Raw genomic sequence first — 57,671 nt, forward strand, 5'->3', positions numbered from 1 at the left:
ACCATAGCGCTGTGGAACCACCTGATCCCATGCCGAACTCAGACGTGAAACGCAGAAGCGCCGATGGTAGTGTGGGGTCTCCCCATGTGAGAGTAGGACATCGCTAAGTCACCCTTTTAAAACCCAGCCTTCGGCTGGGTTTTTTCATTTCTGCCGCTTATGACTTCAGTTCAGGCTTACTGCTTGAAAATGAACTGTTTTCATTAGTTTTCTTCATTCATATCCCTCTATCTATAATTCTTTTAATGCGGTATTGCTTGCAGTCATGCGTGAAATTCTATAATTTTTGGGTATCTGGACGTCTAAACATCTTAGGGAGAGTGTGAACATGCCCATTAAAATTCCTGACCAGTTACCGGCTACTGATATTCTCAGGGGAGAGAATATTTTCGTCATGTCAGAAAAACGGGCAGCCAGTCAGGGAATACGTCCGCTGAAAGTGTTGTTGCTTAATCTGATGCCAAAAAAGATTGAAACAGAAACGCAGTTTTTGCGTCTGTTATCAAACAGTCCGTTGCAGGTTGATGTGGAGTTATTACGAATTGATAATCGTCCGACGAAGAATACACCCACCGAACACCTGGATACCTTTTATCGTCAGTTTGAAATGGTGAAAGACCGAAATTTCGATGGTCTGATTGTCACAGGAGCACCGCTGGGGCTGGTACAGTTTGAGGATGTTCTGTACTGGGAAGAGATCCAGACGATTCTCAATTGGGCGAAGGGACATGTCACTTCAACGATGTATGTCTGCTGGGCTGCTCAGGCCGGCCTGAAGCTGATGTATGATTTACCGAAGCGAACCCGAAAAGAAAAGCTGTCCGGCATCTACACCCATAGCATCCATCATCCGCATCATCCTTTGTTACGAGGCTTTGATGATACCTTTCTTGCACCACATTCCCGTTATGCTGATTTTTCACCAGATTTCCTCACGCAGCACACGGATTTGGATCTCTTAGCGACATCTGAGCAGGCAGGGGTTTATCTGGCAACAACGAAGGATAAACGAAATGTCTTCGTCACAGGTCATCCAGAGTATGATGCGAAGACGTTACATCTTGAATATATGCGGGACTTGGGTGAAGGCATGGAGCCATGTTTGCCTGTGAATTATTATAAGGACGATAATCCGGACAATGAACCGGTTGCCAGCTGGCGCAGCCACGGGCATCTGCTTTTTTCGAATTGGCTCAATTACTGCGTTTACCAGCAGACACCATACGATCTGGAACATTTCTCAGAAGACAAGTTCACCAAAGATGACTGAGTGTTTCACGACAAGATGACAAACAAAAAAAGACCTGCGATTGCAGGTCTTTTTTGAAGGGCGATAAACGTTAAGATTTTGGATTCGTTTCAGGTTGCTGATGTGACGCGACAGCCCGCTCGCTGTCCCCGCCATGTTTAGCTTCCCAGATTTTTGCCTTTTCAATCATTGGAGTAATGGTTGAGCCCTGGATCAGGATCGAGAACACCACAACCGCATAGGTCATCACCAGAATCAGCTCTTTAACGTCAATATTTTTTTCCGGGATAACAATGACACCAGCCGGAATCGCCATCGCCATGGCCAGTGCCAGTCCGCCACGCAGGCCACCCCAGGTTAGGATCTTCACCGACTCAGGGTTGTACTTCCGGAATCGTTTAAAGCCGACATAAGAGAGTTTGACACTCAGGTAACGGGCCAGCAGGACCAGCGGCACTGCAATGACCATCAGCGTCCAGTCTTCTTCGTGGAAGCTGAAAGACAGCATGCTCATACCGATCAACAGGAATAGCACGCCATTCAGGAATTCATCAACAAGCTCCCAGAAGTGATCCAGGTGGTCCTCACTTTCTTTGGAGAAACCAATATAACGGGTCCAGTTGCCGATCATGATGCCGGAAACAACCATGGCCAGCGGGCCTGAGACATGAATGACATCAGCAAAAGCATAACCGGCGGTCGGGACACCCAGAGTCAGCAGTAACTCCATGGAGTGATCGTCGGTTGAGCTGATCAGATAGTGGAAAAGCAGGCCTAAAACAAAACCGTAAGTGATCCCGCCGATGGCTTCCTGTAAGAACAGGTGGCCAACGCCCAGCACGGTTGGTGCCTCATCACCAAAAGCGATGGTGAACAGGGTGACAAAAATGACCAGACCGAAACCATCGTTGAAGAGCGACTCGCCTTCGATCTGAGTTGAAATCCGGCGAGGCGCATGCAATTTTTTAACAATTGCAAGCACAGCAATCGGGTCCGTCGGAGAAATCAGCGCACCGAACAGCAGGCAGTAGATCAGGTCAAACTGGATGCCCACGGTCTGGCAAATCCACCAGAGCGCACCGCCGATAAAAAAGGTGGAAAACAGGGTAGCGCCAAGTGCCAGGATGGCAATTTCCCACTTTTGATCTTCGAGGTGAGGCAGCTTGATACCCAGACCGCCGGCGAAAAGCAGAAAGCCGAGAATCCCTTTCAGCAAGAAGCTTTCGAAGTCGATCTGTCCCAACTGCTCTGCGGCGATTTCTTCCAGGTGAAACCAGCCATTGTGACCCGCGATCACGATACCGAGCGATAAAACAATGGCGCCGGCAGTGATGGCAATGGTGGTTTGCATTTTGCCTATCTTATGATTAATAAATGCAATAGCCATCGCGGCAGCGGCGAGAAAACAGAGGGTACTGTATACCGACATCCTTGATCCTCATCTGTTGGAAAAGTGTTAAGCAAAAATTGTGACAGAATATAAATGTTCGGGCCTGTGATAGCCATAAAAACTTTGAGCTGATCGGTGAAGAATTAGTTTGCGCAAACGATGTATAGACGTCTAGATTTCCAATCAGGCTGTGATAGGATGATAGCAGCTGACAAGTTTAAGTGTAAGGAAGTAAGCAGTGTCGAAGGGAACGGAATTATTACACAAGCGATTAAATGAGCAGATCCTGATCATCGATGGCGGGATGGGCACCATGATCCAGAGCTATAAGCTGGATGAGCAGGATTACCGGGGTGAGCGTTTTGCCGACTGGCATTCGGACCTGAAAGGAAACAATGACCTGCTGGTCCTGACTCAGCCGCAGTTGATCAAGGATATTCACGCTGCTTACCTGGAGGCCGGGGCCGATATCCTCGAAACCAACACTTTCAATGCCACCACAATTGCGATGGCAGACTACGACATGGAAAGTCTGAGTGCCGAAATCAACCTGGCGGCCGCGAGGCTGGCCCGTCAGGTTGCAGATGAGTGGACCGCAAAAACACCGGACAAACCGCGTTTTGTGGCTGGTGTTCTTGGCCCGACCAACCGTACCTGCTCTATTTCTCCGGATGTGAACGATCCGGGATACCGCAATGTAAGCTTTGACCAGCTGGTTGAGGCGTATTCTGAATCGACCCGTGCTCTGATTGAGGGCGGTGCCGATATCATTCTGATTGAAACTATTTTTGACACGCTGAATGCAAAAGCCTGTGCCTTTGCGGTGGAGTCGGTATTCGAAGCGCTGGGACAAAGTCTGCCGGTGATGATTTCCGGGACGATCACCGATGCCTCCGGCCGTACCTTGTCCGGTCAAACGACCGAAGCTTTCTATAACTCACTCCGGCACGTCAAACCGATCTCTTTCGGTCTGAACTGCGCACTGGGCCCGGATGAACTGCGTCAGTATGTTGAAGAACTGTCTCGGATCTCTGAATGTGCTGTGTCAGCGCACCCGAACGCCGGTCTGCCAAACGCCTTTGGGGAATATGACCTGGAAGCAGATGAGATGGCCGAGCATATCCGGGAATGGGCGGAGTCCGGTTTCCTCAATCTGGTGGGGGGCTGCTGCGGGACCACACCTGAGCACATTCGTGAAATGGCCCGTGTGACGGCAAATATTCCGCCAAGGAAGTTGCCTGAATTACCCGTGGCCTGCCGGTTGTCTGGTCTGGAACCCCTGACCATCGAAAAAGAAACTCTGTTCGTCAATGTCGGCGAGCGTACCAATGTGACTGGTTCGGCCCGATTCCGCCGTCTGATCAAAGAAGAACTTTATGACGAGGCACTGGAAGTGGCGCGTCAGCAGGTAGAGGCTGGTGCGCAGATCATCGATATCAATATGGACGAAGGTATGCTGGATGCGGAAGCTGCCATGGTGCGGTTTCTGAACCTGTGTGCCTCTGAACCGGAAATTTCCCGCGTCCCCATTATGATTGACTCGTCTAAGTGGGAAATCCTTGAAGCGGGTCTGAAATGTGTTCAGGGTAAGCCGATTGTTAACTCAATCTCACTCAAGGAAGGCAAAGAGAAATTTGTTGAGCAGGCTAAATTAATCCGTCGCTACGGTGCGGCGGTGATCGTCATGGCGTTCGATGAGGTGGGTCAGGCGGATACCCGTGAGCGGAAGATCGAAATCTGTACCAATGCGTATCGTGTGCTGGTCGATGAAGTGGGTTTCCCGCCGGAAGATATTATTTTTGACCCGAATATCTTTGCGGTCGCGACAGGAATTGAAGAGCACAATAACTACGCCGTGGATTTCATTGAAGCCGTCGGGGATATCAAGCGTACCCTGCCGCATGCCATGGTGTCAGGTGGTGTGTCGAATGTCTCGTTCTCGTTCCGTGGCAATGAGCCGGTGCGTGAAGCGATTCATGCCGTTTTCCTGTATCACTGCTTCAAGAACGGAATGGATATGGGGATCGTGAATGCCGGTCAGCTGGCGATTTACGACGACCTGCCGGACGAGCTGCGTGTGGCTGTGGAAGATGTGGTCCTCAACCGCCGTGATGATTCGACAGAGCGGCTACTGGATTTAGCAGATAAATACCGGGGCAGCGGCGAAGCTGTGGAAGATAAAACCGCAGCAGAATGGCGCAGCTGGCCGGTCGATAAGCGTCTGGCGCATGCGCTGGTCAAAGGTATTACTGAGTTTATTGTTGAAGATACGGAAGAAGCCCGCCAGCAGGCCAGCAAACCGCTGGAGGTCATTGAAGGACCGCTGATGGCAGGGATGAACGTGGTCGGTGACCTGTTCGGTGAAGGAAAAATGTTCCTGCCACAGGTTGTGAAATCTGCCCGCGTGATGAAACAGGCTGTGGCCTATCTGGAGCCGTACATCAATGCCGAAAAGCAGGCTGGCAAGAGTAACGGAAAAATCTTGCTGGCAACTGTGAAAGGTGACGTGCACGACATCGGAAAGAACATTGTCGGCGTGGTGTTGCAGTGTAATAACTTCGAGATTATTGACCTCGGGGTGATGGTGCCCTGCGATAAGATTCTGAAAGTTGCCCGGGAAGAGAATGTCGATATTATCGGTCTATCCGGCCTGATCACGCCATCTCTGGATGAAATGGTTCATGTAGCAAAAGAGATGGAGCGTCAGGGCTTTGAGATCCCACTGCTGATTGGCGGCGCAACAACGTCTAAAGCACACACTGCCGTGAAAATCGAACAGAATTACCATGCGCCCGTGGTGTATGTGTCCAATGCATCCAGAGCCGTCGGGGTATGTGCGGCATTGTTATCTGAGACACAACGGCCTGCGTTTGTCGAACGTCTGGATCAGGAATACGAAGTGGTGCGTGAGCAGCATGCACGTAAGCGTCCGCGCAGCGCGCCGGTCAGCCTGGAAGCTGCACGTGCCAATAAAGTGGCAATTGACTGGAACAGTTATACGCCGCCGGTTCCTAAACAACCGGGAATCCATGTATTCAAGGATTTCAATATCGCCACCTTGCGTCGTTATATCGACTGGACACCTTTCTTTATGACCTGGTCGCTGAGCGGTAAATATCCGACTATCCTTCGCCATGAAGTCGTCGGGAAAGAGGCGCAGCGGCTGTTCGATGATGCCAATCAGCTGCTGGATGAGATCGAAGCAACCGGCATGATCAAAGCCAATGGCGTGTGCGGTCTGTTCCCGGCCAATAACATTGGTGATGATATTGAGGTTTACACGGATGAAAGCCGGGCTCAGGTTCTGACGATACTGCGTGGTCTGCGGCAGCAGACGGAGAAACCGAAAGGGCCGAATTACTGTTTGTCAGATTATGTGGCCCCGAAAGACAGCGGGAAAGCTGACTGGATTGGTGCCTTTGCCGTGACTGGCGGGATTGGTGAGTACGAGATTGCCGAGCAGTTTAAAGCCAAAGGGGATGATTATAATGCCATCATGATTCAGGCGGTGGCCGATCGTCTTGCCGAAGCGTTTGCCGAATGTATGCACGAGCAGGTGCGCAAGGAAATCTGGGGTTATGCGCCGGATGAAAATCTGGAAAATGAAGATCTGATCCGTGAGAAATATCAGGGGATCCGTCCGGCACCGGGCTATCCGGCCTGTCCGGAGCACACTGAAAAAGGTGAAATCTGGAAATTGCTGGATGCGGAAGCCAACACCGGGATGCAACTGACAGAAAGCTTCGCGATGTGGCCGGGCGCGGCAGTGTCGGGCTGGTATTTCTCGCATCCGGAGTCCCGCTATTTTGCGGTTGCACAGATTCAGCGGGATCAGATGCTGAGCTATGCTGAGCGCAAAGGCTGGGATGAGGTTGAAGCCGAGAAATGGCTCGGTCCAAATCTCTGAGGCACCTCAGCTATCGGCCATCTGAATCCGGTGGCCGCATCAAAGGTTTCGTAAGATATTAAAAAAGGCGCTCACAGAGCGCCTTGTTTGATCGGTCAGGTTCGGATTACTCGAAAATCTTACTGTGCAGATTCTGGGCAATCGGAAGTGCGTGTTCGGTTTTCACCAGGAAGCACAGGTTGTGCGGGCTGGCACCGTAACAAATCATCCGCAGCTTGTATTCATCCAACGTGTTGAAGACAGTGCTGACGGAACCTGCGGTCTGGCTCATGCGGTTTCCGATCAGAGAGATCAGACACAGATCCTGTTCGATCTCAACTCGGCACAGCTCGCTGAGGGCCGCATGTGCTCCCGGAGGAAGCGTTGGCGCGCCGCCGCCAGTTTCCGTCTGATCCATGGTCAGAGAAACGCTGACTTCAGAAGTCGAAATCAGATCGACTGAAACTTTGTGTTCAGCCAGAATACGGAACACTTCCGCCAGGAAGCCGTAAGCATGAAACATGTTCAGACTGGTCAGGGTGATCAGAGTCTGATTGTTGCGCAGGGCCAGCGCACGGAACAGGGGGGCATCACTGACCGATTTACGGATCCAGGTCCCGCCTTGCTCTGGTGCTTTGGAAGAGCCCACAAACACAGGGATCTGACGGCGAACCGCCGGGATCAGTGTAGACGGGTGAAGAATTTTGGCACCAAAGTTTGCCATCTCAGAAGCTTCGCTGAAGCTGATTTCCTTGATAGGCGTCGCTTTCGGGGCAATACGCGGATCGGTGGTATACATCCCAGGGACGTCAGTCCAGATTTCCAGCGTACCGGCATCGATCGCTTCAGCCATCAGCGCGGCGCTGTAGTCGCTGCCGCCGCGGCCCAGCGTTGTGGTACGGCCCAGTTCATCACTGCCGATGAAGCCTTGAGAAACCACAATGTTATCCTGCAGCAATGGCAACAGCTTTTCTTCTGTCAGCTGACGGATCATCTCAGGTTCCGGGCTGGCTTTTCCGAAACGGCTGTCGGTACGCATGACGTCACGGATATCATAGCGCACGGCATCGGCACCCATTTCGCACATAATTTGGGTAAACAGGTAAGTTGACAGCAGTTCGCCGTTCGCGACCAGTTGATCGGTCAGTTCAGCAGATTTCTGGACTGCGGTCTGAGTTGCAATCTCTGCAACCTGATCCAGCAGCGCCTCAATCTTTCCGGCAACGGCTTCTGGTTGCTGCAGGTCCGCCAGTACACTGTGATGGATGGCACGCAGGCGCTCCATCAGGCTGGTACGGTGCTCAGCATCAGCGACGCCGTTGGCCAGTTCGACCAGAATATTGGTCACACCGGAGCACGCACTGATTAAAACCAGCTTGGTATTCGGATTATTCATCACGATCTTGGCACTGCGGCTCATTGCTACGTAATCGGCCACACTTGTGCCGCCAAATTTTGCGACAGTAATTTCAGCGTTCTGCGCTGAAGAAAAATGTACAGGGCTCAAAATGATCTCCCACTAAACAAAGCGTAAAGTCATGGGGCAAAATTTGGGGAATCTTTCCGACTTGATGTCAGAAGAGCCGTTCGGCGAGACATGAAAAGACTGCTGCGACCAGAAGCTCTCCACCTGTGCTTGATGCTGCAGGTGACAGCCAGAAGGATTCAACCTTCAAAGCCGATACGGCAAGCCCCCTGTCTCACCGTATCTCGGCGTTGCTCCCCCTCTCTATGGTGCTTTGGGGTGGGGCCCCGCCGCATAGATACCTGGATAACGCGCCTCTTCCGTTTTCACCTGAAAAATGAGCTCTTTCAGGGTGAACAAAAATTGCCCTTATTGAATAGGAGCAGGGGGGCTTTGTCAATGCCTGAATGCATTTTTCTGTGCCGTTATTGTTACTGATCCTGCAGAAATTTGTCTCTGTCATTTCTGCGGCGTCCGGTTCTGTTATGCTCGGTTGCGATACTGAACCGATATGACCGTTGCAAATCATATTTAACGTGCTGATTGATAGGGATTTCAGCAACCATGCCAATGGAGGCCCCATGACAATTCAGAGTTTTTATCCGCCGCAGCGTACCCTGATGGGACCCGGCCCTTCAGATATTTATCCTCAGGTGCTGCAGGCGCTCAGTCGCCCGACTTTGGGCCATCTTGACCCATTATTCATCGGAATGATGGATGAACTGAAAGTCTTGCTTCAGTATGCATTTCAGACCACGAACCCGTTTACCATTGCCGTCTCTGCGCCGGGCAGTGCCGGGATGGAAGCGTGTTTTGTTAATCTGGTCGAGCCGGGCGATAAGGTGATTGTCTGCCGCAACGGGGTCTTTGGCGATCGGATGCGGGAAAATGTTGTTCGCTGCGGTGGTGAAGCCGTGCTGGTGGATAACGAATGGGGCGAGCCGGTTGATCCGTTGGCTGTTGAGGCGGCACTGAAAGCCCATCCGGATGCCAAGATCCTGGCCTTTGTTCATGCGGAAACCTCCACCGGAGCGCTCAGTGATGCCGAAACGTTGTCGAAACTGGCACGTGAACATGGCTGCCTGACGATTGTGGATGCGGTGACGTCACTGGGTGGTGTGCCGCTCAAAGTGGATGAATGGCAGCTCGATGCGGTGTACTCCGGCAGTCAGAAATGTCTGTCCTGTGTGCCGGGGCTGTCTCCGCTGACTTTTTCTCCCCGTGCGGTTGAGGCCATTCAGCAGCGTAAGACACCGGTACAGAGCTGGTTCCTGGACCAGAGCCTGGTTCTGGCATACTGGAGCGGCGAAGGCAAGCGGAGTTACCATCATACAGCGCCGGTGAACAGCCTGTACGCATTGCATGAAGCGCTGGTCCGTCTGCAAAATGAAGGGCTGGAAAATGCCTGGCAGCGTCACGCTGAGATGCATCAGTCGCTGCGTGAAGGCCTGGAAGCCATGGGAATTCGTTTTGTTGTTGAGGAAAAGAGCCGTTTGCCGCAACTCAACGCGGTCTACATTCCTGATGGTGTGGATGATGCCAAAGTGCGTCAGACCCTGCTGGAAAAATATAATCTGGAAATTGGCGCGGGTCTGGGGGCGCTGGCCGGAAAGGCTTGGCGTATCGGACTGATGGGGTATGCTGCCCGCAATGAAAATGTGGCGCTGTGTCTGAAAGCGTTGGAAGATGTATTGAAATAACCGGTAACGGATGGACAAACGGCTGCCGTGGCAGCCGTTTTTGTCTGGTTTAACCTTGTGTATTCCCAAGGCTGGCCTGATCGTTTTCTGTTTCCAGAGCAGGCTGAGCAAATACCGGCAATGCCTGCTCTGTGAAATCCAGCCCCGGGAACAGGTACCGGGCCTCTTCCCGTACATGTTCAGCCTGGCGGTGATTGTCCAGTGCCTGATGGGCGCGGATCAGATACTGATACAGAATCGGGCGCGGTAACTCCCGGGCCATGTGATCAGCCCAGGTGATAAATCCCTGTATCAGCTCATGGTTGTTCTGGTGAATCCCTACTTTCAGCTGGGTCTGATAAAAATCCCATTCGAACCGGTGTCGCCAGGCCCAGGTATTGTTCACTTTCTCAAGGGCAGTCAGATCGGGCGGTGAAGTGGCTTCAAAGCGGGTCAGCATCGCCCCGGAGTAGAGTGTCGTGAGCATAAATGCGCTGATACAGGCGGGCAGCAGGCTCCCCCCAACTTTGAATGGCTGGTGAAACCGCAGCGGCTGTTTGAAATACTTGGCGCTCAGCGAGTCGATCCAGTACAGCAGAAACAGAAAGACCACCCAATGAACCAGTGAGTGGTAGAACGGATACTCCAGCTGGGTGTGCAACGTGATCGGGAACAACAGGGCCACCAGTGCCAGCTGGGTATTGGCCGGGGCGCGCCTTATTTTTGCCAGCACGGCGGCGGCTGCAATGAGCAGCGCCAGCAGCGGCAGGATCCCGCCTTCACTGGCCCAGAACAGCAGTTCGTTGTGCGGATGGTCCAGACCGGCCAATCCGTAAGGCTGCGCTGGATCGGCCTGATGCCATTGCGCCGTCTGCATCAGATAGGCATGTTCGAAATTGCCGTATCCGACGCCCCGCATGGGCGCATGCAGGAACATCTCTGTGACTTGTGGGTAGATCACTGTCCGGGCACTTTCCAGAGAGACTCGGCCCGGCTGTGGAGACCATTGCAGTGTACTGGTCAGGTTCCAGGCCAGACTCAGCCCCATCATGACCATCAGTAACCACATACGCCATTTTGCTCGGGCGGCAAACTGGGTCAGGTACGGCAGGATCAGCAATACCCCGACGACAGCTGCAAGCCAGCCGGTCCGTGAGCTGAGAACAATCAGCATGGGCACAATGGCAACCGGCGTCAGCATAAGCCCCAGCTGAGCCAGTGTCCAGCGGCGCTGATATGCGGGCTGGCGGGCCAGCAGATAGGCAGACAGGATCAGGCCGGTGGCCAGAAAACTGGCCATGACATTGGGTTGCTGAAAGATGCCGTAAGGTCGGTTGATGTCTGTGTTATACCCTATGGCATTCTCGGGAGAGATCCAGAGAAACTGATACCAGGCCAGCGCTGTTTGTAACCAGACCGCTTTGAGGATCAGCCACAGAATTTGCTGACGCTGTTTCTGGCTGAAAGCAAATTGCTGAAGTGCAACAAAAAACAGCCAGCCAGCCCAGAGCGCAAACAGTCGGTTGGCTGCTGCCTGAGGGCTCGCCTCCGGATAAAAGACCGGAAGAGTCAGCAGGAGGCAGCAGAGAAAGAGCACCAGCGTCAGGCGTGAATAGCGCAGGATTTTCTGACGGCTGATTTCCAGGAAACCAATCGCGATGGCAAAACTGAACGGAATCCAGCTGCTTACATTGAACGGGAGCTCGAGTCCGGACCCTCCCTGATTGTGCTGAAAGTAGTGCATGGTCAGCAGAAACAGGAAAGTCAGCGCCAGGATAAAGGGGCGCGTCAGGGGTTTGCTGATCGTGGCAGCAGCCAGTCGGGTGCCCCGTAATTGAATGACTGTCACGTTGTCCGGTCCCTCGACATATCGTCAAAAAATCAGGCTGGTGACCAGCCTGACAAAGATTGTTTTTATAATTAAGCCTGCTGAGCGGCCAGTGCCGGTAACAGGGGCTTGAGGAAGCGGGCTGTATGCGACCCGGCCACTTCCGCAACCTGTTCCGGTGTACCCGAGGCAATGATTTCACCACCGCCGTTGCCGCCTTCCGGTCCCAGATCAATGATCCAGTCTGCGGTTTTGATCACGTCAAGATTGTGTTCAATGACCACAATGGTGTTGCCGTGATCGCGCAGTTTATGCAGTACGCTCAGCAGTTGCTGAATGTCGTGGAAGTGCAGCCCGGTTGTTGGTTCATCCAGAATATACAGGGTCTTACCTGTATCGCGCTTGGACAGCTCACGTGCAAGTTTCACCCGTTGCGCTTCTCCGCCGGACAAGGTGGTCGCAGCCTGACCCAGACGAATATAGGATAAACCGACATCCATCAGGGTTTGCAGTTTTCGGGCAATTGCGGGGACAGGATCAAAAAATGTCCGGGCGTCTTCGACCGTCATCTCCAGAACTTCGTCAATGGCTTTGCCTTTATACTTCACTTCCAGAGTTTCCCGGTTGTAGCGCTTGCCTTTACAGCTGTCACAAGGCACATAAACATCCGGCAGGAAGTGCATCTCAACTTTGATCACCCCGTCGCCCTGGCAGGCCTCGCAGCGGCCGCCTTTCACGTTAAAACTGAAGCGGCCCGGTTTGTAACCCCGGGAACGGGATTCCTGCGTCCCTGAAAACAGCTCACGGATCGGGGTAAAGATACCGGTATAGGTCGCCGGATTAGAGCGTGGTGTCCGGCCGATTGGGCTCTGATCGATGTCGATCACCTTGTCCAGATGTTCCAGTCCCTGAATATCGTCATATGGCGCCGGTTCGCCGGAAGTGGCACCATTCAGTTCATGGTGGGCGATCCGGAAGAAGGTGTCGTTGATCAGGGTGGATTTGCCCGAGCCGGAGACACCGGTGACACAGGTCATCAGACCAACCGGGATTGAGACATCTACCTTTTTCAGGTTGTTGCCGCGGGCACCGGTCAGCTGGACGATTTTCTCTGTATCCATCGGGGTCCGCTCAGCCGGAACTTCAATCTGTTTTTTACCGCTCAGGTAGTGACCGGTCAGAGATTCCTGAGAAGACAGAATGTCGTCCAGTGTCCCCTCGGCAATGACCTGGCCGCCGTGGACGCCGGCGCCCGGACCGATATCAATAATATGATCGGCGCAGCGAATCGCATCTTCATCGTGCTCGACGACCAGCACGGTGTTCCCCAGATCGCGCAGGCGGGTCAGGGTACTGAGCAGACGTTCATTATCACGCTGGTGGAGGCCAATCGAGGGTTCATCCAGCACATACATGACTCCGACCAGACCAGCCCCGATCTGGCTGGCCAGACGGATCCGCTGGGCTTCACCGCCCGACAGGGTTTCAGCACTGCGCGACAGGTTGAGGTAGTTCAGGCCGACGTTGACCAGAAAGGTCAGACGGTCATTGATTTCCTTCAGGATTTTATCGGCAATTTGTGCACGCTGGCCTTCCAGGGTCAGCTCGGTGAAGAAATCCAGTGCCTGACTGATGCTCATCTCGCTGACATGAGGCAGGTTGGTCTGCTCGATAAAGACATGACGCGCTTCTTCACGCAGGCGGGAGCCGTGACAGCTGGCACAGGGTTTGGTTGAGATATATTTGACCAGATCTTCCCGAACCGCATTGGATTCAGTTTCGCGGTATCGGCGCTCCATGTTGTTGAGGATGCCCTCAAACGGGTGGCGGCGCACCGTGACATCGCCGCGATCATTGATGTACTTGAATTCGATGTTGGTCGTCCCCGACCCTTGCAGCAGGACTTTCTGTACTCTGTTCGGCAGGGTGTTAAAGGGGGCTTCGACATCGAAATCGTAATGCTCAGCCAGTGAGCTCAGCATCTGGAAATAATAATAGTTGCGCTTATCCCAGCCGCGAATCGCACCGCCGGCCAGACTCAGCTCTTTATTCTGAACGACTCGAACCGGGTCAAAGTACTGCTGTACGCCCAGTCCGTCACAGGTTCCGCAGGCACCGGCCGGGTTGTTGAAGGAGAACAGGCGTGGTTCCAGTTCACGCATGCTGTAGCCACAATGGGGACAGGCAAAGTTCGCGGAAAAGATCAGCTCTTCCATGTCACAGTCGTCCATCGGGCTGATCACGACGGTCCCGCCGGACAGTTCCAGCGCCGTTTCAAAGGATTCCGCCAGACGCTGCTGGAGATCATCGCGGACTTTAAAGCGATCCACGACAACTTCAATGGTGTGCTTTTTGTGTAATTCCAGTGTCGGCGGATCGGACAGATCGCAGACTTCCCCGTCAATCCGGGCACGGATATAGCCCTGAGCTGACAGATTGGCTAGGGTTTTCAGGTGCTCGCCTTTCCGTTCTTTCACGATCGGGGCCAGCAGCATCAGCTTACTGCCTTCTGGCAGCGTCAGCACTTTATCGACCATCTGGCTGATGGTCTGGGCGGCCAGCGGGACATCATGGGTCGGACAACGCGGTTCGCCGACCCGGGCAAACAACAGACGCAGATAGTCGTAGATTTCGGTAATGGTACCAACGGTTGAACGCGGGTTGTGCGACGTTGATTTCTGCTCGATGGAAATGGCTGGTGACAGACCTTCAATGTGGTCGACATCCGGTTTTTCCATCAGTGACAGGAACTGGCGGGCATAAGCCGACAATGACTCGACATAGCGTCGCTGACCTTCGGCATACAGGGTATCGAAGGCCAGGGAAGACTTGCCGGAACCTGACAGGCCGGTAATCACAATCAGTTTATCCCGGGGGATAGTCAGGTTGATATTTTTGAGATTGTGGGTGCGGGCACCCCTGACTTCGATCTTATCCATGGTTGCAGTCATCAGCGCTGAATAAATTGGTCTGCATTATCGCATAGCCCCGAAAGGCTTAAAAGACTTGACTGTATAAAAACACAGTGCTTTGATCGTCTTTTATGCATTCGGTCTGAACATGGAATGGGTGATGTTGCCCTATGCCTGCAGGGGCCCACCATGTTAAACTCGACAATTAAGTTTAAACTTTGAATGAGAGAAGGGAGCCTGATTGGCAACCTCAACAGCGAAAACCTGGAGTGAACTATGGCCAGTCGTGGCGTGAATAAAGTTATCCTGGTAGGTAACTTAGGCAATGATCCTGAAATCCGTTATATGCCAAACGGCGGTGCAGTAGCAAATATTACCATTGCTACTTCTGAAACATGGCGTGACAAAGCGACCGGCGAGCAGCGTGAAAAAACTGAGTGGCACCGTGTTGTGCTGTTCGGCAAGCTGGCTGAAGTTGCTGGTGAGTACCTACGGAAAGGATCTCAGGTTTATATCGAAGGTCAGCTGCAAACCCGTAAGTGGCAGGATCAGAGCGGTCAGGATCGCTTCACCACTGAAGTTGTGGTTCAGGGCTTTAACGGTGTGATGCAAATGCTGGGCGGCCGTCAGGGCGGTCAGGGTGCCCCAATGGGTGGCCAGCAGCAGCAGGGCGGTTGGGGTCAGCCTCAGCAGCCACAGCCACAGCAACAGCAACAGCAACAGCAGAGCTATGCGCCGCAGCAACAGTCTGCGCCTCAGCAGTCTCAGCCTCAGTACAATGAACCACCAATGGATTTCGACGACGATATTCCATTCTGATCAACCCTTTGGGATTGACTGAATATTTGAAGAAGGCCCCTGAGATATCAGGGGCCTTTTCTTTGCATGTGGCTGGGAGGATTGGTGCCCGCATTCTGGGCTCTATGCAGCAGTGCAGTGGAAGCCTTGTTTCCTATCCTGACGCCCCGGCTTTTTGCTTGATAAAATCAATAAACAGCTTGGTTTTGGTGTGATTGTAATTCAGCTTGGGGTAATAGGCGTAAGCAGCATTCAGAGGCTGCTTGAGCTCGGGTAAAACCGGCACCAGCAGGCCATTGCTCAGTTCGCGTTTGACGGTATTTTGACCCACCAGGATCAGACCCATACCAGCCACTGCGGCTGCCACCAGAGCTTCCGGGTTTTGTGTGGTAAAGTTGCCGCGCAATCGCAACCGGCGGTTGTTTTCAAAGATATGCTCCTGCTCATGACCATGGTTGCCGAACAGCAGGCAGTTGTGCTGCGTCAGCTGCTCCGGACTTTCAATGGCCGGCCGGTCTTCCAGGTACCCCGGCGAGGCATAGAAACCGGCCTGAAAACTGAACAGCCGGGTGGCAATATAGCTGGTGGAATTAAAGTCGGTCAGCTCCCGGCTGATAAACACATCCAGATTCAGGTCCGGCAGCTGGCCCGGCGTAACCGTGTGCAGTTCGACCTGAATATTGGGATAGGTTTGCAGAAATTCATCCAGATAGTGCACCAGCACCCGGCTGCCTGTCGCCAGCGGTGCGCCGATACGCAGTACCCCCCGGACCTCACCAAAGGTCGAGGTGGTTTCCGCCAGGATCTGCTGCCAGTCATCGAGCAGGTGAACACTGCGGCGATAGAAGACTTTGCCTGCCTCGGTCACGGTCAGGTTGCGGGTTGTCCGTTTGAGCAACTGGACGCCCAGCTGTTTCTCCAGCCAGGACAGCCGCTTGGACAGTGCTGAGCTGGATGTATTGAGTGTGCTGGCTGCCTGGGCCAGTGAACCCTGTTCCACAACAGTGACAAAACTTTTGGTGCAGGTGATCCAGTCCATGTTTCTCCAATAAGATGGGTAAGCGAGCTTGTAACCCCCGGGTAACAAATCAGCAAAGTGTCGTACCGGGCACTGACGTTCCGGACCACCAGTGGTATTTTCCTGTGGAAACAGTCGCTTTAAAATTTTTGACCAACCTGCATGAGTTGACCACAGCGCCTGTCGGTTTTGAAATGTTTTTTGAATAAAGTTGGATACTGAATGAGAAAAGCCTCAGGGATGAAGCTGACCAATCGCTTGGTCGCTTTCGTCACCCTTATTGTCATCTGCGCCATGTTTGTCATTTTTATCGGTGGTGCGATCAGCTTTCGTAAGCTGGGACAGGACTATCTGCACCATTATCTGGCCGGAGTCGTTGAGGTGATCGATCTGGAAATGATTGAACCGCAAGGCTCACAATCGCTGAACCGCTGGCTGCCTAAATTGCTCAAGGCCAGTAATGTGGTCACACTGGATGTCAGTAACGACGCCGGTTCGGTCTACCAGTTCCGGGGGCAGCAAAAAATTGATGACCCCAATATTCTCTATCGTACAGACTATCCGCTGACGCAGAACCCCGGCTATGTCGTCCGGATCCAGTCGATCCCGCCTTATACCGAGCTGACGTATTCGCTGGGGGCGATGTCGTCGATCAGTCTGGCAATTATGATCATCATTGCCGGTCTGGTGTGGGGCGTGAACTGGCTGAAACGTCAGTTGTATGGTTCTGAGCTGCTTGAAGAAAGAGGCAGGATGCTGCTGGCCGGTAAGCTGGATGACTTTGCCAAAGGCTCGGAGTTCGAGTGGCCGGATACGGCCAGTCTGGCGCTCGATAAACTGATCTCTGAACTGAAAGATGCGCGTCAGGAGCGCAGCCGGTTTGATACCTTCATCCGTACCCATACATTTTTGGATCAACTGACCGGTTCGGCAAACCGGGTGTTATTTGACAGCCGCCTGCAATCGGTGGTCCAGGATCAGGACAACCACGGTGCAGTGATCCTGATCCGCATTTCCGAGTGGGAAGAGTTGCTGCTATCCAAAGGTAAGATTGTGGCAGATGAGCTGATCCAGGATGTCGGCATGGTGCTGTCAAATATGATCCAGCGTTACCCGGACAGCGTGTTATCCCGTTATTTTGAGGCAGAGTTTGCCATCATGCTGCTGCAGCAGCCCAGCAAGGAAATCAATCTGTTTGTAAGTCAGTTGCTGAAAGCGCTGGAACGGCTGACACCTGCCGCGCCGCTGCATCGTGATAACTGGTGCCACATAGGGGTGACCTATTTTGCCAGTGGCGAGCGACGAGGCCGGATCATGGATGAAGCTGACATGGCGCTGCGCAGTGCTCAGCTGCAGGGAACCAACAGCTGGTCCGTGTTCCAGAAAGATCCTCAGGGAGAAGATACCCGGGGCAGCGTGCGCTGGCGGACATTGCTGGACGGGGTGTTCAGTCAGGGGGGGCCGCAGCTTTACCAGCAACCGGCGTATCTGGCGGAAGGAAAAACACTGCTGCACCGGGAATTACTGGCCCGGATCCGGGACGAAAATGGCCTGGTGCTCAAAGCTTCCCGCTTTTTACCGGCGGTTGAACAGGTCGGCTTTCATGTCCGGATGGATAAACTGGTGATCAGCCAGGCTCTGGACCTGCTGAAAAACGGTCCGACGCTGGATAACTTCGCCGTCAATGTCAGTGTTGAATCCCTGCTGGATAAAGCTTTTGTGCGCTGGTTCAGGGATGAGTTACTTCAGACGCCCCGGCCCGTTCTGAAACGGCTGAGCATTGAGGTGCCGGAGCGGAATCTGTCGCGTCATATTGATGCTGTCCGTACCTTTCTGAAAATGCTGACTGGTCTGGGATGCAGTCTGGGAGTCGATCAGGCCGGGAGAACCATCGTCAGTACTCACTACATCAAAGACGTGAACATCAGTTATATCAAACTGCACCGCAGTCTGATCCGGGAAATTGACCAGCGGCAGGAAAACCAGTTGTTTGTCCGCAGTATGTTGGGTGCCTGTGCCAATACCGGTGTGGCGGTGATTGCGGTAGGCGTGGAAAACGCCAGAGAGTGGCAGGTCTTGCAGCAATTGGGGATTCATGGTGGTCAGGGCCGCTTTTTCGAGCCTGAGAGAGATTTGACACAAATTGCGATGAAAAAGAGAAGATGAGGTTCTGCTGGTTAAAAAAATACCATCCTGGAGTGATTATTCTATACATGCCTGATTGCTAACAGTATCATCGGTCAAATAATTGACATAAACAGGTCAATATTTGGCCCGGGCGAGCACAGAACCGCCCGGATAAAGATGACGGGAAACGGGTTGATAACATGCTGATCAAAAAGCTTCTGAAGCGGAAAACTGTCAGTAAGGTTGCCAGTTTTGCTGTTTTCGAAAATAAGCTGACACTTGTCAGTCAATCCGGGGATGGCACTGATTGGATCTGCGACAGCCGGGAGCTTGGTTCGCGAGACAATTGGGGCCAGGCACTGGAAAGTCTGATTGTTCAGTATCAGCTCGCAGGCAGCCGAATCCGTTTTGTCCTCGGACATGGCCTTTATCAGAGCCTGACAATTGATAAACCCGCTTTACCGCATCAGGAATTAGCCAGCGCGCTGCCTTTCCTGGTGAAGGATCTGGTGTCTGAATCCCCGGCGAATCTGGTTGCCGGCGGGTACGACGAACCCTTGAAAAAACGTCTGCAGGTCTTTGTTGCAGAGCGAAAGCTGGTGCAGCGACTGGTTCTGGCCAGTCTGTCGCTGGGCTGTGTCACGGAAGTGATCACGGCCGATGAGGTGGTCCTGGGTGAATTGACGGATCTTCACCAGAGTCAGCTAGTGCTGCATGGCCGTCATCAATCCGGGCTTCAGTTGACTGCGTTTAAACAACAGGTGATGTGTTTTCAGCGTCAGCTGCGAGGCTTCCGCCAGCCGTTGCTGGGAGAAGAACCGTCTTCCCTGCAAATTGACGGATTGGCGCTGGAATTGCAGCGCTCTCTCGATTTTCTCAGTGCTCAGCTGCGCGACATGCCGATTGCTCAGGTACTGGTGAGCTGTGACAGCGAAGACAATGAGTTGCTCGCGGAGGCGCTAAGACGGCGGCTGAGTGTTCCCGTGGCGGCAGTCAGCAAGTTTCCATCCGGTCTGGAAGATTATGATGCCCGGGTCGCCTGGGCGGCACTGGCACATCAACCGATCCTCAACCTGTATCATGACAGTCTGAAGCCGCAATCACGATTGCTGACATTGCCGAATCTGGCTGCCAGCTGGGCGATCGGAGCTGTGCTGCTGGCCTCTTTCGCTGGCTGGCAAAGCTGGCAGGAGCACCGGGTTCAACAGCAACTGGCGGAGGAACAGCTTCGTCTCAGCCAGAAAAAAACAGAGCTGGATACTGCAAAAGCGGCACTGGCGCGCCATCTGCCCAGTGAACTTAAAGTGAAACTGAACGGCGAGCTGGAACAGCAGCTTGCAGCCAAACAGGCCACGCTGAAAGCCATCGCCATGCATGACAAAAGCCTGCAAGCCGGTTTTGCCTCGCTGCTCCGGCAGCTGGCACAGGCGGCGAGTCAGGAGATTTCCGTCAGCCGGATTCACCTGCAGGGTGACAAACTGGATCTGGAAGGGGTCGCCAGTTCTCCGAATGCCGTGCCCAACTGGCTTCAGAATTTTTCACGTTATCCGCAACTGACAAACCGGGGATTTGAAGTCATGACGCTGGGCAGAAATGAACAGAACGTCGTCACTTTCAAGCTGCATGCACAACGGCAAGATGAGGAGCAGCCATGAAAATCTGGTCCATGCTGGCCGAGCGTTTCGACCAGCTCAGTCGCAGAGAACAATGGCTGGTGGCAGTAACTGGCTGGATAATGCTGCTGTTGGGCGGATATCAGTTGCTGGTCGAGCCGCTTCAGAAAGTCCGGCTGTCGGCTGAGCTGCAGTATCACGCGATACAGGCGGAGTTCATCCGGAGTCATGGTGAATTGCATCAGATTCAGCGCCAGCTCAACACAGACCCGGACAAAGAGCTGGATGAGCAGATTGTCCGGCTGGAAGCAAAGAATGCCAGACTGGACAAAACGCTGAAAGAGCGGGTCGCCAGTCTGGTCACACCGGCTCAGATGGCCACTCTGATGGATCAGGTTCTGCAGCATTCTCAGCGGTTGAAACTGGTTTCTCTGGAATCCCTGCCACCCGCTCAGCTGGTTCATGGCGAGGATGCCGGGTATTACATTCACCCGGTACGTCTGACCCTGCGCGGCCGGTATTTTGACCTGGTGAATTATTTGCAGCAGCTGGAAGCCTTACCGGTGAAATATTACTGGCGAAGTCTGGAGTATCAGGTCGACATCTATCCCTGGTCTGATATAACACTTGATGTATATACCTTGGGTGAAAGTAAGGATTTCATTGGTGGTTAGAAACGCTTGTCTCGCATTGTTACTGGCAGGGATCAGTCTGCTGGCCCGGGCCGAAAGCGATCCGACAGCCCCGCTGGGCTGGCAGGCGCCGGCCGCACCGAAAAAAACGGTGACGCGCCGGCTTCCCGAATTGCAGGGAATTGTCTGTCCGCAGCAGGAAAAATGCAGTGTGATTCTGGATAACCGGGTCGTGCAACCCGGTGAACAGATCAGCGGTTATACCCTGAAATCCGTACAGGATGATGCCGTTATCCTTCAGCGTGGTGGCCGGCAATGGCGACTGGCGCTGTTTCAAGAACAGATCAAAATACACGAATAAAGTGAGCTGACATGCGCCTATTGTTAACCGGGATCATGACTTTGTTGCTGACGGCCTGCGCTGCAAATATGGGCCATCACAAACCCGTTGAAGTGAAAGAAGCATTAAATCAGGCGGCGAATGAGGCACAGAGCCGTCCGCTGACAGATTTACCTTCAGCTGTCAGTGCTGATCTCATGCCCAGTCTGAACCGGCAGGGATACGGGCGCAGTGGTGCTTACGAAAGGCGTTTCCGTGTGAATGCCCGCGGCGTTGAGGCCCGTGCATTTTTCTCCAGTCTGGTGCATGGCACCGCGTTTAACATGGTGATCCACCCCAATGTCAGCGGCCGTATTACGCTGTCGTTGCAGGATGTTACGCTGGATGAAGTGCTGGATGTGGTGTCAGATATGTATGGTTACAACGTCGAGCGCAAGGGCAATATCATCCAGGTTTTCCCGGCTGCCCTGCGTACGGAAGTGATCCCGGTAGATTACCTGCAGCTGCAGCGTCGCGGTATATCACTGACTTCCCTGACTACGGGCTCCATCAGTGATCCCAAGAATGACGGCAACTATCAGTCATATGATTATCGCCGGACCCGCAATAATGAAGAAGACAATAACAATCGCAGTGACAGCAGTGAGCGTACTTCGTATTCAACCGGCGGAACCCGGATTGAGACCCGATCTGAAAGTGATTTCTGGAACCAGTTGCAGCGGGCCGTACAGGCCATGATTGGCACCGGGCAGGGACGGAGCATTGTTGTGTCACCGCAGGCCAGTCTGCTGACCGTTAAAGCCTTTCCGAATGAATTGCGGGAAGTGCGGGAATTTCTCGGGGTTTCGAAAAAGCGTTTGCAGCGACAGGTGGTACTGGAAGCCAAGATCATGGAAGTGACCCTGAATGACAGTTATCAGCAGGGGATCAACTGGAGCAATATTACCAAGACCATTGGCGGTACCGGGATCATTTTTGGCCGGACCGGTCCTTCTGCGCTGCCGGGCGGTAATGAGATAGCCAATCTGCTGGACGGGCAGACCAATATTACGATCACGGACGGGAATTTTTCTGCGGTCCTGAGCTTCCTTCAAACTCAGGGAGACCTGAATGTGCTGTCCAGCCCCCGGGTTACCGCGGCGAATAACCAGAAAGCGGTGATCAAAGTCGGGGGAGATCAGTACTTTGTGACCGAAGTGGATGGCGGAGAAGCGATCACGGATGGCGGCGTTGCCTCACCGAATGTGGTGCTGACGCCTTTCTTCTCAGGCATTTCTCTCGATGTTACCCCTCAGATTGACGATGATGGCGGCGTTTTACTGCATGTTCACCCCACAGTGGTTGAGGTGACTGAGGAAATCAAGGATATCGCACTGGGTGATACTTTCGGCACTTACAGCCTGCCGCTGGCCAAAAGCTCGGTCCGTGAATCTGATTCGGTGATCCATGCCAACAGCGGCGATGTGGTGGTGATTGGCGGTCTGATGAAATCGTCACTGAAAGACTTGGAAACCAAGGTCCCGCTGCTGGGTGATATTCCGGGGCTGGGGTATCTGTTCCGCAATATCAACAAGGTACAGACGAAGACTGAGCTGGTGATCCTGCTGAAACCAACCGTCGTGAGCGATCAGACCTGGCAGCAGGAAATCGAGCGGTCACGCTCACTGGTTGATCAATGGTTCCCGGATGAGGGTTAAGGCCAATGTATCTGGCGCACTTTGGTTTCACACAACTGCCTTTTCGGCTGACGCCGGACACTGAATTGTTTTACGCGCTGCCGCCGCATCTGGAAGCAATCCGGATGACATTGTCGGCACTCGCGATGGGAGAAGGGTTTATCCAGATTGCCGGTGAGGTCGGGACGGGAAAAACACTGGTGTGCCGGATGCTGGTCCGGCAATTACCGCAACAGTACGAACTGGCATATCTGCCGACTCCTGCCATGAGTGGCCGGGAGCTGCGTGCGGCCCTGGCAAAAGAGCTCGGGCTTGAGCCGGAAGAGGATCATCTGACCCTGACCGAATCCCTCCACAGCGCACTGGTGGAGCGCAAGCGGGCCGGGCGTTCTGTGGTGGTATTGCTGGACGAAGCTCAGGCACTACCCGATGAGGCGCTGGAAGCCCTGCGATTATTGGGCAATCTGGAAACGGAACAAGAAAAATTGCTGCATGTCGTTTTACTGGGCCAGCCTGAACTGGATACCCGGCTGGCGACCCCGAAACTGCGTCAGTTTCATCAGAGGATTACTTTCCGTGCTGTCTTACGCCCGTTGGATCTGGCTGAGACGGCCTCTTATATCGATCACAGGCTCGGGAAAGCGGGTGCGGAACCGGGATTGATCCCGCTGACGAGGCAGAAAGAGATCTGGCTTGCCAGTGGCGGGATCCCGCGTTTGATCAATCAACTGTGTCATAAGGCGTTTATTATGGCCTGCAGTGCCGGACGGGATTCTGTGGGCAAAGCTGATGTGCGTGCGGCCATTGAGGATACCCGGGCCGCCCGGCAGCCGCGCTGGTCTTTTCCGGTTTTATGGGGATGGAACTGAGCATGAGTCAGGTAAATCAGATGCTCAACAGTTTGAGCCAGAACGGCGCGTCTCAGGGCGCACCTGAATTGAAAGCCGCCCGGATCAAACCATTGCCGAAATCCCGGTGGCCGCTCTGGTTATTTTCGGGACTCATGATTGCCGGCGTGGCTGGTGCAACGGGCTGGTGGTTTGGTCAGCAGGACCGTGAACCAGTCGTGATGCATACGGATGCGGGCGAAACGATGCCTGTTTCAGACACACTGTCATCCCCTGAGCAGGATGACGGGCATGAGAATCATCAAGTGACGCCAGTTGTTTCAGCAAAGCCTTCTCCGAAACCCGCGGAGGGGGTGGCTTTAAGCCAGCAAACTTCTGCTGAGCGTCCAACAGATCGCTCCGCTCAGAAAGACACGAAAACTCAGTTTCCCTCGGAACCGGTTGTCGGCAATTCTCCACAGCCGGATAAAGCGGTTGCTGAAATGAAAAGCCAGCAGCATATCCAGTCTGTTGTACCGGCAAAAACGCCAAGTCAGACACGGGCTCAGAATCAGGCCCAGCCGCGAAAATTGGCATCTGTTGCCCCTGTATCACCGAAACCAGCCGGAGTGACTGCGGATGATGCGGGCCCCGTGGCAGAAGAGAGCAAAGATGCCGAATTGTTGATTGAAAGCGTGGCTTTGCCGCCGAAGCAACTGGCTCAGGTGGATTACGACAAGGCGATGAAAGCGCTGAGCGAAGGTGACAGCCAGAAAGCGCTGGGATATCTCAAGTCGGTTCTGGACTATGAGCCGGACCGGGTGGAAGCCCGCCAGCAGTTGTCGGCGCTGTATTACGGCCGTGGGGATGTGCGCCGGGCGATGCTGACATTGCAGCAAGGGTTAGCGAAACAGCCGGAGCAGCAGACATTGCGCCTGACGATGGCGAAATTGCTGGCCAGTGAATCTCAGCCGGAAGTGGCGCTGGATGTGCTGAGCAAGCTGCCCCGAGAGCCCGAGAGTGAGTTTCTGGCCCTGCGGGGGGCGCTGGCACAGCAACTGAACAATCAGCCGCTGGCGCTGAGCAGCTATCAGCAACTTATCGAAACAGAACCTTTTGACGGCCGCTGGTGGCTGGGGTTGGGGATCGCGCTGGATCGCAGTGAGAAAACAGCCGACGCCGTGGCCGCATACAGCAAAGCCCTGAAACTGGGTCAGGTGTCCGGCGCTTCTCAGCAGTTTATCCGTCAGCGTCTCAGCACGCTGAAGGCACAGGAGGGGTGAACTGATGCAACTTCGGTTACGTAAACGTCTGGGCGATCTGCTGGTTGAGGAAGGGATTGTCAAACAGGAGCAGCTGGATCGGGCGTTGGATCAGCAGCAGAGCACCGGGCGTAAGCTCGGAGATACCCTGATCAGTATGGGCTTTCTGAGTGAGCAGCAGTTGCTGTCGTTTTTGTCCCGGCAGCTGGATATTCCCCTGATCGATCTGAACCGGGTATCGGTCGACAGCGAGGCTGTCGGTCTGCTGCCGGAAGTCCATGCCCGGCGTTTGCGGGCATTGGTGATCAGCCATAAGGTCGACACGGTGCGGGTGGCTATGAGTGATCCGGCGGATTTGGCGGCGCAGGAGGCGGTGCTGAATCAGCTCTATCAGTACCGGGTTGAGCTGGTGATCGCCCCGGAACGACAACTGATTTCTGCGTTTGACCGGTATTACCGCCGCACCAAGGAAATTGTCACTTTTGCCGAGCAGCTGAATGCTGAGCATCAGGACAACCGGGACTTCAGCTTTACGGTTGACAATTTCGACAACGAAGAAGTCACCGTCGTCAAACTGATCAACTCTCTGTTTGAAGATGCAATTCAGGTGGGCGCGTCGGATATTCATATCGAACCGGATGCCAGTGTGCTGCGGATTCGCCAGCGGATCGATGGGATACTTCACGAGACCCTGATCAATGAATCGGCGATCGTCTCGGCGCTGGTGTTGCGCCTGAAACTGATGAGCGGGCTGGATATTTCAGAAAAACGTCTGCCGCAGGACGGGCGTTTTCATGTCACAGTGCGCGGCCACTCGGTGGATGTGCGTGTCTCGACAATGCCGGTGCAGTATGGCGAGTCGGTGGTGATGCGTCTGCTTGATCAGTCGGCCGGGATCCTCAGCCTGGATGAAATCGGAATGCCGCCGGAGATTTTGTCTCGTTTTCGCCGTCAGCTGAAACGTCCCCATGGGATGATTCTGGTCACCGGGCCTACCGGATCCGGTAAAACCACCACTTTGTACGGTGCGCTCAGCGAGCTGAACAAACCGGGTAAAAAGCTGATCACCGCGGAAGATCCGGTGGAATACCGCCTGCCGCGGGTGAATCAGGTGCAGGTCAATCCCAAGATCGGTCTGACCTTTTCTTCGATCCTGCGAACTTTTCTGCGGCAGGATCCGGACATCATTCTGGTGGGGGAAATGCGGGATCAGGAAACCGTTGAAATTGGCCTGCGTTCCGCTCTGACCGGTCATCTGGTGTTATCGACCCTCCATACCAACGATGCGGTCGACAGTGCATTACGGATGATCGACATGCAAGCACCGGGGTATTTGGTGGCCAGTGCAGTCAGGGCTGTGCTCGCGCAGCGACTGGTCCGTCGGGTCTGCCAGGACTGTGCGGAAGATAGTGAACCGGATGCGGCGCAGCGGCAGTGGCTGAAAGCCCGTTTCCCAGAGTCAGCTGATCAGAATTTCCGGCAAGGCCGGGGCTGCCAGAGCTGTAATCTGACCGGATATAAAGGGCGAATCGGGGTGTTCGAACTGCTGGAAATGACACCGGTGATGATGGATGCCCTGCGGGCCAGTGATACTGTGACCTTTGCCCGGCTCGCACGAACAACAGAAGGTTATCAGCCCCTGATTGAGTCCGCGATGGCGCTGGCCAGGAATGGCAGGACCAGCCTGGAAGAAGTGCTGACGCTGAGCGAAGGGGACTATCTGGCCCCAGAGTTTGATACCTTGCTGGCGTCTGCCCTGGAGCATCATTGATGCCGACATTCGATTACCGGGGACGGAGCAGCCAGGGACAGTTGGAAAAAGGACAGCTGGAAGCTGCGACGGAAGAGGCAGCAGCGGAGCAGCTCATGCGGCAGGGGATCGTTCCGCTGGAAATTCGGCGCGGGCAAAGCCAGGGAAAACTGAATCTCGGTGAGTTGTTTCAGCGACAGGTTCCTCAGGAAGCGCTGGTGATCCTTTGCCGTCAGTTATATAGCCTGACCAAAGCCGGTGTGCCGTTGCTGCGGGCCATGAAGGGACTGGAACAAAGTACCAGTCATCCCTTATTACGTACCACGCTGGATGCAGTGACAGTCGAGCTGACCAATGGCCGGGCTCTGTCGCAGGCGATGAAATTGCATCCGAAAGTCTTTTCTGAGCTGTTTGTTTCCATGATCCACGTAGGGGAAAACACGGGGCGGCTGGAAGATGCCCTGTTACAGCTGGCGCAGTATTACGAGCAGGAACTGGAGACCCGGCGCCGGATCAAGTCGGCGATGCGTTACCCGGCGTTTGTGCTGACGGCAATTGTATTGGCGATGATCGTGCTCAATACCAAAGTGATTCCGCAATTTGCCGGCATGTTCAGTCGTTTTGGTGTCGAGCTGCCCTTGCCGACCCGGCTTCTGATTGGCACTTCAGATTTTCTGATGAATTACTGGCCCTTGCTGCTGGGTGCTGCGCTGATGAGCTGGATTGGCGTCAAAGCCTGGCGGCAGACCGCAGAAGGCAAAGAAAAATGGGATCGCTGGCGGCTGAAAGTCCCGGTCGTTGGCGACATAGTGAACCGGGCTCAGCTGTCCCGGTTTTCCCGGACTTTCGCATTAATGATCCGGGCTGGTGTCCCCCTGAATCAGGCGCTGCAGTTATCTGCCGAAGCACTGGAAAATCAGTATCTGGAAAATCGGCTGCTGGAGATGAAAAGCGGCATCGAAGGGGGAAGCAGTATTACGCAGACTGCCATGCAGATCGGTATTTTTACTCCATTAGTGCTGCAGATGATCGCTGTTGGTGAGGAAACGGGTCAGGTAGACGAACTGCTGCATGAAGTGTCGGATTTTTATGATCGCGAAGTTGATTACGATCTGAAAACCCTGACTGCCCGGATCGAACCATTCCTGCTGGCGGTCGTGGCCGGTATGGTGCTGATCCTGGCATTGGGCATCTTTTTACCGATGTGGAACTTACTGGATTTGGCCCGGGGCGGGCTTTAAGTCCCATCGTTTTCCGCAGAGGTTGTTCTGGCCATTCAGTAGTAACTTTCTTGTCATTATTTTGGCGGGAAATAGGTGCTAAGTTCACGGAAGTCATATGAAAAAACTGAATTATCCCCGTTATTTTTGCTGGTATTTTTTTAGGATAGTGAGAGAATGGTGATGTTTATTTTGACGTCAAATCGTCATGATTTTGCCAATGTATGAATGAGTGTCTGAACAGACAAATAGGTTTCACACTGATAGAGCTGATCATGGTGATCGTTATCGTCAGTATATTGTCTGTGGTTGCCATTCCCCGGTATATCCAGATCGCCAATGAGGCCAGAGTGGCGGCACTGCAAGGCGTCGCTGGCAACTTTTCTGCCGCCGTCATTTCTGCGCGGGTGCAGTGGGAAGCCGATGGAAGGCCCCGTGAACCGTTTCCGGATGGGTTCCTCAATCAGGTTCGTTATGACGGGACGTTGTTTAACCTGACGTCGTCCGACATCAACGGGCGGGCAGGATATCCATTTTCTTTATCCGGGCAGGGAAGTGACCAGTTGTCGGCCGTTTCTGCTCAGGATTGCCTGGATCTGATGGGGGGACTTTTGCAAAGCCCGCCGTCGGCCACGCTGGATGATAAAGCGGCAGTTTCAGGACAATATCAGTATTTCGTCAGAGCTGAGGTAGTCAGCGGTCACCGGCTTTGTCGTTATTACCAGCTGGCTTCGGCCAGTGATTTTTGGACCGGTATGAAATCAATAACCGTCGGCCATTCTTTTATTTACACGCCGGCGTTGGGCCGGATTGATATGAAGATAGAACACAATAATTAGGAGTCAGTAATGAAACGTCAAGGTGGTTTTACCCTGATTGAACTGGTAGTGGTGATCGTGATTCTCGGTATTCTGGCTGTCACTGCTGCACCACGTTTTTTAGATTTACAGGATGATGCGCGGAATTCGGCCTTGCAGGGGTTGAAGGGCGCGATGGATGGGGCTGCTGGAATTGTTTACGGTAAGGCTGCGATCCGCGGGAATGAGGCGTCCTCGACAGAGGTTGCTGTTGACGGCGTGCAAACCATTTTTGGTTATCCGACTGCAGCAACAGACGGTATCGGTGCCGCGTTTGAGTCAGCGGATTGGATTGTTGCGCCAGCCAGTGTGACTGGCGGGGCTGCGTTACCGACCGGAAAGATTGGTTATACGTTCTCTGGCCGAACGGCTGATGGCTGTTACGTACAATACACTCAGGCAACTTCGGGCGCCGTTGCGACAACACAAGTGGTGACTGGTGACGGTTGCACAATGAATTAAGATTTTCTGGCTGATGAGTATGAGCCAAATGCGTTGAGCTTGAGGGGCGGACTCCTGCCCCTTTTTTCTTTTTTACAGGGCGTCTCGGGTGACAGCATGGCGTGCCAATACCGCGCTGGCCGGCAATGCGGCTTTACGTTGATTGAGCTGATTCTGGTGATCATACTGCTGGGCATCCTCGGTATGACAGCCGCTTCACGCCTGATTGGCCGCAGCAGCTTCGATGCCTATCTGACCCGCGATCAGGCTGTCAGCCTGGCACGCCAGATCCAGCTCAGAGCCATGAGCAACAATACACCTCAGGGGACACAGGATCCTTGCCTGTCACTCATCGTGCAACCCGCTCGTTTTGGTCCCGCGACTTGTGCTGATACCACTTATTCCGGCCGTGCACTGACGACCCAGGAAGATGGCGTGACGGTTTCCGGGACAACTCAGGGCGAAATCCGTTTTGATCTGCTGGGTCGGCCATATCAGTCAGACAGCAGCGGCAATAAAATTCAGCTTTGCGCCAGCATTTGCAAAATCACTTTTACCTCCCGCAATGCGCAGTCTGCGTCGCTCTGTATCAACCGTGAGGGCTATATCCATGCCTGCTCGTAATACGGCCGGAAGGCAACACGGTTTTACGCTGATTGAAGGGATTTTGGCGATTGTGATCATGGCGATGGCGATGGTCATGCTGGTCAGCTTTTTATTCCCACAGACCGAACAATCGGCAGTTCCGCATTATCAGGCCCGGGCCGCAGCAATCGGGCAGGCCGCGATGAATGAAATTCTGGCACGAAAGTTCGACGAACAATCGGACCCGTTTAATGACAGCGTGATTCGTTGTGGAGAAGCCGGCTACACCTGCACCCCCCCGGATTTGCTGGGAGGAGATGTCAGCGAACTGATCAGCAACCTGCTCAATGTCGGTGCGGCCGATGATGTGGATGACTTTACCGGATGCTGGGGGACTTCCGCCCAGTGTGCGGGCAGCGGCCTGATCCGCCTCGGCAACCTGCAGGATCTGGTCAAGGTTTCCGTAGCGGATGAGAGTGATTACCGCAATATCTGGCTGGAGGTGCAGGTCGGTTATGAACGTGATGCTTTTGACGGCGCTGCGACAACAGTCACGGCTCAAAAACGCATTCGTGTGCTCGTGAAAACCACGCGATACGGAGACTATCTGTTCACTGCGTTCAGGAGTAATTACTGATGCGCCCGATGCGCGGATTTACGCTGATAGAGATGATCATGGCGATGGTGGTGCTGGCATTTATCACGCTGGGCATCGGGACCTATCTTCAGCTTGGCGCGCAGGGGTATACCGACACCATTCACCGTGAAAGGCTTCAGGCGGAAGCCCGTTTTGTGATTGAGCGGCTGACGCGTGAAATCCGTCACGCGGCCCCGAACAGCCTCAGTTTTAGTAATGGTTGCCTGTCTTTTTATCCGGTCAATCTGGTTGCTGCTTATCGCAGTGAGCCGGATATGTCTGGGCTGCACGTTCTGGTGCCGCCTGATGCGCAGCAGATTGCGTTGTGGAATCGGGAACTGAAAGACTACCGGGCGGCGGCAGGCTTTACCGGTGCAGGGGAATATCAGGCTGCGGATGACGACAGTATGGTGATCACCGGCACCAGCAAGCAACCGACACTTGCTGATCCCACAGCCACGCTCCAGCTTTCACAATGGCTGGGAGACCGTTCTCCCGGGAAGCGCCTGTATCTGTTTTCACGGCGGGTGGCTTTCTGTCAGGAAGGTGAGCGTCTGATCCGCCGGGTGAATCAGGGGGCGGGTGAGGAACTGACCGATAAGCTGAATCGTTTTGATGTGGCGCTATCCGGCAGTGGACTCAACAGCAACGGGCTGATCCATCTGGAGATGACATTTGCCGACCCGGTCAGCCGGGAGTCCTCGGAATACAGTCAGAGTGTACAGGTGATCAATGTCTTATAGCAGGCGGAACTCTCCCAGACGGCAACAGGGCAGCGCACTCGTGGTTGCGATTTTCGTGATTGTGGTGATGGCTGCCATTGCCGCGGCCATGTTGCGGGTTAGTGGTTCCAGCCAAGACATGACAACCCGTGAGGTCCTGTCGACTCGCGCCTGGCTGACAGCACACTCTGCGAATGAAGTGATCATGAACCGGCTGTTTCCTGTGGCGGGCAGCGGTTCGTCGCTGGCGGTTTGCGACAGCCTCAATCCGGCGACCGGAGCTCCTTATCGTTTTGCTCCGTCCGGGAATGGCGGGTGCGGTGCAACAGTGACGTGTGAGTCATCAACGAACGAGTCAGTGAATACTTACTATTTGGTCAGCGAGGCAAGCTGTGGCAGTGGTCCCCATATGGTTACCCGGACGCAGGTACTTTGGGCAAAGGATTTGGCACATGAATAATGGTTGGCAATGGATGATGTTTACCTTACTGCTGTTTTGTCAGCAGGCCTGGGCGTCGGCCGAGCAGTGTAATGATATCCGGACCGACAGCAGGTTTAATGTGGCTTATCAGATTCATAATGCCCAGTTGAAAGAAACCATTTATGCGACCAAGAAGAACGACACGCGGCCTTTGGCACTCTGGAGTAATGATGCGTCCATCTCGCCAATTATCTCAGATACAGAGATGGTGGCTGGCGGCGACTATTACATCTGGCTGGAATATGAGCAGCTTGGGAATAAGCAAGGACGGCTGACTTACTATCTGTATGAATCGGGGTCTGTCCCGGTCGTGTGGCGAGCGGTGACAACAGTCTTTGCCGATTTATCTCCAATCAAGAGTGTTCCGATCAAGGTGGACGGGGTTGCGGTTGAGGGCATGTCCTGCACCATTGATGATTCCGCGCCAGATTTACCGGTTTCCCCCGATGTGTGTGAACTTTTCCCCGGACCGGCGCAGACCTGGGTCGGAAATCAGAATCATTTGTTCACTTCCGATGCCGGCACGCAAATCACTCATACGGACAATCACAGCGTTGGTTTCAGTAATGCCATTATTGACACGGATTACCCAGCCCCATACTCGCCCGGGGATAATGTTAAAGCACTGTGTGACGGAGTGATTTGTGCCCTGAATGGCAAGATGGCCCAGAAACGAAATCTAGCCTGGACGACAACGGGCACTACTGAGGTGAGGGATAAAGTCGTCATCGGGAGTGAGCATGCGGTCCCCGGCACTTATTTTGCGTCTTCTTTGGGTTCTCCTTATTTCGGCCTGTCGGTTGAGCCGTTTGGCAATTTGACTTTTCCGGCCGGAGAATACTGGTTAGACAGTGCGGATGTCCGCGGCACCATGACCATTGATGGTGAGGTCGTATTGCATGTCTGGGACCGGTTCAGTGTCGCAGGGCAGGTGAATACAACCAGCCCGAGTGACAATCTGACCATCTATGCCTACAACAAAGGGCAAGACTGTCCGTTGCCGGGCCATCATCCGGATGGTCCGCCGGCAGTCAACATCAATTACTCCGTCGATATCAATTCCGCAGGTTTGTTCAACGGCAGGATTTATGCGCAGGGACCTGTCGCGTTGTCGAATCAGACGGGCTTAATCGGTGCGGTGACAGCCTGTCAGTTGCAGATGAGTAACAGTGCTCGGATTGTCGGGAACAGCCAGTGCTTTCAACCGCCGGAGACGAATTACCAGCTCATTGTCAGCCCGTCCCGGGCATTGAGTCTGATGTGTGAGCGTCAGCTGGTGGAATTTCAGGTGCTGGATAAAACCGGTGCGCTGGCAACAGGTTTTCAGGGCAGTATAGATGTGACTACAAACCTGACTGTCAGCGGGCAGGCTAGCTGGTATGAACAGGCCAGCGACGGTACAGGAAAAGATGTCAGCCAAAGCCAGCGCTTTGCTGTGGTGAACGGGATCACCCGGCTCTGGCTGAAAAGTGAAGTGATTGAAACCATTCAGGTGAGTGGCCGTCTGGTTTCGGATGGTTATCCGACAGCGAATGGTCAGTACAGTTTTGTTCCTTTCAGACTGCAGCTTCAGGATCAGGCCCTGAAAATGGTGGCCGGGAAGCCTGAGTCTGTTGCGGTGTCGGCCATGAGCTGCGATGCCAGCCAGAGCACACCGGAAGTCGCGAAAGATTACAGCGGCGATCGCCTGCTCAATTTGAGCACCGCTTACACCCTGCCGGACAACGGGACGAAGGCGATCGAACTGAAAGACAAGGCGGGGGACTGGCAGACATCTCGTGTAACGCTGACGTTTGCAGAAGGCGTGGCGAGTACTTTTCTTCGTTATCTTGATGCCGGGCAGGCACAATTGAAGCTGGTGGATCCGAACTGTACCAAATCCGGGGGATGCAGCATCCGTGGTGACGGACAGCCGCTGGATGATCTGGCACTCGGCGACTGGACGCAACTGGAAGGGACGCAGACCGTGTGGGCCCGCCCATATACTTTTGCACTGTGCGGGATTACCGCCAGCAACGGCAAGACGGATTTTTCCGGTACTGCCAGCAGCGGCCCCGGTTTTTCTGCGGCAGGGGAAAGTTTTTCCGCGACCCTGAAACCTGTGATCTGGACCGATGAAATGGTAGTCCCCGTACAGGATTTATCCGGAGATGGTCGCCATGATGTCGAAACAACAGTGTACGCCCGCGCTGACTGGTGTCGCGTGGCAACCACACCGAATTATTACTCTGTTGCATCTGTGAGTGCGCCGTTTGCGCTGTCAATTCCGGCCAAACCGGCTTCACCGGATGAGCCGGATGCTGCGGGAGGGATACTTGGCGGAACGCTGAGCGGGACGTTTACCGCAGCGCAGGCTGCTCAAGGTCTCACCCTCAGTCAGCTGAACTGGAGTGAAGTCGGCAGTGTGTGGCTTCAGGCGGATGCAGATTATCTGGGCATGACTGTGGATCAGGGCGTTGGGGAAATCGGACGCTTTTATCCGCATCATTTCGTGATCAAAGACAGCCTGGTCCTGGATGCCAACGGTGACAGCTTTACCTACATGGAACAGCCTTTCTCGGTTGAGGCCACGATAGAAGCACAGAACAAGCAAAGCGGAGCCACACAAAATTACGGCAACTTTGCCGGGCAGTATCAGGAAGCTGTGTTGCTGCGAGCCGTCAATGATGATGCTTCTGGATCGGCGGCGAACGAGCTGACGGAGAGATTATCGGAGCACACGGTCTATCAGAGCTGGTCAAAGGCATTCCAGGAGATTCGTGCAGACAGCATTACTTTTCTGCGTGTTGTCAGCAGTGTCAGTCCGAGAGTGACACTGCCAGACGGGCCTTATCCGGTTAGTCTGGGACTGGTTGTGCGAGACAGGACAGATTGCGGTTCGAATGGCTGTACCGATTTTCAGACAAAATCGCAGGAAATCCGGGTTCTGGATGGTGCCACGCCGGAGAGGGCTGCAGCACTGAGTGGGGACATTCATGCGCGTTATGGCCGGATGCGGCTCGAAGACAGCGTCGGCCGGGAAGGTGAAAACGTCAATATGCCGGTGATTCTGGAATACTGGGCGCAAGGTCAGTTTGTCACGAATGGGGATGATTCATTTTCTCGCTTTGACGGACAGCATGCTTTCCGGCAGGGCCTCACGAATCCAGAGAGTCCGGCAATCACGGTTTCTGGCGGAGAAAAGACGGTTGTCAGTGGATCCTCACAATCTGGTGATCTGTATGCCACCGGCACAGCTGTCAGGGAGCAAGTCCGCTTCTGGCAAAAACTGGTGTCAGATATCCCGGCACCGATAGCCGGCGAAAATGAAATCAAAGATTCTGCTGCTGGCACACAGGTTGGGGCTGTGCCTCAGCGCTGGCTGCTGTACGATTGGCGCGGCCTCGGGGATGAAAACCCGTCAGCGGTCGTGACTTTCGGACTTTATCGTGGCAATGATCGCATCATTTACCGCGGTGAAATGAATATCAATCAGGCCCTGAATGAATAGGGAAGTGTGGGCTTACATCGTTTCTAACCGCAGTTCGCTGCCGGAAAAGCAAACACAAAAGGCTGACAACTCCTAAAAATGAGGATCTGTGGCAGGTTTGACAAAGCTTATCTTGTCTCGCTACCGACCCCTTGATACATTTAGGCGCAATTTTTACGAATTTTGAGCTTGCAGGATTAGCCGAAAACTATGTTTAAAAAACTTCGTGGCATGTTTTCTAATGACCTGTCTATTGACCTGGGTACTGCCAATACCCTGATTTATGTCAAAGGACAGGGGATCGTTCTCGATGAACCATCAGTGGTCGCCATTCGCCAGGATCGCGCCGGAGCAACCAAGAGTGTCGCGGCCGTTGGCCACGAAGCCAAACAGATGCTTGGTCGTACGCCGGGCAATATCGCGGCAATTCGTCCGATGAAAGACGGAGTGATCGCCGACTTTTACGTCACAGAGAAGATGCTTCAGCACTTTATCAAGCAAGTTCACGACAATAGTGTTTTGCGTCCGAGTCCGCGTGTACTGGTCGCCGTTCCTTGCGGTTCAACGCAGGTTGAACGTCGTGCTATCCGTGAATCTGCACAGGGTGCGGGTGCCCGTGAAGTTTACCTGATCGACGAGCCGATGGCGGCAGCGATCGGTGCGGGCCTGCCTGTTTCTGAAGCGACAGGTTCGATGGTGATCGATATCGGTGGTGGTACGACTGAAGTTGCCGTGATCTCCTTGAACGGTGTGGTTTATTCGTCTTCTGTGCGTATCGGTGGTGACCGTTTCGACGAAGCGATTATCAACTATGTTCGCCGTAACTACGGCAGCCTGATCGGTGAAGCAACCGCTGAACGTATTAAGCACGAAATCGGTTCTGCATACCCGGGTGATGAAGTTCGTGAAATCGAAGTTCGCGGTCGTAATCTGGCTGAAGGTGTGCCACGCAGCTTCACCCTAAACTCGAATGAAATTCTGGAAGCATTGCAAGAGCCGCTGACCGGTATCGTATCTGCAGTCATGGTGGCCCTGGAGCAGTGTCCGCCAGAGCTGGCTTCTGACATCTCTGAGCGCGGTATGGTTCTGACCGGCGGTGGTGCACTGCTGCGTGATCTGGACCGTCTGCTGACGGAAGAAACCGGTATTCCTGTTGTTGTTGCTGAAGACCCGCTGACCTGTGTTGCTCGTGGGGGCGGTAAAGCGCTGGAAATGATCGATATGCATGGTGGCGATCTATTCAGCGAAGACTAATGTCTACCCCGGCAAATATCCAGACAGGTCATAGTGTTACATGAAACCTATCTTTGGCAGAGGTCCTTCTCTGCAATGGCGCCTGTTTCTTGCCTTGTTACTGTCGGTCGGCCTGATGTTTGCCGACCGTCGTCTTGATGCTTTCGCTCAGGTTCGTTATGTCCTGAACTCGGCGGTTGCGCCACTGCAATACGCTGCAAATCTTCCTCGCGAAATTCTGGACGGACTTTCCAGTCAGCTGAGCTCTCATCAGCGGTTACTGGCAGAAAACAAAGCGCTTAAGCGTGATTTACTGGTGCTGCAGAGCGATGTGCTTTTGCTGGACCAGCTGCAACAGGAAAACCAGCGACTCCGTGAACTGCTGGGTTCGCCTTTCGTGCGTGATGAACGCAAGATGGTGGCCGAAGTCATGGCCGTCGACTCCGATCCGTACAGTCATCAGGTGATGATCGATAAAGGCCATGTCGATGGTGTTTATGAAGGTCAGCCTGTGATTAACGACAAAGGGATTGTGGGTCAGGTGTCTTATGTCGGTGCTCATAACAGCCGGGTACTGTTGTTGATTGACCCGACGCACGCGATCCCGGTGCAGGTGGTGCGGAACGACATTCGTGTGATTGCTTCCGGCAGCGGTGAACAGGACCAGATTCAGCTGGAACATGTGCCAAGCAGCACCGATATTAAGGTCGGCGATTTGTTGGTGACTTCTGGTCTGGGCGGTCGTTATCCTGAAGGTTATCCGGTTGCACGGGTCACTGAGTTCTCGTTCGACAATAAACGGCCTTTTGCACAAATTAAAGCGATGCCGACCGTGCAGTTCGACCGATTGCGCTATCTGCTGCTGGTCTGGCCGACCGACAGAGAAAGACAAGTCATAACCAAAGGAGAATCGGTCGATGGCTAATACTCGAGCCAATGGCATTCTGCTGATTTGGCTGTCGTTTGTGGTTGCGCTGATTTTACAGGCAGCCCCGTGGCCGGGACAGTTTGAGGCCTTCCGGCCTTCCTGGGTGATGCTGGTGGCATTTTACTGGGTGCTGGCCCTGCCGCATCGGGTCAATGTGGGGACCGCGCTGGTGCTGGGGCTGATCTGGGATTTGCTGCTCGGCTCAACCCTGGGAATCCGCGGCATGATGATGTCCGTGGTGTGCTATATTGTCGCGCTGAATTTTCAGGTGATGCGTAACCTGTCATTGTGGCAACAGGCGATGATCGTGGCTTTGTTATCACTGGCGGGCAAACTGGTCGAATTCTGGGCGGAATATCTGATCGTCGAAATCGAATTCGATCCAAACCGGCTGTGGGCTGTGTTACTTAATTTCCTGCTCTGGCCGTGGCTGTTCCTGTTTTTGCGCCGTATTCGCCGTAAGTTTTCAATTCGTTAAGGGGCTTTCGCCCCTTTTTTGACAGTGCCGTTTGAGGCTGACCTGAAAGTGCCCTCAGGGTTCTGTCGTATTTCAAGGTAGAATCAAGATGACACAACTGTATCTGGCATCCGGCTCACCACGTCGTAAAGAATTACTGTCCCAACTCGGATATCCTTTCGAGATTCTTTCCCTGGATGTGGAAGAGTGCCATCAGGCCGGGGAAACACCGGCAGAATATGTGCAGCGCCTGTCACTGGATAAAGCGATGGCCGGTGTCCGTGCTACCGATGGAAATATCCCGGTCGTCGGCTCAGACACGATCGTGGTTGTTGATGAGCAGATTCTTGAAAAACCGAGGGATTTTGCGCACAGCTACGAGATGCTCATGTTATTATCCGGACGAAGTCATCAGGTCATGACAGCGGTGTCTGTCGCGACGCAGACACGCCAGGTCACCAGGCTTGTGGTGACTGAGGTCTGGTTCCGGCCACTGACCGAGCAGGATATCCGGGATTACTGGCAAAGCGGTGAACCCCGGGATAAAGCCGGCAGTTATGCCATTCAGGGGATTGGCGGGAAATTTATTCCCCGTATCGAAGGAAGCTACCATGCTGTAGTTGGCCTGCCGTTGGTGGAAACTGATGCGCTGATCCATGATTTTATAGCCCACTAAAATAAAGACAGAGGCATCCATGAGTACCGAGCTGCTGATCAATGTGACACCCAGTGAAACCCGTGTGGCCATGATCGAGGGGGGAAACCTCCAGGAAATCCATATTGAGCGTGAATCGAAGCGTGGCATTGTCGGTAATATTTACAAAGGCAAGGTCAGTCGGGTTCTGCCGGGCATGCAGGCCGCTTTTGTGGATATCGGTCTGGATAAAGCCGCGTTTTTACATGCATCTGATATTGTGCCGCATACTGAGTGTGTCGCGGAAAATGAAAAACAGCAGTTTCAGGTGCGGGATATTTCAGAGCTGGTCCGTCAGGGGCAGGATCTGGTGGTGCAGGTAGTGAAAGATCCGCTGGGGACTAAAGGTGCCCGGCTGACCACAGATGTCACTCTGCCGTCACGCTATCTGGTGTTTATGCCGGGAGCCAGCCATGTCGGTGTCTCACAGCGAATTGAAAGTGAAACTGAACGTGAGCGGCTCAAAGCGCTGGTCATGCCGCATTGTGACGAGTTGGGCGGATTTATCATCCGGACTGCGGCAGAGGGTGCGACGACTGAAGAAATGGCTCAGGATGCGGCATTCCTGAAACATTTGTGGCGAAAAGTACTGGAACGTCGCAGAAAGTATAAAAGTAAGTCCATGCTGTACGGCGAACTGGGATTAGCCCAGCGTATATTGCGGGATTTTGTCGGGACGGAGCTGGACTCCATTTATGTCGATTCCCGCCTCGCTTTTGAAAATTTGATGGAATTTACCGACGAGTTCGTGCCAGAAATCAGCAGTAAGCTGGTGCATTACACTGGCGAGCAGCCCATTTTTGATTTGTACGATACCGAGAATGAAATTCAGCGCGCACTGGATCGTAAGGTTGAGCTGAAATCAGGCGGATATCTGATCATTGATCAGACGGAAGCCATGACCACGATCGATATTAATACCGGTGCATTTGTTGGTCGCCGTAATCTGGAAGAAACGATCTTCAACACCAACATCGAGGCGACCAAAGCCATTGCCCGTCAGCTGCGTTTGCGAAATTTAGGGGGCATTATCATTATCGATTTCATCGATATGGCCTCGGAAGAACATCGCCGCCGGGTACTGACTGCGCTGGAGCACGCCCTGTCTTACGACAGAGTGAAAACCAATATCAACGGCTTCACGCAATTGGGGCTGGTTGAAATGACCCGGAAGCGTACCCGGGAAAGTATTGAACATGTACTGTGCGGGACTTGTCCAACTTGTGAAGGTCGCGGCACGGTGAAAACGGTCGACAGTGTCTGCTATGAGATCCTGCGTGAAATTACCCGGGTAAACCGGGCGTATGATGCCGACCGTTTTGTGGTTTATGTCTCGCCTGCTGTGGCCGAAACCCTGGCCGGAGAGGAATACCATGCGCTGGCCGAACTGGAAGTCTTTATCGGCAAACAGGTCGAAGTGAAAATTGAGCCTTTGTATAACCAAGAACAATTTGATGTTGTCATGATGTAACCCCTGATTCGAGAGTGGAAATGCTGTGCTGATAAAATTGACCCGCGTCCTGAAGTGGACGTTGCTGACACTGCTGGTCATCGGCGCGGTGCTGATTACATCTCTGCGTCTGCTGCTGCCTCAGCTGAACAATTACCGTGCGCCGATCACTGCCTGGCTTTCTGAGGAAACCAGCCTGCAGATCGGGGTCGCACAGGTGGAAGGGCGCTGGCATAACCTCGGTCCGGTCATGGCATTGCATGGTGTTCGTCTGGGCCAGAACAGCCACGACATGATCCAGGCCCGGGAAATCGATCTGGAACTCGACCTGTGGCAATCCCTCCTCAATCTGAAACCTGTGTTCCGGGACGTGCAAATCTACGGCCTGTCTCTGGATTTCACACAATTACCTGCCAGTAACGACGCCACGGACAGTGCCAGACAACTGGATCTGGCCCGGATTGAACAGGTGCTGTTCGTACAGCTGGGGACATTTTCACTCCGTGATGCAACGCTGGTGGTGACCTCCCCGGCAGGCCATCGTCAACCCGTGACGCTGAAAGAGCTAAAGTGGGACCGGCGGGGCGGGATGCATCTGGCTGAAGGTGTCGTCAGTATTCCGGGGACGGACCTGAATCAGCTGAATGTCGTTGCAAACCTGTCTGCAAAAAATGGCCTGCCCAGTTTGTCCGGTACCGTTTATATCCGGACCCGAAACCTTTCTTTCACCCCCTGGCTCAATCAGGCCATTCTGGGGGGGGAGAAGATCACGGACAGCCAGATCAATACTGAAGTCTGGCTGACGCTGGAGAATGGCCGGCTGAGTCACAGTAAGGTTCGCTTCCAGGACTCTTTTGTCCGCTGGCAGGAAAAAGGCGTGAAGCACGAACTGGCTCTGCTGCGCGGCATGCTGTCCCTTTCACCGGTCACACAAAATGGTGCGCCGGGATGGCGGCTGGACAGCCATAAGCTGGTGCTGGCAACGGATGAGAAGGCCTGGCCGCGTCTGGATTTTGCTGCCCAATGGCTGGCTGCGAACGGGCATGGGCAGGCATTGGCTGCGGACTTGCCGTTGACGGACACCATTCGTCAGGGAAGCTGGCAACTGGCGGTCAGCAACATTGAGCTGGCGCGGCTGCACCCGCTGAGTACTTTATTACCCGATGAAAATGCGGCCCGTCAGGCTATTCAGACACTTCAGCCTGCAGGTTTGTTGAAAGATCTGCGCTTTGCCGGACAGGGACTGGCTGTCCCGCGTTTTTCCCTGACGCTGGACAGTGTCTCCAACAAGCAATGGATGTACCTGCCGGCTTTTCAAAACCTGAATGCGACTGTGGCGGGTGATGCGTATCAGGGACAAATCATGCTGGATGTCGCTCAGCAAACGCTGGATTACGATAAAGTATTCCAGGCGCCGATGAAGATCGATCAGGCGGATGTGCGGGCTTTCTGGCAGCAGGATGAACAGGGCTGGCGGATCTGGAGCGACGCACTCTCGGTCAGTACCCCGCACCTGAAGGCCAGCGGGCAGTTCAGACTGGATTTTCCGGCCAATGCTCCTTCCTGGCTGTCATTTTACGGGGAAACAGAACTGAAAGATGCCGGGGCTGCCTGGCGTTATCTGCCCAGACCAGCTCTGGGTCAGCAACTGACGGATTATCTGTCTGCGGCGATCCGCGGCGGTCAGTCTGAGCATGCTCAGTTATTGTGGTACGGCGATCTGTCGGCTTTTCCTTACGCACATCATGACGGTAATTTTGAGGTTCATGTACCGCTTCAGGCGGGGCGGTTCAGTTTTGACACGGCCTGGCCGGAACTGACGGATTTGGATCTGGATCTGGTGTTTCGCAATGATCGGATGCTGATCGATGCGCGTCATGCCAAAACCAAAGGCGCAATTGCACAGCGGGTGACCGGGGATGCCTGGCTTCACCCCGATGGTCATCTCAAGCTGGATATGGAAGTGGGCGCACAGGGAGAGCTGGTGCGCGACTATATGATGGCGACCCCGCTGGTTGACTCCGTCGGCGCTGCATTGACAGCTGTGCAGGTCGAAGGCCCGGTCAATGCCCGGTTGTTGCTGGATATTCCGTTCAGCGGTGAGCTGGTGCACGCGAAAGGGGAAGCGATACTGGATAATAACGACGTGACGATTGAGAGTCTGGCGTTACCGCTGTCGCAGGTCAAAGGAAAAATTGAGTTCAGCGACGATCAGATCACAGCTCAGAACATGACGGCTTACTGGCTGGGTCAGCCGCTGACGGTGAGTTTTGATGGTGCCAGCGCGGCATCGGGGTATCAGGTCAGTGTCGACCTGGATGGCGTGTGGCAGATCCCGTCTCTGCAACAACGGTTACAGGATCCTTTGCTCGCCCAAATGACGGGCAACAGCCGGTGGCACGGCAACGTGGGTGTGGTGCTGCACGATACCGGGCTGGATTATCAGGTTTCGATACAGGCGCCTCTGAAAGGGATCCGCAGTCAGCTGCCGTATCCGCTCACACTGGTGCCCGGTAATTCGGGCAAAGCTTTGCTGACCGCTGCGGGCAATACCTCACGACTGGAAGCCAGCCTGACGGTCCCGGATGCACAATATAAAGCCGAGATCCTTCTGTCACCGACGCCGAAAATCGTGCGCAGCGGACTGAGTATTGGATTGTCTGAACGTCGCAGCTTGCCGAAGAAAGGCCATGACATCCGGATTCAGGCTAACCGTGTGGATGCGGATGCATGGGAAGCTCTGGTTCAGGCTATCATGGCCAAAAAGCAACATCAGTCCGGACCTGCGCTGATCGAACTGCCTTTACCGACCCGGGTGAATGCCCGTATTCAGCAACTGAAACTGGCGGGGCTGAACTGGCACGATCTGGAACTGGCGGTGCGTAAACAGCCGTCCCAGTGGCATGCGGTGTTAGGCAGCCGGGAAGTGAGTGGTGAACTGTTCTGGCCGGATACACAGCCGCTGAAGATTAACCTTGAGCAGTTCCATCTGAATCTGCCGGAAGGAAAAAAACCGTTGGAGCCAATTGCTTCCAAACGCAAGTATGTGCCGCAAGTCAGTATCCCGCCGGTCACTGACTTTGACCGCAGTATGATGACTTATCTGCCGGAAATGGATGTGAAGGTGAAAGATCTGTGGTTGCAGGGCTATCGCCTGGGGGCGCTGAGTGGGCGTCTGCGCCGCGAGGATCAGACGCTGATTCTGGAGGAGCTGCAGCTGGATTCGGGGACCACATCGCTGAGTCTGGATGGCCACTGGACCATGAGTCAGTATCAGAATGAAACCCAGATTGCTTTTGATATTTCCGGTGAAGACAGTTCTGAACTGATGGGACGTTTAGGCGTTTCCGGCGGTATTCAGGATGCCAGCTTTAAGAGTTATGCCTCTATTCAGTGGCAGGGTGCGCCCTGGTCCATGCACCGTGAAACCCTGACCGGTGAACTCAAAACAGAAACCGGGAAAGGGGTGATCCGGGATGTGGGTGGTGCCGGGCGGATTCTGGGGCTGTTCAGTCTGGACTCGATTATCCGCAAGATGCAGCTCGATTTCACCGGCGTGTTTGATGATGGCATGGCTTTTGACTACATCAAAGGCTCCGGGCGAATTGAAAATGGCCTTTTCCGCACCGATGATGTTGAAATGAAGGCACTGGCCGGGGATATGTATATTCAGGGAAGTGCTAATCTGGTAGATGAAACGGTGAATGCGCGGGTGAAATTTATTCCGGATCTGACTTCAGGGATTCCGGTGCTGACGGCATTTGCCGTGGCACCTCAGACGGCGATTGTCGTGTTTGCGATTTCGACGGCACTGTCGCCGGTTGTGGACGTCTTTACCCAGATTAACTATGTGGTGAGCGGACCGATTGAGTCACCGACCGTGACCGAGCAGTCCCGTTTTACCGGGGAATTCAAGGTTCCGGAATCGCTGAAACAACAGGCGACCCCTTAAACCGACTGCGAAAGGACATGCCCGGCTTTACCTGAAAGGAAAGTTGAGGTCATAATGATAAGAAAATCAATTCATAATGGAGTATGTGATGGCCAAAGTGGGTGTTGTACAGATGAATTCCGGGCCGGATCCTGAGGTGAATCTGGCGCAGTTGAAGAAGAAGCTGAAAGGGTTACAGCTCCAGGGCGCCAAGCTCGTTGTGACCCCGGAAAACTGCCTGGTCTTTGGGACGCGTCAGGATTATGAACGTCATGCGGAGCCTCTGGGCAACGGACCTTTACAATCTGAACTGGCGGCAATCTCGAAGCAGCTGGGGATCTGGCTGCTCATTGGCTCGATGCCGGTTCGTCGCGATGATGGTGCTATGACGACCACAGCGCTGCTGTTCAATGATCAGGGAGAGCTGGAGGCGCATTACGACAAACTGCATATGTTTGATGTGGAGGTGGCCGATCGTCACCACAGCTATCGGGAGTCGGATACCTTCCGGCCGGGTGGTGCGGTCCGGGTTGTGGAAACACCTTTCGGCAACATCGGGCTGTCAATCTGTTATGATGTGCGTTTTCCGCAGCTCTACAGTGTGCTGCGGGCTCAGGGCGCAGACATTATCGTTGTCCCCGCAGCCTTCACGAAAGTCACTGGTAAGGCGCACTGGGATATCCTGCTGCGCGCCAGAGCGATCGAAACGCAGTGCTGGATTGTGGCAGCCGCGCAGTGGGGCGAGCATAACCAGGGCCGGGAAACCTGGGGGCACTCCATGATTGTGGATCCCTGGGGACAGGTGGTTGCCTGCCAGGAGCAGGGAACGGGCGTTGTCGCCGCGGAGATCGATCTGGGCCTGAGTGAGCAGATTCGAACCAATATGCCATTGCTGCAACATACCCGATTTCAGGTGCAGCAGTGCAACACAGAAGAGTAAAGGCAATGATGCTGGAAACCGTAGAACAGACCATGCTGGCCCAGTCCGGACTTGAGCGTAAAGATCTCAGCCAGATTCTGGCCCTGATGACCGCCCGTAATGTGGATTATGGCGACATCTATTTTCAGTCCAGCTGGCATGAGTCACTGGTCCTGGAAGACAGCATTATCAAGGATGGTTCATTCAATATTGACCGGGGTGTCGGGGTTCGTGCGGTCTCCGGTGAAAAAACCGGATTTGCCTATTCGGATCAAATTAGCAAGCTGGCTCTGACGCAAAGTGCGAAAGCAGCGCGCGGGATTGCGCGCAGCGGCGGAGAAGGGAAAGTCAAAACACTGGCAGCTTCTCCGGTGCCTGCGGTCTACGCTCCGGTCAATCCGCTGGAAAGTATGGAACGGCAGGATAAAATCGCCCTCCTGAAGGAAGTAGATGCTTATATTCGTGCCAAAGAACCACTGGTGAAAGAAGTTTCCGTCAGCATCAACGGTGTCTATGAACAGGTGCTGGTGGCTGCCATTGACGGTACTTACGCCACAGACATCCGTCCGCTGGTCCGTTTTTCGGTCAGCGTGCTGATCGAAAAAAATGGCAAGCGGGAAAGCGGCAGTGCGGGTGGTGGCGGCCGGTTCGGCTACCAGTACTTTAAGACGGAAACGGATGGTAAATCTGTTGCCCTTCAGTATGCCGATGAAGCCTTGCGTCAGGCATTGATTAATGTAGATGCGGATCCGGCACCTGCCGGAACCATGCCGGTGGTCCTTGGGGCCGGATGGCCTGGTGTATTGCTGCATGAAGCTGTGGGCCATGGCCTGGAAGGCGACTTTAACCGAAAAGGCTCTTCCATGTTCTCCGGTCAGATGGGACAGCAGGTGACCTCCAGCCTGTGTACCATTGTGGATGACGGCACCCTGGCAGATCGTCGTGGCTCTCTGAATATCGATGATGAGGGCACACCGGGTCAGTACAATGTGCTGGTGGAAGGCGGCAAGCTGAAAGGTTATATGCAGGATAAACTGAATGCGCGCCTGATGGGGGTAAACCCGACGGGGAACGGTCGCCGTGAATCCTATGCGCATCTGCCGATGCCACGCATGACCAATACTTATATGCTGCCGGGCGAGCATACCCCGGAAGAAATTATTGCCAGTGTCTCGAAAGGTATTTACGCGCCGAATTTTGGCGGTGGTCAGGTCGATATTACTTCAGGCAAGTTTGTGTTCTCCGCGTCTGAAGCGTATTTGATTGAAAACGGTAAAATTACGCGTCCGATTAAAGGTGCGACGCTTATCGGCAGCGGTATCGAAGCCATGCAGAAAGTGTCGATGGTCGGTAATGATCTGGAGATTGACCGCGGGGTTGGCGTCTGCGGCAAAGCGGGTCAGAGTGTTCCGGTTGGCGTCGGTCAGCCGACGCTGAAACTGGAATCGATGACTGTGGGTGGTACACAGTAAATTCTGTAGTATTGCGACCGAAACAAGCATAAAAAAATGCCAGCGAAATGCTGGCATTTTTATTCGCAGCAAAGCGTATCGGATACATCAGTCAGTGATGTACAGACCTTTCAGGATCTGGAAGATCTCGCGATAGGCTTTGGCGGGTTTGTTCTGTGCTTTTTCTTTGTTAGCCATGCGAACAAGCTGACGCAGTTGCTGACGATCAGCTTCCGGGTGAGCATCCATCACTTCATTGATGACGCTGTCGCCGTCGTCAATCATGCGATCCCGCAGGGTTTCCAGCTTGTGCAGTTGTGCAGTGACCTGAGCATGTTTGTTGTTCAGTTTATCCAGTGCAGTCTGAATCGGCTCAATGTCTTCATTTCGCATGAGTTTGCCAATCAACTGTAACTGGCGACGATAAGCTTCCTGCTTGAACCGGTGCGCATCTTTAATGGCACGCAGCAGGTCTTCGCTGACCGGTACTTTTGCCAGGGCATTTGGCTTGAGCTTGACCAGCTCTTCGCCCATTTTCTGCAGGGCTTCCATGTCACGTTTCATCTCGGATTTACTGACCCAGATGATTTCCTCTTCCTCTTCCCAGGGGGCTCTCTTGTTTTTACGACTCATAACAGGCTCATGACTGACTTCAATGTCTCTATTTTATCAGTTTCAGGTTGAATTTGGGCGCATTTTAATTCCCTTGAGTGTTATCCTTAGGAAAACAGTACAGATTAAATGATGGCTATGGATGTGAAACAACAAGTCGCTCAGCAACGCCGCGAGCTGGAACAGGCAGTCGCCCGAGCTCTGGAACTGGCTGGTCAGCAGGCAGATGCTGCCGAAGTGGCGATTAACAAGTCAACAGGGATCAGTGTCTCGACGCACCTGTGTGAGGTTGAAAACGTTGAGTTCAACAGTGATGGTGCCATGGGGATTACCGTGTACCGCGGCCAGAAAAAAGGCAGCGCCTCGACTTCTGATCTCAGCGAAGCCGCGATAGCTCAGACTGTGGCTGCGGCGCTGGAAATTGCCCGCCATACCTCGGAAGATCCTTATGCTGGTCCCGGCCCTGCGGAACTGATGGCCCGGAATATTCCGGATCTGGATCTTTTCCATCCGGATGAACCCGAGCCGGATCATGCCGCTTCTATCGCAATTGCTGCCGAACAGGCTGCGCTGGATGCTGACAGCCGGATCAAACAAAGTGACGGTGCCAGTTATGACAGCCACTACGGCGTTCGGGTTTACGGTAATAGCCATGGCATGCTGGCCAGTTATGCGAGCAGTCGCCACAGCATCAGTTGCAGCGTAATTGCGGAAGGCAAAAACGGGGATATGGAGCGAGATTACAGCTACACGCTGGCGCGACGTACTTCTGATTTGTGGTCGCCGGAGCAGGTCGGGCGCCATGCTGCCGAGCGTACCGTCAGCCGTATTGATCCACAGAAACTGACCACCCGTCAGGCGCCTGTGATGTTTGCATCGGATATTGCGACCGGGCTGTTTGGTCATCTGGTGATGGGGATCAGCGGTGCAAACCTGTACCGGAAATCGACCTTTTTGCTGGATATGCTGGATGAGCAGATTTTTCCGTCCTGGCTCAATATCAGTGAGCGGCCGCACCTGCTGCGCGGATTGGCCAGTACGCCTTTCGATAGTGAAGGTCTGGCAACTCATGACCGGGAAATTATTCAGGATGGGGTTTTGAAAACCTACCTGATGACCAGCTATGCAGCCCGGAAACTGGGGCGTCAGCCAACGGGACATGCCGGTGGTATTCACAACTGGTTGGTGTCCAGTACCGGTGAAGATTTTCAGGCGATGCTGCGCAAGCTGGATACAGGCTTCCTGGTGACCGAGCTGATGGGGCAGGGCGTGAACATTGTGACCGGTGATTATTCCCGTGGTGCAGCCGGTTTCTGGGTCGAGCGGGGCGAAATCCAGTTCCCGGTCAGTGAAGTCACGATCGCTGGCAATCTGAAAGACATGATGACCAACATTGTGGCGATCGGCACAGATACGGAAACACGCAGCCAGATCCAGACTGGATCGGTCTTGCTCGAATCAATGAAGATCGCGGGCGAATAACAGCGTTTAGCGTATAAAATTGTCGTATAAAAAAGGTCTGGCAGTGCCAGACCTTTTTTGTTTCTGTGCTGTCACTTGTCAGGTGATAAAGACGGTTGCAAGGCCGAGGAAGACCGACAATCCGACAATGTCGGTAATGGTGGTCAGTGCCATGCCGCCTGCCAGTGCGGGGTCAATGTCCAGTTTCTTGAGAATAATGGGGACACCGACACCAGCCACCCCGGCAACCAGCAGATTAGTCATCATGGCCCCGGCAATAATACCGCCCAGCATCACATTGCCTTTCCACAACATGACCACACCGCCAATGATACAGGCCCAGAGAATCCCGTTGATCAGGCCGACCCGGGCTTCTTTGCTCAGCAGCCAGCGGGTGTTGGAATCCCCGATGTGGCCCACGGCAAGACCACGGATCACCAGGGCGACGGTCTGGTTGCCAGCCACACCGCCCATGGAAGGCACAATCGTCATCAGGACGGCAATGGCTGCCATCTTGTCCAGTGTATCTTCGAACATATTGGAAACCGATGCCGCAGCCAGGGCTGCCAGAACATTCACACCCAGCCAGATACTGCGGCGACGGGCTGATTTCATCACGGGGGCAAAGGTGTCTTCGTCGTCATCCATACCCGCCATACTCATCATGGAGTGTTCGGCATCTTCACGGATGATATCAACCACATCATCAATGGTGATCCGGCCGACCAGCTGATTATTGGCATCAACGACCGGGGCTGACAGCCAGTTTCGGCGCTCGAACAGATTCGCGACTTCGCTGTCGTCCATGTCGACATTGATGGCTTCATCCGGGTCGTCCATCACTTCGCTGATTTGTACATCAGGCTGGGTCGTGATCAGCGTGGCGAGTGAGAGGTGACCAATCAGTACATTATTTTCGTCAACTACGTACAGGGCGTCGGTCGCTTCCGGCAGTTCGCCTTTCATCCGCAGGTAACGCAGCACTACATCTGCGGTTACATCGCCGCGAATTGTGACGAAGTCGGTACTCATCATACCGCCGGCGCTTTCCTCCGGATAGGCCAGCGCCAGTTCGATCCGGTGTCGATCGGCGGCATCCATTTGCGCCAGAACTTCCTGGAACCGCCGGTCCGGCAGACTACGCAGGACGTAAGCGACGTCATCGCTTTCCATACCTTCAGCAACGGCCGCCAGCTTTTCCGGGGCCATCATGGCGACGATGCCGTCTTTGACATCTTCAGACAGTTCGTCGAGGATCTCGCCTTGTTCTTCCGGATCAGTCAGTTGCCAGAGCACCTGGCGCTCTTTCGGCGGACAGGCTTCAAGCAGGTGAGCAATGTCTTCCGGCTCCATATCCTGCAGCATTCGCCTGACGTGCACGAACATCCCTCGTTCCAGGGCCTGGTTGACTTGTTGCAGCGTCTGGTGGGTCTGATCTTGTTCGAAAACGTCCGCCATGAGAACTACCTTGCTTCGTGAATATGTCCGGCGCTCAGATGAAAGCGGACGGAAAATGGCGCAATAAGCTGAATATTAACGCAATAATGTGTCCTTTGTCTCATTGGATCTGAAATCTTACTGAGATTTCACCAGATGGCGGGACAATTCCGGAAGAGTTTGAAAAGCGGTAGAGTATCGTTAGAAAGGTTCATATTGCCGAAATTCAAAGCGATTTCAGCACAATTCGCGGCAAATGATTTGTTCACAAAGCAACGGGACAGCGGTCAGCTATCTTCATCAAAGCCGTTTTCAATCAGGGAAGTGACGGCTTCCAGCGCGGCACTGGCATCACTGCCTTCAGCGCTGACGGTGATTTTCTGTCCCTGCGCCGATTCCAGCATCAACAGCCCCATCACACTGTCCGCGGTCGCAGACTTGTCTGCGTTGGTGACGGTGACGGTCGATTCAAAGCTCTGGGCCAGTTCGACCAGTTTGATTGCAGCTCTGGCGTGCAGGCCCAGGCGATTTTTGATGAATAGTTCTCGGCTGACTGTACTCATGCTCAATGCTTCTGTTTTGTCTGTTGTTCCAGGGTCCGGTGCCGGATCTGAACCTGCTGGCCCTGATGCCGGAAATACTCTGCCAGTTGCTGGGCGACATAGACCGACCGGTGCTGACCACCGGTGCAGCCAATGGCAACCGTGACATAACTGCGGTTGTTTTTCTCCAGCATCGGCAGCCAGTTCTCCAGGAAGTTACGGATCTGATAGATCAGCTGGGAAACTTCATGGTGGCTGGCGAGGTAATCCTGAACAGCACTGTCAAGGCCCGTCTGTGGTTTCAGTTCCGGAACCCAGTGCGGATTAGGCAGGAAACGAACATCAAAGACGAAGTCTGCATCGGTCGGCAGACCGTGTTTGAAGCCGAAGGATTCAAAGACCATCACCAGTTCACGGGATTCACGTCCCAGTACCCGGGCACGCACGGTCTCACTCAGATCATGAATCGACAGCTGTGTGGTATCCAGCACCAGATCAGCCTGTTCCTTGAGATTGGCCAACCAGGCGCTTTCTGCCTGAATGGCTTCTTCCAGGCTCATATTCTGGCGGGATAATGGATGCAGACGCCGGGTTTCACTGTAGCGCTTCACCAGGGTTTTATCGTCTGCATCGAGAAACAGCAGGCTGACATCTGCCTGCTGACGTACATCGTGCAGAACGCCACTGGTAATATCGTGATCGGCCGGCATATTGCGCACATCAACGCTGACAGCAACATTCTGGGTGAGCGGGTCCAGTGTTTTGATCAGATCGGAAAGCAGGTGAACCGGCAGGTTATCGACACAATAGTATCCGAGGTCTTCCAGTACCCGCAGGGCAACTGATTTTCCTGAGCCTGAGCGGCCACTGACTATCATCAATTTCATGACGGGCTTTCCTTGTGCCGGTTAAGAGGGCTCTGTGGTCATGATCTGGTAAAGCTCTTCGTCGCTTTTCGCGGCCCGCAGCTGTTTCAGGATGGTTTTATCACTGAGTTTTTCGGCCATACTGGACAAAGTTTTCAGGTGCTCTTTGCATTGAGCATCCGGAACCAGCAGTGCAAACAACAGATCGACCGGTTGATTGTCGATGGCATCAAACTGAATGGGTTGCTGGCATTGGATCAGAACAGCAATGGCTTGCTCACTGTCGCTGATGCGGCCATGGGGTATCGCGATGCCGTTACCGATCCCGGTGCTGCCCATTTTTTCCCGGTTCAGCATGCACTCAAACAGTGGCTGAGGGTTTTGGTTTAAATGTTGGCCGGCGATTTCGCTGATAATTTCCAGCGCGCGTTTTTTGCTGGAGCAGTGGACTGCACTCTTGGTGCAGTCCAGGCTTAATACTCGACTCAGTTGCATGTTAATGACTATTGAGTTTGTCTTTATGTTTGTTTAGTTGACGGACCAGTTTATCAGTTAATTGGTCAATTGCAGCATACATATTTTCAGAATCTGCTCTCGCATGGATTTCACCGGCGTTAATGTGAAGGGTCGCCTCGGCGATTTGCTGCAATTTCTCCACATTCAGGACCACATGCACGTTGTTAATCTTATCGAAAAAGCGCTCCAGCTTATCGAACTTGGTTGTCACATATTCACGCAGCGAAGGGGTGATTTCAATGTGGTGACCAGTGAGATTAATTTGCATAGACATCTTCCTCCTTTTGCAGCCTCTCTCCTCAGAGCAGGCGCTTTCTTTGGCTTGAAGGCGGGATACCAAGCGATTCACGGTATTTGGCAATAGTACGTCGGGCCACCATGATGCCTTGATCCGCCAGTAATGTCGCTATTTTGCTATCACTCAAAGGTTTGGCCTGATTTTCGGCCGCAACCAATTTCTTCACCAGTGCTCGGATCGCGGTGGAAGAACATTCACCCCCGTTATCCGTACTGACATGGCTGGAAAAGAAGAATTTCAACTCAAAGATACCCCGGGGGGTATGCATATATTTCTGCGTTGTGACCCGGGAAATGGTGGATTCGTGCATATCGACGGCCAGTGCGATGTCGTTCAGAACCATCGGCTTCATGGCTTCTTCGCCGTATTCGAAAAAGTCCTGCTGGTGCTCCACGATGCAGCGGGCAACTTTGAGCAGGGTTTCATTCCGGCTTTCCAGACTTTTGATCAGCCACTTGGCATCCTGCAGGTGACTGCGAATAAACTGGCTGTCTGCGCTGTTCCGGGTGTGTTTACTCAGCGCTGCATATTGCTCATTCACCCGCAGGCGAGGCACGCTGTCGGGGTTGATGGTGACCACCCACTTGCCTTTGTCCTTGAAGACGGACACGTCCGGAACAACATATTCGGTCTCAGAGGCGACGACCCGGTTTCCGGGACGCGGATCCAGCGAGTGGATCAGGGACATCACGTTTTTCAGCTCGTCTTCCTTGAGCTTGGTATCGCGCATCAGCTGGCGGTAATCACGGTTTGCCAGCAAGTCGAGGTGTTGAGTCAGAATCGTTTTGGCTTCATTCAGCCACGGAGTGTCTTCCGGATAGGTTGCCAGCTGAAGTAACAGGCATTCTTGAAGGCTGCGCGAGGCAACACCGAGCGGGTCAAACTGCTGAACCCGTTTCAGCACGGCTTCGACTTCATCAAGCTCGATGTTTTCATCGCCCATGCTCTCAAGAATGTCTTCACAACTGCAGGTGAGATAGCCCTTGTCATCAATGGCATCAATGATGGCGAAGGCGATGGCCCGGTCGGTATCGCTGAACGGGGTCAGCTCCAGTTGCCACATCAGGTAATCTTGCAGGGTTTCCGTGGTTTCCCCCTGATAGACCGGCATATCATCATCGGGGGCAATTCCGGTGCTGCCGGTGCCCGCGCTGTAGACGTCGTCCCAGGTGGTATCAACGGGTAAATCGGAAGGCATTTCCCGCTGTTCAATGACTTCAGAGGTGTCAAAGCTGTCACTGCTGATCTCGTCGTATTGTTCGACTGAATCATCCTTGCCGTTTGCACTTTCCGCACGGATTTCATCATTATCTGAGGATGTGGTGTCGTTGTCATGACTCTCGTCGAGCTCCAGCAAAGGGTTGGCATCTAAGGCTTCCTGGATTTCCTGTTGCAGGTCCAGTGTCGACAGTTGCAACAAGCGAATGGCTTGTTGCAGTTGCGGCGTCATTGCCAATTGTTGACCTAGCTTAAGCTGGAGCGAAGTTTTCATGTGTGTACAGACACCTTGTGATTATTGTATGAATCGCTTGTGGGTCAGCTTACCTCTCTTGTGCCCTTTTATCTATAACTATAGACGGAACTGGTCTCCCAGATAGACACGTTTCACATGCTCATCATTCAGCACTTCAGCGGGCGTTCCATGGGCGATGAGCTGCCCCTGACTGACAATGTAAGCATGCTCACAAACGTCCAGCGTCTCCCTGACATTATGGTCCGTGATCAGGACGCCGAGGCCGCGATCTCGCAGGTGTTCAATGATCTTCTTGATATCGATCACAGAGATAGGATCGACCCCGGCGAAGGGTTCATCCAACAGGATGAATTTCGGGTTCGCCGCCAGAGCACGGGCGATTTCAACCCGGCGGCGCTCACCACCGGACAGCGCCATGCCCTGACTGTTACGGATGTGCTGAATGTTGAACTCGTCCAGCAGTTCTTCCAGCTTGTCCTGACGTTCGGCTTTAGAGAGCTCAGAGCGGGTCTGCAGCACGGCCATCAGATTGTCATGGACGGTCAGGCGACGGAAGATCGATGCTTCCTGCGGCAGATATCCGATCCCCATCCGGGCTCGGTTATGCATGGGCTGCAGGCTGATGTCATGATCGTCAATAGTGATTGAGCCGGCATCGCGGGCGACCAGGCCCACAATCATATAAAACGATGTGGTTTTGCCAGCCCCGTTCGGGCCGAGCAGACCGACAATCTTGCCGGACTCCACTTCCAGGCTGACATCGGATACGACTTTGCGCCCGTTGTAACTTTTTGCCAGATGGGTTGCGGTTAACTTTGACATTCGTTCTCTTTATTTATGGTTTTTGCTTGAGCTGATTTGGCTGCAAAATCGTGATCACCCGCTGCTGACCGCCGCTGGTGGCAACCAGTTTCTGCTCATCAATCTTATAGCTGATGGTTTTGCCCTTAATTTCACTGCCTTCCTGAACCAGCACGGCTTTATCCGTCATTTTCAGGAACTCGGTGGCGGTCTCGTAGCGCATTTGCATCGCGGAACCATTGATTGGCTTGCCATCATCCATTTTCTGGAAAAATGTGGCGGGTGAGCCATAAGCATCAATGGTTTGCTGATCACCGTTCTGAGTCTGGCGGGTGACGACAATTTTGTCCGCGCGAATATCAATACTGCCCTGACGCAGCGTGACATTGCCGGTGAACGTCACCACATTTTTCTGGATGTCCAGTTCCTGACTATCCGAATTGATGTAAATTGGTTGTTCGGTATCGTTGCTTAATGCCCAGCCGGATGTGCTGACTGCCAGGCAAAGCAGGGCGCTAATTTTGCAAAGCTTCATATCTACCTTTTACATTGTTCATCAGGGTCGCCACACTGCGCTCCATATTGCCTTTCATGCCAATCCCTTCATTCTGAAAGGCGCTGCCGGTAATCGTAACCGGATCGGGCGTATCGAAATCTTTACTGATTAAATCCAGCCGCAGTGTATCTGTTTTTATCGCTTCAATGGCGGAGTCGGGTAACAGGTTGAAGATTCTTACATTACCAGACATCTGCAGGATGTGTTCTTTATTTAGTGTGGCGTGATTTGCACTGATACGCCATTCGGTTTCATCGCCGTCTTTGTAAACCCAAATCACCGGCTGCTGGAAATCCGTGTTGCCGCTGAGATTGAAATACTCCAGCGTCTCAGATTCGATCCGATAACTGCGAATGCCCGACTCGGTATATGAGGTATTTCTGACCCCAGTACCCGTGAAGATTGGTTTTTCAGTATCCGGGGCGATCTGTGTTTCCTGTTGCCAGTGTTTCTGGAGCAGGTAGTAACCGGTCCATGCGCACAGGACGATCAGGAGCGCATAGAGCAGCCGGTTAAACGTCATATGCTCAGTCCCTTATGCTGATCCAGCTCACCGCGTGCTTCCAGAATCAGATCGCACACCTCACGCACGGCGCCGTAACCCCCTTTGATCCGGGTGGTCAGCTTGGCGCGCTGTGCCAGAAGCGGATGGCCATCGGCAACACAAACGGACAGTCCGACTTCGGCCATGACCGGCCAGTCAATCAGATCATCACCGATATAGGCGGTATGTTCCGGCGCGATAGCCAGTTTTTCTGTGAGATCCCGATACGCAGCCAGCTTGTTGTCCTGTCCCTGATAGACATGACGGATCCCCAGTGCGGACATCCGGTCTTCGACAATTTGTGAACGGCGGCCGGTAATGATGGCGACTTCCACACCGGCCGCCATCAGAGATTTGATGCCGTAGCCGTCACGGGTATGAAAGGTTTTCAGTTCTTCACCGTGGTTACCCATGTAGATCCGGCCATCAGAAAATACCCCGTCCACATCGCAGATCAGCAGACGGATATTTTTGGCTGTGTTGAAAGTTGCATCCGGGACTGGCCCGTACAATGTTGTTTGCATGGCGTTTGTCATTACATTACTCCGGCTCTGAGCAGGTCATGCATGTTCAGAGCGCCCACCAGTTGCTGATCATCCACAACAAGCAGGCCATTGATTTTTCTTTCTTCCATCAGTTTCAGGCCTTCGGCAGCCAGGACCTGAGAGGAAATCGTGCTCGGATTCGGTGACATGACCTCACCGATCGGGGTCTGATGGATATCGATACGTTTGTCGAGCAGGCGGCGCAGGTCGCCATCTGTAAAAATGCCGCTTAACTGCTGGTTATCATCAACAATAGCGGTCATGCCAAGTCCCTGACGGGACACTTCCAACAGGGCATCTTTAATGCTGGCATCTTGATGGACGACGGGCAGGCGCTCGCCGCTATGCATGACATCGCTGATCCGCAGCAGCAGTTTTCGTCCCAGCGCACCGCCCGGGTGGGAAAGAGCGAAATCATCGGCGGTGAAGCCGCGGGCCTCCATTAGCGCAATGGCCAGCGCGTCGCCCATAGCCAGGGTTGCTGTGGTACTGGAAGTAGGTGCCAGATTTAGCGGGCAGGCCTCCTGAGAGACCGTAATCTGTAAATGCACCTGAGCCAGCCGGGCCATGGTGGATTCCGGTTTGCCTGTCATCGCAATCATCTGAATGCCCTGGCGCTTGATGACCGGGAGCAGGGTCAGAATCTCGCTGGCTTCGCCGGAATTTGAAATTGCCAGAACAATATCGCGTTTATCCAGCATCCCCAGATCGCCATGGCTGGCTTCTCCCGGATGAACGAAAAAGGATGGGGTCCCTGTGCTGGCCAGTGTGGCAGCAATTTTATTGCCGATATGGCCGGATTTGCCCATTCCCATCACGATCACTTTGCCCTGACAACGGCGAATCAGCCGGCAGGCTTCGCTGAAGCTGCCGTTGATATACTGGGACAGCCCCTTGAGGGCTGTCGATTCGATTTCAATTACGCGGCGGCCAATCCGGCCGTAGTCAAAGGAATCAGGCATAGTTTCGCTCTCTGTTAGGCTGACAGATTATAAAGCAGATAACCCTGGTAAGCGACAAAGCATAAAATCAGCACCAGGCCTTCAAAACGATTGATTCGGCGACGCTTGCCCAGCGCCATCAGAACCAGCAGGACAGAGACGCCCAGCATAATATAAAAGTCACGCCCCATAGCCAGCGGGCTGAGTACTGAAGGATTCAGCAGCCCCGGGATTCCCATGACAGCCAAAATGTTAAATACATTGGAACCGATGATGTTCCCGACGGCCATGTCATCCTCACCCTTGTAAATACTGGCGATGGATGCCGCTAGCTCTGGCAGGCTGGTGCCGACAGCAATGATGGTCAGTCCGATCACCAGATCGCTCATGCCGAAGTGTTTGGCAATGATGACTGCCGAGTCAACCAGCATGCCTGCAGCGTAAGGCAGCAGGACCAGACCGATAATGACCCAGACGACGGCTGCCATATTACTGACCCCGTCCGGGATTTCTGATTCCTGTTCTTCTAAGAGGATGTCTTGATCTTTATTGCTGTTGCTGTTGCTTTTGCTGATTTTCAGCATCGCCAGGATAAAAATGATAAAGAGAACAACCAGCAGGACACCTTCAAAGAACCCCAGATAGCTGTCCCATAGCAGTGCACCGGCAATCAGTGTGACCACCATCATCAACGGGAGTTCACGGCGAATAATCCCTGAACTGATGGATAAGGGCTTTAAAATCGCAGTCAGGCCCAGAATTAACGCAATATTGGCAATATTTGAACCCAACACGTTGCCGACGGCAGTATCGGTTTTGCCTGCCAGGGCTGCAGTGGCGGAAACCATCATTTCCGGGGCAGAGGAGCCCATTGCCAGAATCGTCATCCCGATAATCAGCGGGGCGACCCCCAGGTTTTTTGCCAAGGCTGCTGATCCAAAGACAAGACGATCTGCACTCCATACCAGTAACGCGAGTCCGATACAGAGCAACACGATGGCTTCAAGCATTATTATCCCTTATTTCATTTTTTCTGTGAGCGATTTTTAAGAGAGCAATTTTGACGTTTCACTGACGAAAATGGAAGGAAAAGCCTTGAGTATTTACGGCTCTGGTTGTGATCTTCGTGTGGGAATGGCTGACTTCCGCCG

At 53.7% G+C, this 57,671-nt stretch carries 47 protein-coding genes, 1 rRNA gene and 1 riboswitch; of the genes, 30 read left to right on the top strand and 18 right to left on the bottom strand.

Annotated elements, in window-relative coordinates:
• Positions 1-109, top strand: a 5S ribosomal RNA gene (rrf, locus tag SPK40_RS17855); the annotation flags it as partial.
• Positions 110-328: 219 nt separating this feature from the next.
• Positions 329-1,270 carry a homoserine O-acetyltransferase MetA gene (gene metA / locus SPK40_RS17860; RefSeq protein ID WP_248143850.1) on the top strand — a complete coding sequence of 314 codons (942 nt, stop codon included), beginning with the start codon at positions 329-331 and terminating at the stop codon, positions 1,268-1,270.
• A gap of 70 nt (positions 1,271-1,340) precedes the next feature.
• Here metA and SPK40_RS17865 read toward each other — a convergent pair whose 3' ends face one another.
• The gene (locus SPK40_RS17865; protein WP_330961410.1) at positions 1,341-2,678 is read right to left on the bottom strand and encodes a cation:proton antiporter; all 1,338 of its coding nucleotides are present in this window, start codon (positions 2,676-2,678) and stop codon (positions 1,341-1,343) included.
• 199 nt (positions 2,679-2,877) lie between these two features.
• On the opposite strand from SPK40_RS17865, the gene metH reads away from it, so the two are divergent.
• Positions 2,878-6,546 carry a methionine synthase gene (metH, locus tag SPK40_RS17870; protein WP_330961411.1) on the top strand — a complete coding sequence of 1,223 codons (3,669 nt, stop codon included), beginning with the start codon at positions 2,878-2,880 and terminating at the stop codon, positions 6,544-6,546.
• Between the two features lie 106 nt (positions 6,547-6,652).
• Here metH and lysC read toward each other — a convergent pair whose 3' ends face one another.
• Entirely contained in the window at positions 6,653-8,032 is a 1,380-nt protein-coding gene (gene lysC / locus SPK40_RS17875) for a lysine-sensitive aspartokinase 3 (protein ID WP_330961412.1), read from the bottom strand.
• 104 nt (positions 8,033-8,136) lie between these two features.
• Positions 8,137-8,318, bottom strand: a riboswitch (Lysine riboswitch).
• Between the two features lie 253 nt (positions 8,319-8,571).
• On the opposite strand from lysC, the gene SPK40_RS17880 reads away from it, so the two are divergent.
• Positions 8,572-9,690: a pyridoxal-phosphate-dependent aminotransferase family protein gene (locus tag SPK40_RS17880; RefSeq protein WP_330961413.1), complete on the top strand. Its 1,119-nt coding sequence runs from the start codon at positions 8,572-8,574 to the stop codon at positions 9,688-9,690.
• A 49-nt stretch (positions 9,691-9,739) separates the two neighbouring features.
• Here the strand turns inward: SPK40_RS17880 and SPK40_RS17885 are convergent, their stop codons facing one another.
• Both SPK40_RS17885 and uvrA read right to left on the bottom strand, forming a co-directional pair.
• On the bottom strand, positions 9,740-11,518 hold the full coding sequence (locus tag SPK40_RS17885; RefSeq protein WP_330961414.1) for a PglL family O-oligosaccharyltransferase: 1,779 nt from the start codon (positions 11,516-11,518) through the stop codon (positions 9,740-9,742).
• Between the two features lie 71 nt (positions 11,519-11,589).
• Positions 11,590-14,436, bottom strand: coding sequence for an excinuclease ABC subunit UvrA (gene uvrA, locus SPK40_RS17890; protein ID WP_330961415.1), 2,847 nt, complete (start codon positions 14,434-14,436; stop codon positions 11,590-11,592).
• A 249-nt stretch (positions 14,437-14,685) separates the two neighbouring features.
• Here uvrA and SPK40_RS17895 point away from each other — a divergent pair, with 249 nt between their 5' ends.
• Complete coding sequence (locus SPK40_RS17895; RefSeq protein WP_330961416.1) at positions 14,686-15,228, top strand: single-stranded DNA-binding protein; 543 nt, start codon at positions 14,686-14,688, stop codon at positions 15,226-15,228.
• 133 nt (positions 15,229-15,361) lie between these two features.
• Here SPK40_RS17895 and SPK40_RS17900 read toward each other — a convergent pair whose 3' ends face one another.
• A complete protein-coding gene (locus SPK40_RS17900) occupies positions 15,362-16,246 on the bottom strand; it encodes a LysR family transcriptional regulator (RefSeq protein WP_330961417.1) in 885 nt (294 codons plus the stop codon).
• A gap of 201 nt (positions 16,247-16,447) precedes the next feature.
• On the opposite strand from SPK40_RS17900, the gene csrD reads away from it, so the two are divergent.
• The 24 genes from csrD to tldD all read left to right on the top strand — a co-directional run bounded on the left by csrD (position 16,448) and on the right by tldD (position 45,948).
• Positions 16,448-18,391 (top strand): RNase E specificity factor CsrD, encoded by a 1,944-nt coding sequence (gene csrD, locus SPK40_RS17905; protein WP_330961418.1) that lies wholly within the window; start codon positions 16,448-16,450, stop codon positions 18,389-18,391.
• A 161-nt stretch (positions 18,392-18,552) separates the two neighbouring features.
• Positions 18,553-20,007, top strand: a complete 1,455-nt coding sequence (locus SPK40_RS17910; RefSeq protein ID WP_330961419.1) for a PilN domain-containing protein — start codon at positions 18,553-18,555, stop codon at positions 20,005-20,007.
• Entirely contained in the window at positions 20,004-20,639 is a 636-nt protein-coding gene (gspM, locus tag SPK40_RS17915) for a type II secretion system protein GspM (RefSeq protein WP_330961420.1), read from the top strand. The genes SPK40_RS17910 and gspM overlap by 4 nt, the downstream gene beginning before the upstream one ends.
• The gene (locus SPK40_RS17920; protein WP_330961421.1) at positions 20,632-20,958 is read left to right on the top strand and encodes an MSHA biogenesis protein MshK; all 327 of its coding nucleotides are present in this window, start codon (positions 20,632-20,634) and stop codon (positions 20,956-20,958) included. Before gspM ends, SPK40_RS17920 begins: the two co-directional genes overlap by 8 nt.
• 11 nt (positions 20,959-20,969) lie before the next feature.
• Positions 20,970-22,634 (top strand): pilus (MSHA type) biogenesis protein MshL, encoded by a 1,665-nt coding sequence (gene mshL, locus SPK40_RS17925; RefSeq protein WP_248143862.1) that lies wholly within the window; start codon positions 20,970-20,972, stop codon positions 22,632-22,634.
• Between the two features lie 5 nt (positions 22,635-22,639).
• Positions 22,640-23,482, top strand: a complete 843-nt coding sequence (locus tag SPK40_RS17930; RefSeq protein ID WP_330961422.1) for an ExeA family protein — start codon at positions 22,640-22,642, stop codon at positions 23,480-23,482.
• Between the two features lie 2 nt (positions 23,483-23,484).
• Complete coding sequence (locus tag SPK40_RS17935) at positions 23,485-24,723, top strand: tetratricopeptide repeat protein (RefSeq protein WP_330961423.1); 1,239 nt, start codon at positions 23,485-23,487, stop codon at positions 24,721-24,723.
• A 4-nt stretch (positions 24,724-24,727) separates the two neighbouring features.
• A complete protein-coding gene (locus SPK40_RS17940; RefSeq protein WP_330961424.1) occupies positions 24,728-26,473 on the top strand; it encodes a GspE/PulE family protein in 1,746 nt (581 codons plus the stop codon).
• Positions 26,473-27,693 carry a type II secretion system F family protein gene (locus SPK40_RS17945; RefSeq protein WP_330961425.1) on the top strand — a complete coding sequence of 407 codons (1,221 nt, stop codon included), beginning with the start codon at positions 26,473-26,475 and terminating at the stop codon, positions 27,691-27,693. Before SPK40_RS17940 ends, SPK40_RS17945 begins: the two co-directional genes overlap by 1 nt.
• A gap of 203 nt (positions 27,694-27,896) precedes the next feature.
• Positions 27,897-28,511 (top strand): type II secretion system protein, encoded by a 615-nt coding sequence (locus tag SPK40_RS17950; protein WP_330961426.1) that lies wholly within the window; start codon positions 27,897-27,899, stop codon positions 28,509-28,511.
• A 9-nt stretch (positions 28,512-28,520) separates the two neighbouring features.
• Positions 28,521-28,991 carry a type II secretion system protein gene (locus SPK40_RS17955; protein ID WP_248143867.1) on the top strand — a complete coding sequence of 157 codons (471 nt, stop codon included), beginning with the start codon at positions 28,521-28,523 and terminating at the stop codon, positions 28,989-28,991.
• A 96-nt stretch (positions 28,992-29,087) separates the two neighbouring features.
• On the top strand, positions 29,088-29,594 hold the full coding sequence (locus tag SPK40_RS17960; protein ID WP_330961427.1) for a prepilin-type N-terminal cleavage/methylation domain-containing protein: 507 nt from the start codon (positions 29,088-29,090) through the stop codon (positions 29,592-29,594).
• Positions 29,581-30,192 carry a type IV pilus modification PilV family protein gene (locus SPK40_RS17965; RefSeq protein ID WP_330961428.1) on the top strand — a complete coding sequence of 204 codons (612 nt, stop codon included), beginning with the start codon at positions 29,581-29,583 and terminating at the stop codon, positions 30,190-30,192. Before SPK40_RS17960 ends, SPK40_RS17965 begins: the two co-directional genes overlap by 14 nt.
• Entirely contained in the window at positions 30,192-30,935 is a 744-nt protein-coding gene (locus SPK40_RS17970; RefSeq protein WP_330961429.1) for a PilW family protein, read from the top strand. Before SPK40_RS17965 ends, SPK40_RS17970 begins: the two co-directional genes overlap by 1 nt.
• The gene (locus tag SPK40_RS17975) at positions 30,925-31,374 is read left to right on the top strand and encodes an MSHA biogenesis protein MshP (protein ID WP_330961430.1); all 450 of its coding nucleotides are present in this window, start codon (positions 30,925-30,927) and stop codon (positions 31,372-31,374) included. The genes SPK40_RS17970 and SPK40_RS17975 overlap by 11 nt, the downstream gene beginning before the upstream one ends.
• A complete protein-coding gene (locus SPK40_RS17980; RefSeq protein WP_330961431.1) occupies positions 31,367-34,885 on the top strand; it encodes a DUF6701 domain-containing protein in 3,519 nt (1,172 codons plus the stop codon). The genes SPK40_RS17975 and SPK40_RS17980 overlap by 8 nt, the downstream gene beginning before the upstream one ends.
• Before the next feature lie 189 nt (positions 34,886-35,074).
• The gene (gene mreB, locus SPK40_RS17985) at positions 35,075-36,118 is read left to right on the top strand and encodes a rod shape-determining protein MreB (RefSeq protein WP_036749742.1); all 1,044 of its coding nucleotides are present in this window, start codon (positions 35,075-35,077) and stop codon (positions 36,116-36,118) included.
• 40 nt (positions 36,119-36,158) lie between these two features.
• The gene (gene mreC / locus SPK40_RS17990; RefSeq protein ID WP_248143873.1) at positions 36,159-37,022 is read left to right on the top strand and encodes a rod shape-determining protein MreC; all 864 of its coding nucleotides are present in this window, start codon (positions 36,159-36,161) and stop codon (positions 37,020-37,022) included.
• The gene (gene mreD, locus SPK40_RS17995; RefSeq protein WP_248143874.1) at positions 37,015-37,503 is read left to right on the top strand and encodes a rod shape-determining protein MreD; all 489 of its coding nucleotides are present in this window, start codon (positions 37,015-37,017) and stop codon (positions 37,501-37,503) included. The genes mreC and mreD overlap by 8 nt, the downstream gene beginning before the upstream one ends.
• A gap of 88 nt (positions 37,504-37,591) precedes the next feature.
• The gene (locus SPK40_RS18000) at positions 37,592-38,158 is read left to right on the top strand and encodes a Maf family protein (RefSeq protein ID WP_330961432.1); all 567 of its coding nucleotides are present in this window, start codon (positions 37,592-37,594) and stop codon (positions 38,156-38,158) included.
• A 19-nt stretch (positions 38,159-38,177) separates the two neighbouring features.
• Entirely contained in the window at positions 38,178-39,647 is a 1,470-nt protein-coding gene (gene rng / locus SPK40_RS18005) for a ribonuclease G (RefSeq protein ID WP_248143876.1), read from the top strand.
• Positions 39,648-39,672: 25 nt separating this feature from the next.
• Positions 39,673-43,578, top strand: a complete 3,906-nt coding sequence (locus SPK40_RS18010) for a YhdP family protein (protein ID WP_330961433.1) — start codon at positions 39,673-39,675, stop codon at positions 43,576-43,578.
• 88 nt (positions 43,579-43,666) lie between these two features.
• A complete protein-coding gene (locus SPK40_RS18015; RefSeq protein ID WP_330961434.1) occupies positions 43,667-44,497 on the top strand; it encodes a carbon-nitrogen hydrolase family protein in 831 nt (276 codons plus the stop codon).
• Between the two features lie 5 nt (positions 44,498-44,502).
• A complete protein-coding gene (gene tldD, locus SPK40_RS18020) occupies positions 44,503-45,948 on the top strand; it encodes a metalloprotease TldD (RefSeq protein ID WP_330961484.1) in 1,446 nt (481 codons plus the stop codon).
• A gap of 87 nt (positions 45,949-46,035) precedes the next feature.
• On the opposite strand, the gene yjgA is transcribed toward tldD, so the two are convergent.
• The gene (yjgA, locus tag SPK40_RS18025) at positions 46,036-46,560 is read right to left on the bottom strand and encodes a ribosome biogenesis factor YjgA (RefSeq protein ID WP_248143879.1); all 525 of its coding nucleotides are present in this window, start codon (positions 46,558-46,560) and stop codon (positions 46,036-46,038) included.
• A 117-nt stretch (positions 46,561-46,677) separates the two neighbouring features.
• Here yjgA and pmbA point away from each other — a divergent pair, with 117 nt between their 5' ends.
• Positions 46,678-48,021 carry a metalloprotease PmbA gene (gene pmbA / locus SPK40_RS18030; protein WP_330961435.1) on the top strand — a complete coding sequence of 448 codons (1,344 nt, stop codon included), beginning with the start codon at positions 46,678-46,680 and terminating at the stop codon, positions 48,019-48,021.
• Between the two features lie 78 nt (positions 48,022-48,099).
• On the opposite strand, the gene mgtE is transcribed toward pmbA, so the two are convergent.
• The 12 genes from mgtE to SPK40_RS18090 form a co-directional block, all read right to left on the bottom strand.
• Positions 48,100-49,458, bottom strand: coding sequence for a magnesium transporter (mgtE, locus tag SPK40_RS18035; RefSeq protein WP_330961436.1), 1,359 nt, complete (start codon positions 49,456-49,458; stop codon positions 48,100-48,102).
• A gap of 266 nt (positions 49,459-49,724) precedes the next feature.
• A complete protein-coding gene (locus SPK40_RS18040) occupies positions 49,725-50,000 on the bottom strand; it encodes an HPr family phosphocarrier protein (RefSeq protein WP_248143881.1) in 276 nt (91 codons plus the stop codon).
• 2 nt (positions 50,001-50,002) lie between these two features.
• Entirely contained in the window at positions 50,003-50,866 is an 864-nt protein-coding gene (rapZ, locus tag SPK40_RS18045) for an RNase adapter RapZ (protein ID WP_248143882.1), read from the bottom strand.
• Positions 50,867-50,887: 21 nt separating this feature from the next.
• A complete protein-coding gene (gene ptsN / locus SPK40_RS18050) occupies positions 50,888-51,340 on the bottom strand; it encodes a PTS IIA-like nitrogen regulatory protein PtsN (protein WP_248143883.1) in 453 nt (150 codons plus the stop codon).
• A 1-nt stretch (position 51,341) separates the two neighbouring features.
• Positions 51,342-51,629, bottom strand: a complete 288-nt coding sequence (gene hpf, locus SPK40_RS18055) for a ribosome hibernation promoting factor (RefSeq protein ID WP_036749710.1) — start codon at positions 51,627-51,629, stop codon at positions 51,342-51,344.
• Positions 51,630-51,660: 31 nt separating this feature from the next.
• Positions 51,661-53,151, bottom strand: a complete 1,491-nt coding sequence (locus tag SPK40_RS18060) for an RNA polymerase factor sigma-54 (RefSeq protein WP_330961437.1) — start codon at positions 53,149-53,151, stop codon at positions 51,661-51,663.
• Between the two features lie 78 nt (positions 53,152-53,229).
• The gene (lptB, locus tag SPK40_RS18065) at positions 53,230-53,955 is read right to left on the bottom strand and encodes an LPS export ABC transporter ATP-binding protein (RefSeq protein ID WP_036749704.1); all 726 of its coding nucleotides are present in this window, start codon (positions 53,953-53,955) and stop codon (positions 53,230-53,232) included.
• 13 nt (positions 53,956-53,968) lie between these two features.
• Complete coding sequence (lptA, locus tag SPK40_RS18070; protein ID WP_248143885.1) at positions 53,969-54,469, bottom strand: lipopolysaccharide transport periplasmic protein LptA; 501 nt, start codon at positions 54,467-54,469, stop codon at positions 53,969-53,971.
• Positions 54,450-55,013, bottom strand: a complete 564-nt coding sequence (gene lptC / locus SPK40_RS18075; RefSeq protein WP_248143886.1) for an LPS export ABC transporter periplasmic protein LptC — start codon at positions 55,011-55,013, stop codon at positions 54,450-54,452. Before lptC ends, lptA begins: the two co-directional genes overlap by 20 nt.
• On the bottom strand, positions 55,010-55,558 hold the full coding sequence (gene kdsC, locus SPK40_RS18080; protein WP_371929367.1) for a 3-deoxy-manno-octulosonate-8-phosphatase KdsC: 549 nt from the start codon (positions 55,556-55,558) through the stop codon (positions 55,010-55,012). Before kdsC ends, lptC begins: the two co-directional genes overlap by 4 nt.
• An 11-nt stretch (positions 55,559-55,569) precedes the next feature.
• Positions 55,570-56,541 carry a KpsF/GutQ family sugar-phosphate isomerase gene (locus SPK40_RS18085; RefSeq protein ID WP_330961438.1) on the bottom strand — a complete coding sequence of 324 codons (972 nt, stop codon included), beginning with the start codon at positions 56,539-56,541 and terminating at the stop codon, positions 55,570-55,572.
• 14 nt (positions 56,542-56,555) lie between these two features.
• Positions 56,556-57,530 carry a calcium/sodium antiporter gene (locus SPK40_RS18090; protein ID WP_330961439.1) on the bottom strand — a complete coding sequence of 325 codons (975 nt, stop codon included), beginning with the start codon at positions 57,528-57,530 and terminating at the stop codon, positions 56,556-56,558.
• Positions 57,531-57,671: the final 141 nt, after the last annotated feature.

The organism is Photobacterium sp. 53610, from assembly GCF_036409375.1.
In the GTDB taxonomy this organism is placed as follows: domain Bacteria; phylum Pseudomonadota; class Gammaproteobacteria; order Enterobacterales; family Vibrionaceae; genus Photobacterium.

What these genes read in the sequence shown, in the direction of transcription:
- SPK40_RS17955 (WP_248143867.1), top strand. Translation starts at nt 28,521, where the DNA reads ATGAAACGTCAAGGTGGTTTTACCCTGATTGAACTGGTAGTGGTGATC.
- SPK40_RS17935 (WP_330961423.1), top strand. Translation starts at nt 23,485, where the DNA reads ATGAGTCAGGTAAATCAGATGCTCAACAGTTTGAGCCAGAACGGCGCG.
- pmbA (WP_330961435.1), top strand. Translation starts at nt 46,678, where the DNA reads ATGGATGTGAAACAACAAGTCGCTCAGCAACGCCGCGAGCTGGAACAG.
- tldD (WP_330961484.1), top strand. Translation starts at nt 44,503, where the DNA reads ATGATGCTGGAAACCGTAGAACAGACCATGCTGGCCCAGTCCGGACTT.
- SPK40_RS17865 (WP_330961410.1), bottom strand. Translation starts at nt 2,678, where the DNA reads ATGTCGGTATACAGTACCCTCTGTTTTCTCGCCGCTGCCGCGATGGCT.
- SPK40_RS18000 (WP_330961432.1), top strand. Translation starts at nt 37,592, where the DNA reads ATGACACAACTGTATCTGGCATCCGGCTCACCACGTCGTAAAGAATTA.
- csrD (WP_330961418.1), top strand. Translation starts at nt 16,448, where the DNA reads ATGAGAAAAGCCTCAGGGATGAAGCTGACCAATCGCTTGGTCGCTTTC.
- lptC (WP_248143886.1), bottom strand. Translation starts at nt 55,013, where the DNA reads ATGACGTTTAACCGGCTGCTCTATGCGCTCCTGATCGTCCTGTGCGCA.
- rng (WP_248143876.1), top strand. Translation starts at nt 38,178, where the DNA reads ATGAGTACCGAGCTGCTGATCAATGTGACACCCAGTGAAACCCGTGTG.
- SPK40_RS18040 (WP_248143881.1), bottom strand. Translation starts at nt 50,000, where the DNA reads ATGAGTACAGTCAGCCGAGAACTATTCATCAAAAATCGCCTGGGCCTG.
- SPK40_RS17900 (WP_330961417.1), bottom strand. Translation starts at nt 16,246, where the DNA reads ATGGACTGGATCACCTGCACCAAAAGTTTTGTCACTGTTGTGGAACAG.
- lptA (WP_248143885.1), bottom strand. Translation starts at nt 54,469, where the DNA reads ATGAAGCTTTGCAAAATTAGCGCCCTGCTTTGCCTGGCAGTCAGCACA.
- SPK40_RS18015 (WP_330961434.1), top strand. Translation starts at nt 43,667, where the DNA reads ATGGCCAAAGTGGGTGTTGTACAGATGAATTCCGGGCCGGATCCTGAG.
- SPK40_RS17980 (WP_330961431.1), top strand. Translation starts at nt 31,367, where the DNA reads ATGAATAATGGTTGGCAATGGATGATGTTTACCTTACTGCTGTTTTGT.
- SPK40_RS17940 (WP_330961424.1), top strand. Translation starts at nt 24,728, where the DNA reads ATGCAACTTCGGTTACGTAAACGTCTGGGCGATCTGCTGGTTGAGGAA.
- SPK40_RS17965 (WP_330961428.1), top strand. Translation starts at nt 29,581, where the DNA reads ATGCCTGCTCGTAATACGGCCGGAAGGCAACACGGTTTTACGCTGATT.
- lptB (WP_036749704.1), bottom strand. Translation starts at nt 53,955, where the DNA reads ATGTCAAAGTTAACCGCAACCCATCTGGCAAAAAGTTACAACGGGCGC.
- SPK40_RS17930 (WP_330961422.1), top strand. Translation starts at nt 22,640, where the DNA reads ATGTATCTGGCGCACTTTGGTTTCACACAACTGCCTTTTCGGCTGACG.
- hpf (WP_036749710.1), bottom strand. Translation starts at nt 51,629, where the DNA reads ATGCAAATTAATCTCACTGGTCACCACATTGAAATCACCCCTTCGCTG.
- mreD (WP_248143874.1), top strand. Translation starts at nt 37,015, where the DNA reads ATGGCTAATACTCGAGCCAATGGCATTCTGCTGATTTGGCTGTCGTTT.
- metA (WP_248143850.1), top strand. Translation starts at nt 329, where the DNA reads ATGCCCATTAAAATTCCTGACCAGTTACCGGCTACTGATATTCTCAGG.
- mreB (WP_036749742.1), top strand. Translation starts at nt 35,075, where the DNA reads ATGTTTAAAAAACTTCGTGGCATGTTTTCTAATGACCTGTCTATTGAC.
- SPK40_RS18090 (WP_330961439.1), bottom strand. Translation starts at nt 57,530, where the DNA reads ATGCTTGAAGCCATCGTGTTGCTCTGTATCGGACTCGCGTTACTGGTA.
- SPK40_RS17970 (WP_330961429.1), top strand. Translation starts at nt 30,192, where the DNA reads ATGCGCCCGATGCGCGGATTTACGCTGATAGAGATGATCATGGCGATG.
- SPK40_RS17895 (WP_330961416.1), top strand. Translation starts at nt 14,686, where the DNA reads ATGGCCAGTCGTGGCGTGAATAAAGTTATCCTGGTAGGTAACTTAGGC.
- mgtE (WP_330961436.1), bottom strand. Translation starts at nt 49,458, where the DNA reads ATGGCGGACGTTTTCGAACAAGATCAGACCCACCAGACGCTGCAACAA.
- mreC (WP_248143873.1), top strand. Translation starts at nt 36,159, where the DNA reads ATGAAACCTATCTTTGGCAGAGGTCCTTCTCTGCAATGGCGCCTGTTT.
- SPK40_RS17880 (WP_330961413.1), top strand. Translation starts at nt 8,572, where the DNA reads ATGACAATTCAGAGTTTTTATCCGCCGCAGCGTACCCTGATGGGACCC.
- uvrA (WP_330961415.1), bottom strand. Translation starts at nt 14,436, where the DNA reads ATGGATAAGATCGAAGTCAGGGGTGCCCGCACCCACAATCTCAAAAAT.
- SPK40_RS17945 (WP_330961425.1), top strand. Translation starts at nt 26,473, where the DNA reads ATGCCGACATTCGATTACCGGGGACGGAGCAGCCAGGGACAGTTGGAA.
- SPK40_RS18060 (WP_330961437.1), bottom strand. Translation starts at nt 53,151, where the DNA reads ATGAAAACTTCGCTCCAGCTTAAGCTAGGTCAACAATTGGCAATGACG.
- SPK40_RS17975 (WP_330961430.1), top strand. Translation starts at nt 30,925, where the DNA reads ATGTCTTATAGCAGGCGGAACTCTCCCAGACGGCAACAGGGCAGCGCA.
- ptsN (WP_248143883.1), bottom strand. Translation starts at nt 51,340, where the DNA reads ATGCAACTGAGTCGAGTATTAAGCCTGGACTGCACCAAGAGTGCAGTC.
- yjgA (WP_248143879.1), bottom strand. Translation starts at nt 46,560, where the DNA reads ATGAGTCGTAAAAACAAGAGAGCCCCCTGGGAAGAGGAAGAGGAAATC.
- SPK40_RS17910 (WP_330961419.1), top strand. Translation starts at nt 18,553, where the DNA reads ATGCTGATCAAAAAGCTTCTGAAGCGGAAAACTGTCAGTAAGGTTGCC.
- rapZ (WP_248143882.1), bottom strand. Translation starts at nt 50,866, where the DNA reads ATGAAATTGATGATAGTCAGTGGCCGCTCAGGCTCAGGAAAATCAGTT.
- SPK40_RS17950 (WP_330961426.1), top strand. Translation starts at nt 27,897, where the DNA reads ATGAATGAGTGTCTGAACAGACAAATAGGTTTCACACTGATAGAGCTG.
- SPK40_RS18085 (WP_330961438.1), bottom strand. Translation starts at nt 56,541, where the DNA reads ATGCCTGATTCCTTTGACTACGGCCGGATTGGCCGCCGCGTAATTGAA.
- mshL (WP_248143862.1), top strand. Translation starts at nt 20,970, where the DNA reads ATGCGCCTATTGTTAACCGGGATCATGACTTTGTTGCTGACGGCCTGC.
- kdsC (WP_371929367.1), bottom strand. Translation starts at nt 55,558, where the DNA reads ATGCAAACAACATTGTACGGGCCAGTCCCGGATGCAACTTTCAACACA.
- gspM (WP_330961420.1), top strand. Translation starts at nt 20,004, where the DNA reads ATGAAAATCTGGTCCATGCTGGCCGAGCGTTTCGACCAGCTCAGTCGC.
- SPK40_RS17960 (WP_330961427.1), top strand. Translation starts at nt 29,088, where the DNA reads ATGGCGTGCCAATACCGCGCTGGCCGGCAATGCGGCTTTACGTTGATT.